At 52.3% G+C, this 52,437-nt stretch carries 51 protein-coding genes and 2 tRNA genes (1 of these 53 only partly in view); 21 read left to right on the forward strand and 32 right to left on the reverse strand.

All coding sequences use genetic code 11. The features are described from left to right. The 3 genes from AAGJ81_07315 to AAGJ81_07325 form a co-directional block, all read left to right on the forward strand. Positions 1 to 497, forward strand: partial view of an ABC transporter permease subunit gene (locus AAGJ81_07315; protein ID MEM0965938.1) — the 3' portion only. 301 nt of this gene lie to the left of the window's left edge; only the last 497 of its 798 coding nucleotides appear in the window; its start codon lies off the left edge, out of view; it ends in the stop codon at positions 495 to 497. Positions 498 to 635: 138 nt separating this feature from the next. Next, positions 636 to 1,400, forward strand: coding sequence for a hypothetical protein (locus AAGJ81_07320; GenBank protein ID MEM0965939.1), 765 nt, complete (start codon positions 636 to 638; stop codon positions 1,398 to 1,400). A 324-nt stretch (positions 1,401 to 1,724) separates the two neighbouring features. After that, positions 1,725 to 2,549: a sugar transferase gene (locus tag AAGJ81_07325; GenBank protein MEM0965940.1), complete on the forward strand. Its 825-nt coding sequence runs from the start codon at positions 1,725 to 1,727 to the stop codon at positions 2,547 to 2,549. An 18-nt stretch (positions 2,550 to 2,567) separates the two neighbouring features. On the opposite strand, the gene AAGJ81_07330 is transcribed toward AAGJ81_07325, so the two are convergent. Beyond that, a complete protein-coding gene (locus AAGJ81_07330; protein ID MEM0965941.1) occupies positions 2,568 to 2,960 on the reverse strand; it encodes a hypothetical protein in 393 nt (130 codons plus the stop codon). Between the two features lie 9 nt (positions 2,961 to 2,969). Then, positions 2,970 to 3,668, reverse strand: a complete 699-nt coding sequence (locus AAGJ81_07335) for a hypothetical protein (GenBank protein MEM0965942.1) — start codon at positions 3,666 to 3,668, stop codon at positions 2,970 to 2,972. Positions 3,669 to 3,768: 100 nt separating this feature from the next. Here AAGJ81_07335 and AAGJ81_07340 point away from each other — a divergent pair, with 100 nt between their 5' ends. Next, positions 3,769 to 4,815 (forward strand): quinone-dependent dihydroorotate dehydrogenase, encoded by a 1,047-nt coding sequence (locus AAGJ81_07340; protein MEM0965943.1) that lies wholly within the window; start codon positions 3,769 to 3,771, stop codon positions 4,813 to 4,815. Between the two features lie 2 nt (positions 4,816 to 4,817). Here AAGJ81_07340 and AAGJ81_07345 read toward each other — a convergent pair. The 3 genes from AAGJ81_07345 to AAGJ81_07355 all read right to left on the reverse strand — a co-directional run bounded on the left by AAGJ81_07345 (position 4,818) and on the right by AAGJ81_07355 (position 6,844). Further along, a tRNA-Gly gene (locus tag AAGJ81_07345) sits at positions 4,818 to 4,893 on the reverse strand. A gap of 301 nt (positions 4,894 to 5,194) precedes the next feature. Then, the gene (locus tag AAGJ81_07350; GenBank protein ID MEM0965944.1) at positions 5,195 to 6,154 is read right to left on the reverse strand and encodes a ParB/RepB/Spo0J family partition protein; all 960 of its coding nucleotides are present in this window, start codon (positions 6,152 to 6,154) and stop codon (positions 5,195 to 5,197) included. A gap of 42 nt (positions 6,155 to 6,196) precedes the next feature. Further along, on the reverse strand, positions 6,197 to 6,844 hold the full coding sequence (locus AAGJ81_07355; GenBank protein MEM0965945.1) for a LysM peptidoglycan-binding domain-containing protein: 648 nt from the start codon (positions 6,842 to 6,844) through the stop codon (positions 6,197 to 6,199). Between the two features lie 59 nt (positions 6,845 to 6,903). On the opposite strand from AAGJ81_07355, the gene AAGJ81_07360 reads away from it, so the two are divergent. Then, on the forward strand, positions 6,904 to 7,368 hold the full coding sequence (locus AAGJ81_07360; protein ID MEM0965946.1) for a cupin domain-containing protein: 465 nt from the start codon (positions 6,904 to 6,906) through the stop codon (positions 7,366 to 7,368). A gap of 20 nt (positions 7,369 to 7,388) precedes the next feature. Here the strand turns inward: AAGJ81_07360 and AAGJ81_07365 are convergent, their stop codons facing one another. Next, positions 7,389 to 7,787 (reverse strand): hypothetical protein, encoded by a 399-nt coding sequence (locus AAGJ81_07365; protein ID MEM0965947.1) that lies wholly within the window; start codon positions 7,785 to 7,787, stop codon positions 7,389 to 7,391. 371 nt (positions 7,788 to 8,158) lie between these two features. Between AAGJ81_07365 and AAGJ81_07370 the strand changes: the two genes are divergently transcribed. Beyond that, entirely contained in the window at positions 8,159 to 8,437 is a 279-nt protein-coding gene (locus AAGJ81_07370) for an RNA-binding protein (protein MEM0965948.1), read from the forward strand. A 614-nt stretch (positions 8,438 to 9,051) separates the two neighbouring features. On the opposite strand, the gene AAGJ81_07375 is transcribed toward AAGJ81_07370, so the two are convergent. After that, a tRNA-Leu gene (locus tag AAGJ81_07375) sits at positions 9,052 to 9,136 on the reverse strand. A gap of 75 nt (positions 9,137 to 9,211) precedes the next feature. On the opposite strand from AAGJ81_07375, the gene AAGJ81_07380 reads away from it, so the two are divergent. Further along, positions 9,212 to 10,948: a hypothetical protein gene (locus AAGJ81_07380; GenBank protein MEM0965949.1), complete on the forward strand. Its 1,737-nt coding sequence runs from the start codon at positions 9,212 to 9,214 to the stop codon at positions 10,946 to 10,948. Between the two features lie 49 nt (positions 10,949 to 10,997). Here the strand turns inward: AAGJ81_07380 and AAGJ81_07385 are convergent, their stop codons facing one another. From AAGJ81_07385 to AAGJ81_07440, 12 genes are all read right to left on the reverse strand, one after another. Next, the gene (locus tag AAGJ81_07385) at positions 10,998 to 11,630 is read right to left on the reverse strand and encodes a hypothetical protein (GenBank protein MEM0965950.1); all 633 of its coding nucleotides are present in this window, start codon (positions 11,628 to 11,630) and stop codon (positions 10,998 to 11,000) included. Between the two features lie 34 nt (positions 11,631 to 11,664). Then, entirely contained in the window at positions 11,665 to 12,714 is a 1,050-nt protein-coding gene (floA, locus tag AAGJ81_07390; GenBank protein MEM0965951.1) for a flotillin-like protein FloA, read from the reverse strand. Then, positions 12,711 to 13,175, reverse strand: coding sequence for an NfeD family protein (locus tag AAGJ81_07395; GenBank protein ID MEM0965952.1), 465 nt, complete (start codon positions 13,173 to 13,175; stop codon positions 12,711 to 12,713). The genes floA and AAGJ81_07395 overlap by 4 nt, the downstream gene beginning before the upstream one ends. Before the next feature lie 3 nt (positions 13,176 to 13,178). Then, entirely contained in the window at positions 13,179 to 14,684 is a 1,506-nt protein-coding gene (locus AAGJ81_07400) for a hypothetical protein (protein ID MEM0965953.1), read from the reverse strand. A gap of 72 nt (positions 14,685 to 14,756) precedes the next feature. Then, positions 14,757 to 15,521, reverse strand: a complete 765-nt coding sequence (gene hisF, locus AAGJ81_07405; protein ID MEM0965954.1) for an imidazole glycerol phosphate synthase subunit HisF — start codon at positions 15,519 to 15,521, stop codon at positions 14,757 to 14,759. Beyond that, on the reverse strand, positions 15,514 to 17,277 hold the full coding sequence (locus AAGJ81_07410; protein ID MEM0965955.1) for a hypothetical protein: 1,764 nt from the start codon (positions 17,275 to 17,277) through the stop codon (positions 15,514 to 15,516). Before AAGJ81_07410 ends, hisF begins: the two co-directional genes overlap by 8 nt. A 289-nt stretch (positions 17,278 to 17,566) precedes the next feature. Next, the gene (rho, locus tag AAGJ81_07415; GenBank protein ID MEM0965956.1) at positions 17,567 to 18,697 is read right to left on the reverse strand and encodes a transcription termination factor Rho; all 1,131 of its coding nucleotides are present in this window, start codon (positions 18,695 to 18,697) and stop codon (positions 17,567 to 17,569) included. Between the two features lie 253 nt (positions 18,698 to 18,950). Beyond that, on the reverse strand, positions 18,951 to 21,005 hold the full coding sequence (locus AAGJ81_07420; protein MEM0965957.1) for a dynamin family protein: 2,055 nt from the start codon (positions 21,003 to 21,005) through the stop codon (positions 18,951 to 18,953). 152 nt (positions 21,006 to 21,157) lie between these two features. Further along, positions 21,158 to 22,336: a DegT/DnrJ/EryC1/StrS family aminotransferase gene (locus tag AAGJ81_07425; GenBank protein ID MEM0965958.1), complete on the reverse strand. Its 1,179-nt coding sequence runs from the start codon at positions 22,334 to 22,336 to the stop codon at positions 21,158 to 21,160. 4 nt (positions 22,337 to 22,340) lie between these two features. Then, positions 22,341 to 23,324 (reverse strand): KpsF/GutQ family sugar-phosphate isomerase, encoded by a 984-nt coding sequence (locus AAGJ81_07430; GenBank protein MEM0965959.1) that lies wholly within the window; start codon positions 23,322 to 23,324, stop codon positions 22,341 to 22,343. Between the two features lie 4 nt (positions 23,325 to 23,328). Continuing rightward, the gene (gene ruvX / locus AAGJ81_07435) at positions 23,329 to 23,802 is read right to left on the reverse strand and encodes a Holliday junction resolvase RuvX (GenBank protein ID MEM0965960.1); all 474 of its coding nucleotides are present in this window, start codon (positions 23,800 to 23,802) and stop codon (positions 23,329 to 23,331) included. Positions 23,803 to 23,807: 5 nt separating this feature from the next. Continuing rightward, the gene (locus tag AAGJ81_07440) at positions 23,808 to 24,887 is read right to left on the reverse strand and encodes a sugar phosphate nucleotidyltransferase (GenBank protein ID MEM0965961.1); all 1,080 of its coding nucleotides are present in this window, start codon (positions 24,885 to 24,887) and stop codon (positions 23,808 to 23,810) included. A gap of 126 nt (positions 24,888 to 25,013) precedes the next feature. Between AAGJ81_07440 and AAGJ81_07445 the strand changes: the two genes are divergently transcribed. Continuing rightward, positions 25,014 to 25,970 carry a transposase gene (locus AAGJ81_07445; GenBank protein MEM0965962.1) on the forward strand — a complete coding sequence of 319 codons (957 nt, stop codon included), beginning with the start codon at positions 25,014 to 25,016 and terminating at the stop codon, positions 25,968 to 25,970. A 5-nt stretch (positions 25,971 to 25,975) separates the two neighbouring features. Here the strand turns inward: AAGJ81_07445 and AAGJ81_07450 are convergent, their stop codons facing one another. From AAGJ81_07450 to AAGJ81_07475, 6 genes are all read right to left on the reverse strand, one after another. Then, a complete protein-coding gene (locus AAGJ81_07450; protein ID MEM0965963.1) occupies positions 25,976 to 26,665 on the reverse strand; it encodes an LON peptidase substrate-binding domain-containing protein in 690 nt (229 codons plus the stop codon). A gap of 99 nt (positions 26,666 to 26,764) precedes the next feature. Further along, on the reverse strand, positions 26,765 to 27,058 hold the full coding sequence (locus tag AAGJ81_07455) for a hypothetical protein (protein MEM0965964.1): 294 nt from the start codon (positions 27,056 to 27,058) through the stop codon (positions 26,765 to 26,767). Further along, positions 27,048 to 28,352, reverse strand: coding sequence for an ATP-dependent Clp protease ATP-binding subunit ClpX (clpX, locus tag AAGJ81_07460; GenBank protein MEM0965965.1), 1,305 nt, complete (start codon positions 28,350 to 28,352; stop codon positions 27,048 to 27,050). The genes AAGJ81_07455 and clpX overlap by 11 nt, the downstream gene beginning before the upstream one ends. After that, complete coding sequence (locus tag AAGJ81_07465) at positions 28,352 to 28,963, reverse strand: ATP-dependent Clp protease proteolytic subunit (GenBank protein ID MEM0965966.1); 612 nt, start codon at positions 28,961 to 28,963, stop codon at positions 28,352 to 28,354. Before AAGJ81_07465 ends, clpX begins: the two co-directional genes overlap by 1 nt. Positions 28,964 to 29,033: 70 nt before the next feature. Continuing rightward, on the reverse strand, positions 29,034 to 30,356 hold the full coding sequence (gene tig / locus AAGJ81_07470; protein ID MEM0965967.1) for a trigger factor: 1,323 nt from the start codon (positions 30,354 to 30,356) through the stop codon (positions 29,034 to 29,036). Between the two features lie 137 nt (positions 30,357 to 30,493). After that, on the reverse strand, positions 30,494 to 31,003 hold the full coding sequence (locus AAGJ81_07475) for a hypothetical protein (GenBank protein MEM0965968.1): 510 nt from the start codon (positions 31,001 to 31,003) through the stop codon (positions 30,494 to 30,496). Positions 31,004 to 31,232: 229 nt separating this feature from the next. Between AAGJ81_07475 and AAGJ81_07480 the strand changes: the two genes are divergently transcribed. The 7 genes from AAGJ81_07480 to AAGJ81_07510 all read left to right on the forward strand — a co-directional run bounded on the left by AAGJ81_07480 (position 31,233) and on the right by AAGJ81_07510 (position 38,806). Continuing rightward, entirely contained in the window at positions 31,233 to 32,855 is a 1,623-nt protein-coding gene (locus AAGJ81_07480) for a CTP synthase (GenBank protein ID MEM0965969.1), read from the forward strand. A 36-nt stretch (positions 32,856 to 32,891) separates the two neighbouring features. Further along, on the forward strand, positions 32,892 to 33,491 hold the full coding sequence (gene cysC / locus AAGJ81_07485; protein ID MEM0965970.1) for an adenylyl-sulfate kinase: 600 nt from the start codon (positions 32,892 to 32,894) through the stop codon (positions 33,489 to 33,491). A gap of 111 nt (positions 33,492 to 33,602) precedes the next feature. Further along, positions 33,603 to 34,511 (forward strand): sulfate adenylyltransferase subunit CysD, encoded by a 909-nt coding sequence (gene cysD, locus AAGJ81_07490; GenBank protein ID MEM0965971.1) that lies wholly within the window; start codon positions 33,603 to 33,605, stop codon positions 34,509 to 34,511. Further along, the gene (locus AAGJ81_07495) at positions 34,511 to 35,782 is read left to right on the forward strand and encodes a GTP-binding protein (protein MEM0965972.1); all 1,272 of its coding nucleotides are present in this window, start codon (positions 34,511 to 34,513) and stop codon (positions 35,780 to 35,782) included. The genes cysD and AAGJ81_07495 overlap by 1 nt, the downstream gene beginning before the upstream one ends. Positions 35,783 to 35,804: 22 nt before the next feature. Then, positions 35,805 to 36,767 carry an AEC family transporter gene (locus AAGJ81_07500; protein ID MEM0965973.1) on the forward strand — a complete coding sequence of 321 codons (963 nt, stop codon included), beginning with the start codon at positions 35,805 to 35,807 and terminating at the stop codon, positions 36,765 to 36,767. An 80-nt stretch (positions 36,768 to 36,847) separates the two neighbouring features. After that, entirely contained in the window at positions 36,848 to 37,483 is a 636-nt protein-coding gene (gene hisH, locus AAGJ81_07505) for an imidazole glycerol phosphate synthase subunit HisH (GenBank protein MEM0965974.1), read from the forward strand. A 27-nt stretch (positions 37,484 to 37,510) separates the two neighbouring features. Continuing rightward, positions 37,511 to 38,806, forward strand: coding sequence for a citrate synthase (locus tag AAGJ81_07510; protein MEM0965975.1), 1,296 nt, complete (start codon positions 37,511 to 37,513; stop codon positions 38,804 to 38,806). 147 nt (positions 38,807 to 38,953) lie between these two features. Here AAGJ81_07510 and AAGJ81_07515 read toward each other — a convergent pair whose 3' ends face one another. Genes AAGJ81_07515 through AAGJ81_07535 form a run of 5 tightly spaced genes read right to left on the reverse strand, consistent with a single transcriptional unit; the run spans position 38,954 to position 43,580 of the window. Next, positions 38,954 to 39,553, reverse strand: coding sequence for a penicillin-binding protein activator LpoB (locus AAGJ81_07515; protein ID MEM0965976.1), 600 nt, complete (start codon positions 39,551 to 39,553; stop codon positions 38,954 to 38,956). A gap of 26 nt (positions 39,554 to 39,579) precedes the next feature. After that, positions 39,580 to 39,993 (reverse strand): YcfL family protein, encoded by a 414-nt coding sequence (locus tag AAGJ81_07520; protein ID MEM0965977.1) that lies wholly within the window; start codon positions 39,991 to 39,993, stop codon positions 39,580 to 39,582. Next, positions 39,990 to 41,555: a hypothetical protein gene (locus tag AAGJ81_07525; protein MEM0965978.1), complete on the reverse strand. Its 1,566-nt coding sequence runs from the start codon at positions 41,553 to 41,555 to the stop codon at positions 39,990 to 39,992. Before AAGJ81_07525 ends, AAGJ81_07520 begins: the two co-directional genes overlap by 4 nt. A gap of 25 nt (positions 41,556 to 41,580) precedes the next feature. Next, a complete protein-coding gene (locus AAGJ81_07530; GenBank protein ID MEM0965979.1) occupies positions 41,581 to 42,480 on the reverse strand; it encodes a CsgG/HfaB family protein in 900 nt (299 codons plus the stop codon). An 8-nt stretch (positions 42,481 to 42,488) separates the two neighbouring features. Next, a complete protein-coding gene (locus AAGJ81_07535) occupies positions 42,489 to 43,580 on the reverse strand; it encodes a PEGA domain-containing protein (GenBank protein MEM0965980.1) in 1,092 nt (363 codons plus the stop codon). Positions 43,581 to 43,744: 164 nt separating this feature from the next. On the opposite strand from AAGJ81_07535, the gene AAGJ81_07540 reads away from it, so the two are divergent. Then, complete coding sequence (locus AAGJ81_07540) at positions 43,745 to 44,440, forward strand: 3'-5' exonuclease (protein ID MEM0965981.1); 696 nt, start codon at positions 43,745 to 43,747, stop codon at positions 44,438 to 44,440. Between the two features lie 31 nt (positions 44,441 to 44,471). Beyond that, complete coding sequence (locus AAGJ81_07545; protein MEM0965982.1) at positions 44,472 to 45,122, forward strand: tetratricopeptide repeat protein; 651 nt, start codon at positions 44,472 to 44,474, stop codon at positions 45,120 to 45,122. Here the strand turns inward: AAGJ81_07545 and AAGJ81_07550 are convergent. Both AAGJ81_07550 and AAGJ81_07555 read right to left on the reverse strand, forming a co-directional pair. After that, a complete protein-coding gene (locus AAGJ81_07550; GenBank protein MEM0965983.1) occupies positions 45,112 to 46,077 on the reverse strand; it encodes a cation transporter in 966 nt (321 codons plus the stop codon). The two genes, AAGJ81_07545 and AAGJ81_07550, sit on opposite strands and share 11 nt — an antisense overlap. A 23-nt stretch (positions 46,078 to 46,100) precedes the next feature. Continuing rightward, positions 46,101 to 47,300, reverse strand: a complete 1,200-nt coding sequence (locus AAGJ81_07555; GenBank protein ID MEM0965984.1) for a hypothetical protein — start codon at positions 47,298 to 47,300, stop codon at positions 46,101 to 46,103. 467 nt (positions 47,301 to 47,767) lie between these two features. Here AAGJ81_07555 and AAGJ81_07560 point away from each other — a divergent pair, with 467 nt between their 5' ends. The 4 genes from AAGJ81_07560 to AAGJ81_07575 all read left to right on the forward strand — a co-directional run bounded on the left by AAGJ81_07560 (position 47,768) and on the right by AAGJ81_07575 (position 52,178). Further along, entirely contained in the window at positions 47,768 to 50,590 is a 2,823-nt protein-coding gene (locus tag AAGJ81_07560) for an insulinase family protein (GenBank protein ID MEM0965985.1), read from the forward strand. 188 nt (positions 50,591 to 50,778) lie between these two features. Continuing rightward, complete coding sequence (locus AAGJ81_07565) at positions 50,779 to 51,306, forward strand: peroxiredoxin-like family protein (GenBank protein ID MEM0965986.1); 528 nt, start codon at positions 50,779 to 50,781, stop codon at positions 51,304 to 51,306. A gap of 54 nt (positions 51,307 to 51,360) precedes the next feature. Further along, positions 51,361 to 51,663 (forward strand): nucleotide pyrophosphohydrolase, encoded by a 303-nt coding sequence (locus AAGJ81_07570; protein ID MEM0965987.1) that lies wholly within the window; start codon positions 51,361 to 51,363, stop codon positions 51,661 to 51,663. 59 nt (positions 51,664 to 51,722) lie between these two features. Continuing rightward, positions 51,723 to 52,178 carry an arsenate reductase ArsC gene (locus AAGJ81_07575; GenBank protein ID MEM0965988.1) on the forward strand — a complete coding sequence of 152 codons (456 nt, stop codon included), beginning with the start codon at positions 51,723 to 51,725 and terminating at the stop codon, positions 52,176 to 52,178. Positions 52,179 to 52,437 lie beyond the last annotated feature (259 nt).

Genomic DNA, 52,437 nt, shown 5'->3' on the forward strand with positions numbered 1-52,437 from the left:
TGGTCGGAAAGTTCTTGGGAACCCTTGCGCCGATTCTCGTCTTCGTTTTTGGGATGCTCCTCTTGCTGAGTGCATTGCTCTGGTGGCGAAGCCAAACATTGACGGATGATCCCTCGATCAATCGAGCGACACTGGAGGGCGTTCTTGGGGAGGCATGGGTAGCAGGCCTCTTCCAAGTCTTCAAATTCTTCGTCCTCGCCAGTATGGTATTTGCGGTAGCCTCTTTTGCTCAGTCGTTTAGTTACACGGTCTCCATGGGATTCGCCCTGTTCTTCGCCTCCCATTTGGTCCACCTGGCGGTCGATTTTTACCAGGAGGGAGAGACCCTATTTTCGCGATCATTGGCGTTTTTCTTCGCCTATGCCCTCCCCGATTTCAGGATCTTCAACGAGCCGTCTCTTGATCCGGCTTATTGGAAGGTGCTTGGATATGCGGCAATCTATTCAGTGGCGTATTTGGGAATCGCGGTCGGTTTTTTCCAGAAGCGGGAGTTGTAGAGTATGATGATAGGGGACGTTTCTCAGATTCAGATTCGAAATCCAAATCGCTATCGAAATCGAAAGTTTCACCTGCCTTTTTGTGATGGTCCTGGGTTACAAGACATGATTTCGATCGCGATTTCGATTTAAGAGGTTATGTGGCGTTTCCCCCCTCTACTTGTCCTCATTTTGATCAGCTTTCTTGTGGGAGCAGTGACAGTTCCTCTGCGGACTGCGATTGAGCCGCCTGCGCAGGACCTCAGCCAACTAGATGGTCTCGGGCAGTCGGTCTTGATAGGATCGCTCGGTGGCTTGCGGGCATTGGCTGCGGATTTTCTCTGGCTGCGGGCGAATTACTACTGGCAGGAGAAGAATCATGGCTTGACTGAGACAACGGCAAGAGCAGTCACCCGGCTGCAGCCGAACTATCCTTATTTCTGGGTCGAGACGGCTCGGATGATTGTGTATGATATGCCGGTTTGGAGGATGGGCCGGGATAAGCGGGCCCCTCCTTCGGTGGAAAAGCGAATACGCCGACAACAAGCAGAACGTGGATTAGATTTACTGAGCGAGGCGTCTGAGTTTATCCCTGAGTCCTCGGCAATTCCCGCCGAGAAAGCACGCATCTACTGGACGGTTTTGGATGAGCCTGAGGAAGCCCAAGAGTATTATGAAATCGCTTACGAAAAACCGGATCATCGAGCCTTGTACGCGCGCCTGAGAGCCGTAATATTGTTGGATCTTGGACGAACTCGAGAGGCAAAAGAGTGGTTGGAGCAGGTTTTGGCCAAAATGAATCCTGAAGATAGTCCCGGGCAGTATGCGATTATGGAAGGATATTTAGAGGACATAGCAGAGGGGCGGGATCCAAGGGGGGAAGCTAATGCGCCCCTTCCGTCCGGTTCGTCAGACGGGGTATAAGGATGCCAGTATTACCGCCTAGGCGATCACGGTTGCGACAGATCCGGTTAAAGACAGAGGATGCAAGTCTTTGTAAAGGGCAACGAGGGTAGGAACGGGAATGGCACATCAACCTCCTAATCGTAATCCTACGCTTAATCGTTATCGATTTGATATGGCTCCTTGATCAATTGCTTTGATTTGGATTTTGCTTAAAAACCGAGCTTGGCTCTGGACGGAGTATTCCTAAATCTAGGTCGATCCAGTGGAGGGACGGTTTTTATCCAGTCCGCATTGTTTCCATGCTTTTTGGTCTAATTCGGAGCACTTCACAGAGCCGGGTCCATGAAGAGCCGGAGAAATACGGATCAACCCACCAGAAATCCTGACATCTTTCGACTATTTCCTGAAGCACGAAGCGATTACGATTACGATTATGATTATGAATCTCGTTCAGGTGTCCCGATTGTTGAACTTAGGAAAGCTCTAACTGTACTCAGAGAGGATTCTATGATCTATCAACGTTTTGGTAAGCGCCTTTTCGATTTAGTCTTGGGAGCGGTGCTTCTAGTCGCTCTCATCCCCCTATTTGTCTGCGTGGTTTGCGCAGTTTTTGCTGTTCTGGGAAGACCGATTTTCTTTTTTCAGGAGCGTCCGGGAATCAGGGGCGAGCTTTTTCGATTCGTGAAGTTTCGGTCGATGGCGGAGAAGCGTGACAAGGACGGGGCCGTTTTGTCGGATGAACAACGGCTGGGAAAGTTCGGGCGTTTTCTTCGGACAAGCAGCCTGGATGAGATTCCGGAACTGTTTCACGTGGTCTCTGGGAAGATGAGTCTAGTGGGTCCGAGGCCGCTGTTGCCTTCCTACGTGGATCGTTACACAGAGGAGCAGGCGAGACGGATGGAGGTTCGCCCGGGAATCACTGGATGGGCCCAGATCAACGGTCGAAATGAGGTAGAATGGGAAGAACGATTTGCGATGGACGTTTGGTACGTGGATCACGTGTCTTTGCGGCTCGACCTAAAAATACTCATTCTGACTATCGTCCGTGTGTTTCAGCGCAGAGGTATAAACGCGAGTAAACATGTTACGATGGAAGAGTTCATGGGATCAGACTTGGATTGCCCGAACTCGGATCGCAAGGCTTCGAACTCAATCACAAAGCAGTGAGTACCGACTCACCGCCGTTCAATCATCGCTATCCCGAAAGTTCACGACCGAGATTCCCTTTAGTGCCGAGTAGCGGCTTGGGGAACCGGTTAAGATCTTAAGGCCATGGTTTTTGGCGACAGCCGCCTCGATTGCGGTCTCCAAAGGCACGTCGTGACTGCGAAAAAAAGCTGCCGCTCTAGCGATCAAAGACTCATCGAATCCGATGACTGGAAAAGCCTTCAGAAAGCGCTCCACGATCTCCTCACTTTCGGCTCCGGATGAGGCAAGTAGGCGGATGCTGGTCGGAACACTGATTGCGAATGAGGAACGACTGTTAGCCTCAGCGAATTTGCGGGCTTCGCCGGTCTTCCCATCCAGGGATTCAGCCCAAACTTGCTCGACGAAGTCGATATCTGCCAAATAGTCCACGAAGGGAACTTACTCCTTTGGCTTCTCCTCTTCCTCGTCCTCTTCTTCCTCGTCCCAGCGCATGGTGTCATCTTCCTCGATGGACTCTTCTTCACTACTCTCCAGCTCGTCAAAGCCATCCTTTACCGCTTCCTCCTCGGAACTACTCTTGGTCTCTTCGTCCGCTTCCAACTCGTAACCTTCGGGCACATACTCGAGAATAGAAGTGAGCTCTTGGAAGGAGTGAGTCGCTCGACCTTCCAGTAAGTCACTGTTTTGCTGTTCCCGGATTTCCTCTTCCAGCTCTTCGACGGTTAGGTTTTGGCTGAATTCTATAAGGTCGTTCAACATTCTCACCCTGAGCCGGGTGATATGGTCAATAAAATCAGCGTAGGGTCCTTTCTCTTCGTCAATCACATCCGGGAGAGCGAACACCGGCTCGTCTGCTTCTAGTAGGGAGGTTCTCATCCGGATTAGACGGACCTGCCCTTCCTTGACCTCTTTATCGATAGAAAAACCGAAGAAAGCGTTCTCAAAGAGCTGGGGATCAAGGTTATACTCCTGAAGAGGTTCCAGAAGGTCGATCACATGAGCGATCTGTCGAGGATCGATTATCCCGAGTCCGTCGACATCCCAGTGGATATCATCGCTGATCTCCTGCACCCACCAGTTGAGGTCTTTACCGAGGCGGGCGATACACCAGTTCAATTTTGGATTGGCCTGTGACATTATTAATTGGACGTATTAATTTTATCGTGGATGCAAACACAAAAGTGATTGCCGAAACCATTCTTTCCGAATCGGATGGCTGAACTGCTGCTGGGATCGAATGGATATCTTCTACGAAAAATTGGTGAGGCCTCTCATCTTTCAACTGGATCCAGAAAAAGCTCACAGTCTTGGTCGAAGTGCTCTTCGTCTAGGCGGAAGTCTTGGACCTTTGACTCGGTTCATGACCAAGCGAAACCAGGGAGGTTTGAAACCAGTGGTGGTTGCGGGGATCGAGTTTCCGAATCGGGTGGGATTAGCCGCTGGGATGGACAAGGATGCGGAGTTTGTTCTAGGCACTGCGGCGACGGGCTTTGGCCACGTAGAGGTGGGAACGGTCACCCCAAAACCGCAGCCGGGAAATCCGCGCCCTCGTCTCTTTCGCTACCCTGCTGAGGAAGCTCTGATTAACCGCATGGGATTCAACAATGGAGGGATGGAGGCGATGGCGGATCGCCTGAGACGTCTCCCTGCCAAGGGCTCCAGATCGTGTGTCGTGGGCATCAACATCGGGAAAAACCGGGATACGCCCCTCAGGCAAGCGGCGGACGACTACACGGCCTGTTTGCGTCATCTGAGGGAGTATGCCGATTACTTCACGGTGAACGTCAGCAGTCCCAACACACCGAGTCTGAGAGATCTCCAGGCGAAGGGTTTCCTGGGTGAGCTTTTGGGTGAAGTGTTGGCCGCAAACGAGAGTGGGGATGACAAAGGCCCGCCGATTTTTGTGAAGATCGCTCCCGACTTAAACTTCCACCAGATCGGAGAAATTCTTGAGGTAATTGAGGAGTGCGGTGCGGATGGAATCGTCGCAGCGAATACAAGCCTCGGCCGTGACGGACTCTCAGGTGGACGTTATCAAGAAGGTGGACTTTCCGGTCGCCCTATCGGCCACCGCGCAACGGAAGTGGTACGTTTTATCGGTCAGGAGACTCGCGGCCGTATGCCTTTGATCGGAGTCGGTGGGATTATGGATGCCGCCTCGGCCGGAGAAAAACTCGATGCAGGGGCCCACCTGATACAGGTATACACAGGGTGGGTCTATCGCGGACCGTTTTTCGCGAAGGAACTCGCCAAAGCCCTTCGTCTTTACGGCTCCCTTTGGTGATTTGGAGCGAGCGAAGAGGTTCGAACTCTCGACATCCACCTTGGCAAGGTGGTGCTCTACCAACTGAGCTACGCTCGCGTCAAACGAACAGAAAAGAGGGATTCCCTGTAGTTCGTCAATCCAGAAAAAAACGGTCATCAAGGCGGGGGGGTGCAGTTTTTTTGCAGGGTTTTCTTCTTAATCGTAATCGTGCTCATAATCTTAATCGCAGGAAATAGAATTATGAGTACGATTAAGATTAAGATAAAATCCATATGGAGTACACCGTAGAGTTGATTGTAACCCATCAGCGGGCCAAATGGAGAATTGATGTTCGTTGATTCTGCGGGAGGGACTACGTCCTCGTGGACCGCTGGCCGGAGTGTTCGCCCGGCACTCCCTACCTTAACCCGATTGTTTGCAAGATTCGCTCCAGATCGTCGTTTCCCTGGAACTGGATTACGATCCTACCGCTCTTGCCGTTCTGTTTTACCTGAATCGGTGCGCGCAAATGGTGCTCAAGATCTTTTTGTAAAGCCTCGATCGCGGATTGGTTCTCGCCGGAAGAAATGACTGTTGGACTCGTGCCTCCAGCCTTTCGGACTTTTAGGCGCTTTACCTGATTCTCTGTATCGCGAACGCTCAAACCTTCCTTGAGGATTCTTCTCGCCATCAGTCCGCGGAGGGAAGAGTCCTCGATTCCTAGAAGTACTTTAGCATGTCCGGTTGAGAGTAATCCTTTCCCAAGATAGCCCTGAATTTCCGGATTCAGCTGCAGGAGTCGCAGCGAATTGGCGACTGTTGTCCGTCCCTTTCCAACCCGTTCAGCGGTTTGCTCCTGAGTGAGGTCAAAATCCTTCATGAGACTCGAAAAGCCGAGCGCCTCTTCTACTGGATTCAATTGTTCCCTCTGAAGATTCTCGATCAGGGCAAGGGCGGCAGAAGACGCGTCGCCGATTTGCATGACCCTTGCGGGAATTTTTGGCAGATCCAACAGTTCAAAGGCCCTGAGTCTCCGCTCTCCAGCAATCAATTCGTATCCATCACCGGAAGGTCGGACTACGATCGGTTGAAGCAAGCCCTCGGATTGAATACTCTTTGCTAAATCTTCGAGTTTCTCAGCGGGGATCTCCTTCCTTGGCTGGTAAGGACTGCGCACAACTTCACTTACAAGGACTTCCTGATATCCGCGTGCCGGAGGCAAAGGTCGTTTGGGAGGCGACGCTTTGACTGGTTTCGCGACGTTGATCTCCCCAGCCGACGTCGATTCGCTTTCCTGCCCAGTGGGCGAGTTCTCCGTTGAGCCACTCGACAAGATTCCGCTGAGACCTCTTCCAAGCCTGGGCTTTGCTTTAGCCATCCTTCTATTGAAGAGCTTGCTGTAGAGAGTGCAACGTCTTGTTCACTCAGCCTGGGGAACGAAAATCGTGTCTCCTGCCCTCAAGTCGCGGGAGGCATCGGCGATTTTGTTGGCGTCGCGGATCCAATTCACTCGACTTTTATTTGTGCTGGCGATTTCACTGATGGTGTCTCCGGGTTTAACCAAATACATGATTCCATTTGTTGGATACTCATCACTGAAAGACCGTTGCGGTGGTGCTGCTGCACGGGGAGTAGAATCTCTTAAAGTCTTCTTTAGAGCCTCCTCCACTTGTGAGGCCAGCGAATCGATTTGTTTTTTTACCGATGCGATGACTTCACGCCGACTATCCGCGTCTTCTTTCAGCAGTTCTGCCTTCAAAGAAGCGATCCGAGCGTCTACCTGGCGGAGGATATCGGCGTCTCCGGCGCGAGCGGCGGCCATACGGCTGATCGCGTCCTGAAGTTGTCGATTTTGGCGTCTCAAGTCCTCTACTTCAATTCGCAGGCTTCCAAGGAGTCCCTGAAGCGCACTGACGTCTTGAGAGAGACTAGCCACTTGCTTACGAAGATCACTGGTAGTGCTCTGCGAAAAGAGAACCAATGGAAAAAGCAGGGAGAGGACGGCAAAGCAAAACGGACGCTGAGAAAACATGGATGGGAGAGTGATTTCATCGGCAATTTCTGGCAAGACCGGAAGAGGATTGTTTCGCTATTTACAGGTCCAGAGTTGCATGAAAATCTTGCCAAATGCCGGGCTGGAGGAGCACTTTGCGATTGAAGGAGCATCCGGAGGGTGGTGTCTATCGGGAAATTCATCGCTCGGACGAGAGGGTATTGCCTTTTGACGGACGGACAGAGAGACGAGCGATCTCCCACATTTACTTTTCCCTTTCAGCAGGGGAGATCAGTCGCTTCCATAGGGTGGAAAGCGATGAAATTTGGCATCTTTATGAAGGAAAGAAACTCCTTCTCCATGAATGGGAAGAGGGGAGTGATCAGATTCGGACCTCGTGTTTGGGAGGGCCTGACTATCCCCACTGCTACGTGGTTCGGAAGGGTTTTTGGCAAGCTGCAGAGCTCATTGGTGAAGCCGTCTTGGTCGGATGCACAGTGGGCCCTGGCTTCGAGTTTGAGGATTTCAGGCTTTTGGACTCTTGTGACGAATGTCGAAAAGCGATCCAAGCGATTGGCGGTTTCGAACGGTTTCTCTAAGTCTCTGGTAGGGGTTCATCCTAAAGCGCTTTGAACCATTCCTGCGCTTTTTCTCCAATCAAGGGGACCAGCTTTTTCTCTCCCTGGATAGCGCTAATGAGGCCTAGAATCCAAAAGACGAACGCAGCGAGGTAGCCGACCATACCAGCAATCCACCCAAGAATGGGAACGATAAAAACGAAAGCAGACACGAGGCCGAGCAGCCAGATGCCGAGAGCCTGGCGAAGGTGGAACGATCCGAAGTCGCTCTTGGGATTATTCATAATTAACGCGACAATCCATCCGATGAGCGTGATGTAGGCAACGATGCCAATGACTTTAGGATCGTAGCTGGATGTGGCTACTGTTGCCTCTGAGGTTGTATCCGTGCTCGGTTGTGTCTCGGACGATTCGTTTGGAGGTGGAGGTTCGTTGCTCATAGAAAGACAATGGAGCGGGTTTCGGACCAAATGAAGGGGAAAATAGGGAACCGAGAACAATTGTTGGACGTTGTTTTTGGGGATTGACGTCTTCGGCCTCTTCCCACTTGCTCCGACACTGCAACATCTGGTCGGACGAGCGCATCGCATCCGGCTCCTTCCAACTAATTTACCTAGAACCAGTCATCATCGAAAAAGCGGGCTCCTTGGGGACCCTGGCTACACTTTAGCTTTCAGATTTTCGTCGCAGGTTGCACTATCTCCGCTGAGACAAATTCATCCTTCGACGAGGCAACAACGACCGGTTCAGGAAGCACGCCGTTTCTGTCTGGTCCTCTCTACAACCGGCGTTCAATCAGACAAGGAATACAGTGGACATATACGTGGGAAATCTTCCCTACAGCATGGATGGGACAGAGCTGGAACAGCTCTTCGGAGAATACGGAGCAGTTGAAAGGGTTTACCTGATCACTGACCGTGAGACCGGGCGCCCTCGTGGCTTCGGTTTTGTGACAATGAACAACGCGGACGAAGCGCATGCGGCAATCGAAGCTCTGAACGGGCAGGAAGTCGGTGGCCGTGCGTTAAAAATCAACGAAGCGCGTCCTCGTGAGGAACGAAGCGGTGGAGGAGGCCGGGGCCGACGGTAAGTCGGGAATACCCCATACTCGCTTTTAAAAAAGGCCCGCCTCGGCGGGCCTTTTTAATTTCCTCCTTCGTCCTCGACTTCGTCGCGGCCCTTCGGCGGACAGCCTTCGTCTGGAGAGGTAGTAGATTTCATTTTAGTCGAAATGGTGGTTGGCGAAGCCAGCCGTCTCTGTCCGCCTAAGCCTTGGCGGAGGAGGAAGTGCCGAGCCGAAGGATCGGACGAAGGTCAATTATTGTAAGTGTTTTTTTCTAAATGCTCTCCCCGAACCAGATTTAAGGTACTTTTCAAAATCTTCAGCTTTCTTCTGGCTGGGAAATCCGATAATCGAAACTAATTTCCATGGCATGTACCGAGCTTTACTCTTGTTTTCACCCCGGTTGTGCTTTGATAATCTGGCCAGTGGCTGGCGCGAGTATCCCACGTATGTCTCGATAGGTTTTTTGGTCGATTGTAAAACGTAGACATACCAGAGTGCCGTTGGTCCTCCTCCGTCCTCGACTTCGTCGCGGCACTTCGGCGGACAGCCTTCGTCTCGAGAGGTAGTCGGATTCATCTTAGTCGGAATAGTGGTGGCGAGGCCAGCCGTAGTGCCGAGCCGAAGGATCGGACGAAGGCTGGTGCTCGAGGCGGGACTTGAACCCGCACGGCTTGCGCCACACGCCCCTCAAGCGTGCGTGTCTACCAATTCCACCACCCGAGCGGTTGGGAATCGTCTGTGATACGGTTTTTGAACGGATCGATTCAACCCTAATGTTTCCAGATTGTCATTTTTTGAGTGCCCCGACGATTTGACAGGGTCAGTGACGGTGAGGATAGTCGCCGTTCCTTAGTGTTTCCCTTCACGTTGGATCTTTTTGATCCGGCTTTTTCTATGGCAGATTCATCCAAACCTTCTTCCGAAAAGTCTAAGGCTCTCAATCTCGAAGAGCTTCGCGGATTGGAATTTACGCCTCAGTGGTCGACCTCCGTAAGCCAGTCTGTTTCCAAGACGAATGAACCGAAGGATCGGAATGGGCGACCAAGATCTTCAGGAGGTCAGCCAAGGGATCGGAGACCCGCTCACCGAACAGAAGGCGGTAACCGAAAGGAGCGTTCTGCTCGACGGCCCAACTTGCGACCTGAACCTTTCGAACCGGTAGTTCAATTTTCGATTTACCCGGAGGATGAACCTTTCGACCTTCTGACACAATCGATTCGCTCCAGCCTAAAGGTCTATGAGCTCTTTGAGATTAGCCGCCTCATTCTGGACAAGGCAGATCGGATGGTCGTGGTGGTCACTCCTCTCTCTGACGATGCTCCGCCTTTATACGAGTGCCTGCCAGACAGACAGATCTTTCGAGAAGAGGCCGCAGCTTTGACCCACGCTGCGAATCTCATCCTCCCGACGATTTTTGAAGAGTCCGAAGAGGAGGTAGAGGCACCGAAAGGAAACTTCTCCTCAGTTCTTCGCTGCAGCATTACAGGCAAACTACTTCCCCCAAGAAGCTACCATCGTTTTGGGCCGATGCTTCAGGAACATCATCGTCTGAACTGCTCGAACACTCCTCTGGAAAGGGTGGAGAAAGGACTGCGGGCGGAAAATGATCCCGAAAGGGTGCAAGAGTGGCTCCAATCGATGAGTCGGAGAGTCGTTTTACGGCTTCGGAAACCGGCAATCGACTCGGAAAATCAGTCTCCTCAGGTGGATTCCTCTTCTCTCCTCGAAGAGAACAAGACCGGCTCTTCCGAAGGATTCGATCCCAGTGAAGGTAAAGGCAGTGAGCCTCCGAATTCTTCTACAGAAGCCGAGGCTTCTGAAACGGAGGAAAAGCCGGTCGCTCAAGACCAGCCTCAGACAGGAGATCCGGTTAGAGAAGAAGTGACGCATGACGTGGACGAACAGACCGTTTTCGATTCCCGCGAGTCCGCGATTGCATTCATAGTTCGCACGAAGCGACAGGATTTGGCGAGAGAGACCCGTCAGGCAAGGATTCCCGGACGGTCACTGAGTGAAGCAGCGGATAGCGAAATCCGTAAATCATTTCTTGAGTACGTGGAAAGGCAGAAGCGTTTTCCTCTCGATACGGCAAATAACGTTCGGATGAAGCTTAGGAAGGCGAAATTCTTCATCTTTAAGAAAGGAAAAAAGGGTATCAGCTACGTAGCCCCTGTTCGGCGGAAGTCACGGCCGCGTGATGCCGTTTTTGCGGATTCGGTGAACGAGATCATATCGGTCTTGGAGAAAAGTCCGGGCATCCTTCTCAAGGATCTCCCTGAGAAACTGAAAGAGAAACGGGGTGCTGAGGGTGAGAACGCTGAGAATCAGTGGAAGATCGATTTAAAGTGGCTGAAAACCGAGGGGTATGTTTATGAGTACGGTGGCGGATCTTTGGATATCCATTCCATCGAGGACGGCCCAAGTTCAGCTTCTCAGCACAAGAGCCCAGTGGAAAACGCTGGTGAGGAGCCTGAGACCACTCCACTAGAAACTCATCCTGATCCGTCAACAGGAGAGTCTAAGAACGCGGGCTAGCAGCTGGTTTCCTAACCGGTGAAACGGCTTCGCTTTGTCTGTGAACGAACTACCAGTCCCAGCTCTGTTTCATCTGCCCATTTTGGCGCATTCCGACCGGAGTCCCGAAGACTTCGTAAAGGATGAAGCTCTTTTGCAGGCTTTCCGGGTCCTCCAGGGCTTCCTTTAAAAACTGGCGGTAGCTCGATGAAGTCCGATTCGAGTTCCTTCTGGTAGCTACTTTCTGAATCACTTTACTCCTCTTCTGCGCCTCGAGTCTTGCGGCTTCCACCCGCTCTTGGGAGCGGCGCACTTCCTCCAACTGGTTTTCCAGATTTTGTTCGTAGGAAGGGGCTTTGGTTTGCGGGGTAAGAGTTTGCTCGACTGGTTGGAGTGGAGGAGCGATTTCTCTTTCTGCGGTCATCGAGCGCCTTTCCCTGCTCTCACGAAGGACCGCTCCACCTCGCTCTGGTTCACGTGCGCCTTGCGCGGGCGCACCTGATGCTTGAGGTTGGCCTGATTTTTGTCGCCGCTCGGCAATCCTCCGTTTCAGCTCCTCACGAATCTTTCTAAGATCATCGGGAACGTCCTCTTTCTTCTTTGGCGCACCCTCCTCGCTCTCACCCTTTTTTCCCAAAAAGCTGGAGAGAAAGTAAACCGCGAAGAAAATCAGCGGCAGAAGTATTTCGAGGAGGCCGTCCACAGGGATCGAGAGTTTTTAAGCGTCTCTGAAATGACTAGTTTTGGCCGGGAATCTGAGGTGTATCCTCATCATCCTTGGAGATGGTATCCCGCATCTTAGTGTCCGCCTGAATGTTGTTCAGACGGTAGTAGTCCATGACTCCCAGGTTGCCCTCACGGAGAGCGTCCGCAATTGCCATCGGGACCTGTGCTTCGGCTTCGACCAGCTTAGCCTGCATCTCTTGGACTTTCGCTTTCATCTCCTGTTCGAGTGCGACCGCGGCTGCACGGCGGATTTCGGCCTGAGCCTGGGCCATATTCTTGTTTGCCTCGGCTTGGGCGACCTGCAACTTCGCACCGATATTTTCGCCGACGTCAACGTCAGCGATGTCGATCGAAAGAATTTCGAATGCCGTTCCAACGTCTAATCCGCGCTGAAGGACGACCTTGGAAATCGAATCGGGACTTTCCAGAACGGTCTTGTAGGTGTCTGCAGAACCGATTGTCGTCACGATACCTTCCCCTACCCGGGCAATGATCGTTTCTTCCAAGGCACTTCCGACGTAACGATCAAGATTGGACCGCACGGTCACCCGCGCTCTTGCTTTGACTTGAATGCCGTCTTTTGCGACCCCGTCAATACTGCGTTTTCCAGCGTTTGGGTCGGGGCAGTCGATCACTTTCGGGTTGATGGAGGTACGCACCGCTTCGACGACGGATTTCCCAGTTCCTTTTGTTGCCAGATCGATGGCGCAGGCGCGAGTCCAGTTCAAATTGATCGATGCTTTATCGGCAGCAATGAGAGCCTGAACGGTATGAATGATGTTCCCCTCGGCGAGGTAATGAGCTTCCAGCTCATCCGTGCTGATCTCAATCCCCGCCTTTGACGCGGTAATGCGGGCGTCGACGACCAGTTTATAATCCACCGATCGTAGCCTCATGGCCACCAGGGTGAAAATGCTTACGGAGGCACCTGCGAGCAAAGCTCGAAGCCACACGTTAAAGAAAGAGAAGAGAATATACAGGAGAACGAGAACGGCGATCACGAGGACGCCTGTGAGGATCACGCCCCAAGGTATTTCAGCGAGGAACAGGAGGTTATTCATAATTTTTCAACAGTTAATCGGAAATTGTCTCGTGCGACCACGCGGATCGCTTGGCCCTTTTCGAGAAGACCTGAGCGGGAGTAAGCTTCAAACTTGTCTTCACCGAGCCGGATCATCCCCGTGGGCGCCATGGTCGTCAAGGTTACTCCCTCAATCCCGATCACTTCGTCAGTTGCGCTAACTGACTCCGTGCGACCGGTCACGGCGGAACCAAGAATCAAATTTTTTCGGAGACGAGTCTTTCCGAGTAACTTAAATTCGAAGTAAACAGCGGTCAGAATCGCGCTACCGCCTACGATGAAAACCAGAACAGCACCCGCCAAACCCAGAGGCTCGTAGGAAAGATAAGAGGCAAGGGCCAGCGCTACAGCGGCGAATATTCCCAGGATGCCACCGGGAACAAGAACTTCAAGGCTGGCTAGCACCAGCGCCAGAAGAAGGAGGCCTACGATTTCAGGCATGGGTCAATTGGAATAGGTTTCAACAGTAAGAGAGAAATCCTGATAACCGGAAACTGACAGCTTCGCTCCGCGATCAACAGGCCCAAGTCGGGATTTCGCGGGAAACCGTTTGCCCTCAATCTCAATCTCACCGTGGGGGAAAAAATCAGTAGCAGCGACACCGATCGAGCCGACTGCTGGCCATCCCTCAGGCGTAACTGAAGGTGACTCGGTGTGTGAGCCTGAAGAAGGAGGGTAGTAAGGGACCTTGCCTGGTGCATCTCCCACAGCGGTTTGCAAAACCAGTCTATTCCAAATCCAGGTCTTTGGCAGGAAGCGTATGAGGAAGAGGGCTCCGACAATCGCAATAGCCATGCCGAGCGACAGGTTGAGCAGGGGAGCGGTGAAGGTATCGCCACTCCAGTCGATCGGCTCATCCGGCCAGATATCGGACATCGCCCAGATCAGGGAGCCGAGAATCAATGCCACACCCAAAACAGCCGGAAAAATGAGTCCTGGGAGGAGAAGAATTTCGAGGAGAACCAAGGCGACCCCAAGCAAGAAAAGGAGTATGGACTCGTACCCGGCCAGTCCAGCTATGTGGCTGCTGACAAAAACAATCGCCAGGAGGAAAATGCCGCCTATCCCGAAAATGCCGAATCCAGGCGTTTTGAATTCTATAAAAAGGAGAAGCATTCCTGCACCCAGCAAAAGAGGGGAGATCGTATTGAGCCAATGAGCCAGCGACTCCGACCACGTCACCTCAAACGAACGAATTTCGTAGTTTCCAGGACCAAACTCGCTGTCCAGGAGTTCTTCAATTGAGTCAAAAATCCCAGCACCAAGAAGGGCTTGGGGCGGTTCTCCATACTCCTCCATCGCTTCGCTCGCGGTGAGCGATAAAAGCTCGCCTTCCTGTTTAAGGACTGTGCCATCAATTTCCAATTCGTAGTTTGGATCGGACATGGCCCGCATTACGTCAGACCGGTAGCGGTATTCCTCGGTCAAAACCCTGACTTTGGCCTGAATGTAGCTTTTCAGCTTCCTTTGCATGCCTTCCGGGATTTCCTGCCCAGTTCCAGAGACCGCTTCTGCGGCTCCTATGATCCCGTCCGGGGCAAAGAAAATCTTGTCCGTCGCTACAGAGATGAAAGCTCCTGCAGAGATTGCTTCGGGTCCGATGAAAGTAAATACATCTCCGCTAAAGCTATTGAGCGCCTGCATAATCTCCAGTGTTGGTCCAAGTGCACCACCCGGAGTGTCCATGTCTATGACAACGGTATCGACACCGTTCTCCTCTGCGAGTTTCAGGCCCCTCCGGAGGATGTAAAAAGTTGGCGTGGTGATCTGGCCTTGAACAGGCAGGATATAGACAGACTCCCTTGCTTCGTCTTCGTCCGTCTCAGTGGATGCGGGTTGAGTATTTCCAGAATCGCCGCCGCCGTTATCGGCAGAGAGAACTAGGCAAGGAAAGACGAAGGGAAGAAGACAGGCGAAGAACCGCTTCCCGAATGACGATGGTAGAATCACAAGTGGAATCTAGCGGTTCTGAACCGTGTTTCAAGTGCTCGCTATCGGTATAATGGACTAGAGAAGACTGTATTACTGCTCCCTCACGGGAATACCTTTCTCGCGCAGATACTTTTTTGCTTCTGGGATTGTGTAAGTCCCGAAGTGGAAAATGGATGCTGCCAAAACCGCGCTCGCACGTCCTTCATCAAGAACTTCCGCTAGGTGGGAGAGTTCTCCTGCACCTCCCGAAGCAATCACCGGAACCTCAACTGCGTTGCTGACAGCACGTGTAAGCTCGATGTCGTAACCGTTTTTCATTCCGTCTTCGTCCATGCTGGTAAGAAGTATCTCTCCGGCGCCCAAAGAGACTCCCTTCTTCGCCCATTCGACCGCGTCCAGTTCCGTCGGATTGCGTCCACCATGAGTGTAGACTCGCCAGTTCTTGCCACCGGGTTCGCGTTTTGCATCTATTGCAAGGACTATACACTGATTGCCGAAGCGGTTGGAGGCCTCTTTGATGAGGTCCGGATTCTGTATGGCCGCGGTGTTTAGGCTCACTTTGTCGGCTCCAGCCCGCAACATCATGCGGATATTTTCAACCGTGCGAAGACCACCTCCGACAGTGAGTGGCATGAAGCATTCGGAGGCGGTTTGCTCCACCACCGACCGCATGATTTCCCGTTCGTCGCTGGAGGCGGTAATGTCGAGAAAGACCAGCTCGTCCGCACCTTGTGCTTCATAAGCTTTCGCAGATTCCACGGGATCTCCCGCGTCGCGTAGTTCTTCAAACTTCACCCCTTTCACAACGCGTCCGGCAGAAACGTCGAGGCAAGGGATGATGCGAACACTAAGCATCAGCGAGAGTTAAGTCCGGATCGAACTCGATTGCGAAGCGGTAGGTCTGGCCGGGTCGGAGTACCAGGGGGTGGTTGCGGGCGATCGTTTGCAGGTAAAAGAGATGTCCCCAGTAACTGCGTGAATCGGGATCGTTGGTAACGATTTCATTTTCTTGCCACTCGCCCTGGAAATCGTCTTTGAGGACGTTTGGCCGCAAACCCTCTTCCCCAAGTTTGAGGGACGTACCCATATGATAATGGGAATGGGGCATTCCGACAGCAATAACGTAGCGCATACTGTCGATCGTCGTCTGTGATTTTACCTCGAAGGCAAACTCACTTCGGATCGTGGAGCCGCTGAACTCCCATTTCACTTTGCAGGATCCCGCGTTGGGTAGTATTTTTTCTTCGACGGTGATGAGATCTGGCTGCTCGTAGGAAAAGAAAAGGGAATTCCGGCGTCCCAGACCAGTGACACAGCTTCTTCCGTAATAGCAGGGAACGACCCGTTCGCCTCCGAAGTTTAGTTCTGGGACCATGACGGGAAGGTAACGCCCACAGGGCCAGTCAAACACTCCGGGGCTGTGAGGAAAGGCGAGCGAGTCGGAATTTGCGCGGCCTCTGTTGCCCACCAGTGGAATCTGGAGATGAAGCCCTGATTGAGCATCACTGTAACTGAAAAGACCGTTCTCACGTCGACCTCGTTGGTAGAGGGTAAATTTACCACCCGTTTTCCCGGGGAGAGGCTTGGCGTCGCCGAGCTGACCTCCAATTGATCGGGCGAGCCGCGACCATTGGCTGAGGTACCGTGCCGCGTCGAAGTTCGCGATCCTACTGGTATGCCGTTTGATTGTAGAACGTTCTTCGTCCCGGATAACGAGAAGACCGTGTTCCTGATCTACGTAGGTCTGAAAAAAGAACTGGAACAAGCGTCGAAGAACATCGAGGTAAACTGGTTTCTTGTCCTGGGTAATCCAATCGTCCCGCAGTGCTTGGAGAATAATACTGATGCAGTGCATTTGACCGTAGGCGCCAATATTTTCACCGTAAGCCCACCCGAGTCCATCTTGGCGCACCAGATCAGGCATCATGCGGACATACTTTTCTGCGTGGGTGCGCAGGCTGGGTAGTTTACGATCACGGAGATGGAGGTTTGCGTGTAGCTGCAGCGATTGTCGGATGAGGACAAAAGCGAGGACACCGTATATGTCGAAAGTCCCGCCGACTCCATCTCCTCCAGAGTCATCAAAAAAACCTGAGGTGCTGTGAGCCTTCACTTGTTCGAGAAATCGCTCAATGAGTTTCCCGGTCTCGTCTTTTTTGGTGAGTCCGAAACTAAAGCGGGTAACGGATTTCGCTATGTTGAACGCCTGTCTGTGATCTTCGAACTCGGACCGCATGAGCATCTGGCGGTCGATAGCATCACGGGTCTCATCGACTAGCCTTGACCACACGGCGTTTCGATCCTTTGCAGGACCGAATGACAAAAGTCCCAAGCTGGCATAGGCCAGCCCATTTTCGTCCCTCTCTCCATCGAAAACCTGTGCGGTAACCGTGCGCGCCGCAAGGTCGATTAGATCAAAGTCTTCCAAAGAAGTCTCACCCGTTGCGCGGTAATATTCACCGATAGCCAATGCAGCGTGCCCCGGCTCGTTGGCTGCTGCCTTTTCGGTTTCGACCGGGGTGAGGGTCCCGTCTCCATTGATGGCCCCTAGGTTATTCCAGAGGATTGATTTGGCCAGTTCCTGGCACTGGTCGGCAAATGGATGTTCCATTCAGTTCTTCGGTAAGCGTTGTCGCAGGGAGGTTTGGAATCGTGTCTTGATTGACGAAAGCCCCTTGTGATGAAGCCTAGCTGGAGTGAAAGCAACCCCGAATCGTGCGAGTTGCTGTTGAGCTAACGGATACGCTTCTCGCGGAAGAGTGCTAGGGAACTTGATTCGAATCCATTTTCTGAGACAGACCGTGTTTCTTGGATGGGAGTGGCGTATCGGGGAATTGCGACTGCTATACAAGGAGTCGTAGCCAGCGTCGACTCCCCCGAGAAAACTCTTCGGCGAACGCCTAAAGTTTCAGGAGTCTGAGAAACTCTTCGTTTGTTTTCGTTTTACCCATTCGGCTGATCACCGTTTCTGCTGCGTCTTCCGGCTTTAAGGTGGCAATCGCCCGACGGAAAAACTGGGCTTTCTCCAGAACTTCGGGTTTCAGGAGAAGCTCTTCTTTTCTCGTTCCGGACGAGTTTACGTTGATGGCCGGCCACATCCTCATTTCGGCAACTTTCCGATCGAGGACCATCTCCATGTTTCCAGTTCCTTTGAACTCCTGAAAGATCAAGTCGTCCATCTTGCTACCTGTTTGAATGAGTGCGGAGGCGACAATCGTTAGACTACCTGCCTCTTCCGTTTTCCGTGCGGCAGAGAAAAGCTGGCGAGGTTTCTCGAGTGCTCGAATATCAAGACCTCCGGTCATGGTTCTACCTCCCTTTCCGCGTCCTGCGTTGTAGGCGCGTGAAATCCGCGTCAATGAATCGACAAGCAGGACAACATCAGAGCCTACCTCAACAAGTCGTTTTGCCCGATCGATTGCCAGCTCCGCGACCCGAAGGTGATTGGTGATTTCTTCGTCGTTGGAAGAGGCAAACAGTTCTGCCTCTACGGTCCTTCGGAAGTCAGTCACTTCTTCCGGTCTCTCATCGCAGAGGAGAACCATCAGATGGCATTCGGGATGGTTCTCTTGAACTCCAGCCGCGATATCTTTCAGCAGTGTCGTCTTCCCAGTCCTTGGAGGGGCAACAATAAGGCCGCGCTGTCCTTTTCCGATTGGGCAGAAGAGGTCCATAATACGGGTTGTCATTCGCCCGTCTTTTACTTCAAGGCCAATTTTCTCGTCTGGGGTTACTGTAGTCAGTTGGGTAAAGGCGAAGCGATTCCGGCGTTCCTCGAGCGGGTCACCATCTACGGTTTCAATAAACCTGACCTTTGGATTGGGAAAGCGGCCGTCATGAACGGCTTTCGCCCGGATGTGACTGCCCTGCTTCAGTTTGAAGCGACGAATTACCTCCTTTGGGACGAATGGATCATCTGGGCGCTGGCGACCATTATAGGCTGTCTGCAGAAGCTGCCCGGTCTTGTTATTCAAGACTTCTAGAACTCCTTCTACTACAATTTCGTTTGGTTTGGTATCTGAATCAGACATCCGATTGTTCGTTCATTCTGTAATGCGACAGCAATGCACTTTGGATCTTCGCGCATGTGAGCCGTGCGGATTGGAGGAGGGGAGGGGACAGCTGATCAATTGCTTAGCGAGCAGCGGTCGAGGATCCCCTACGCAACTTTAGACAGGTGGAAATGCTTAGCTATTGTCAACGCTGAATTGACGGAGCGCTCCACTGGTCGGCAAAGAGTTTCGCTGCCAACTGGCGGTCCTATTTTCCCGATCCGCAGCCTTCTTAGTCGGATTTTTCAGGTTCACCCTTCTCGGCCTCTCCGGGGGTGTTAAACTCCGTCCGAATCTCCCCTATCTTTTTCTGGAGAGTCAGGAAATCACTCCTGAGGCGAATCAGCGTGCGTTCAACAATCTCGTGTTGCCGCTGGGCGATCCTGGCCAAATCGACTTCTTCAAGTGCTTGCTCGCGATGTTCTTCAAGAGTCTCTTCAAGGACGCTTTGAAACTTGCGAACGAACGCCTGGAGATAATCAAGACCAGCATTCCGTGGATGATCCACTAAGGAAACAATCATCCGGTCCTTTAAGTAATCCGTGAGATGTTGGCGCCCAACAGAGCCCAACCTTTTCTCTTTTTGTTCCGGTGCGATTTTCTTGGAGGGACTTGCAGCTGGACCAAAAAAGGCTTTCCGAACGCGGGCTCCTGAACGGAATAATAGGAAGTCACCAAAGGCACGCTTTACCGGAATTTGGGATGAATCGACCGAGACGTCGGCGGTCGGCGGTATGGATGTGGATTCGATTTCCCCGATTTCTTGGGCAAGGCGCTGGTTTAGATCGATATCAAGAAACAAAAGCGCTCCCACTTCGTCGGGTGAGAATTTGGCTCCCGCGTTTGGCGCGGAGAGGAGGACCCGCATCCGATGTCGGCTCTCCTCCATGATACCGAGGGCTTCCCGCTCAAGAAGAGGTTCCAGCCGATCTTTTTCTAGCTGGAGAAGGCTCTCGTCAGATTCGAACCAGGCGTCGACTACCTCGGACACTCGACTCGTGAGGCGGTTGAGGTAGCGTTCGGCGTCCGAGCGAAGCACTTTGTCATGCTCGTCCATTGCATCGGCAAAGAGAACGTTCCAGTCGACTTCGCGAAGAACATCTACGGATGAAACTCTCGTATTTGCGTTTTCGACCCGCTTCTGGACCGCCATTTTCATCGCGTCGAAGTGATCAGACGCCCCCTTGCCCAAATGAGTCTCCAGCCCTCCCTCAAAACGGTCTACCCGTCGAAAAGTGTCGCTTTTGAATTCTCGGACATAGTCGCTTCCGTTCAGGTACTCTTCGAGGTCGTCGCTTAGAGCTTGGAATCTTTCGTGCCCCGAACCTCCGTCGCTCTCCTCTGTTCCCAGCGAATCTTTGCTTAGGATCTTTTGCGCAGAGTGGAGAAGGTCGATCGGATACACTTGAAGGCGGCCTTCCTCAAAGGCTCTCCGGATGGTGGTGTTGATCGCTAAAGAGCGGAACGCTTCTACGATTTGTTCGGGATCCGTGCTCTCCAAGCTGGGGCGAAGTCGACCGTCCGGCTCCAGATCCTTTTTGGAATGGTCGATATTAACAACGAGGAATATTCGGCTAAAATTCGACAGCAGATCATTAAACTCGTCGAATACGGGCTCGAGAAAGAGGTTGTCCGCCTTCACGACGAATATAGCGCAGGCTGCCCGATCCCGGAACTCGCGGGTCATTCGATCGTAACCGAATTTCATTTTCGCGTAGAGTCCGGGAGTATCGACAAGAACGGCAGCGCCCTGATCGAGTTCAGTTGCTGTCAAGCCAATGTCGACTCGCCGGATCGCATTTTGAGAATGGGTTTCCGGGTCGAACGTCTCGCCGTTGTCCTCTGTTTCTTTAATGGCTTGGGCGAGGTCGGAGTGAGAATCACGAATGACTTGTTGAAGGGTAGAGTTGTCAGGGAAGGAGGTTGTTGTCCCGGCATACCGTGAAAGCGAGAATTGCGGAGTTTCCGAGTGGCGAACGTAGACAAGGCAAGGGTAGGCAGGTAGACTGGAGACCTCGCTGACATAGAACCCACTGATGGCATTCATGAGTGTCGATTTCCCACTTTTCAGCGGTCCGAAGATGAGAAGGTAGGCCTCTTCACTTAAAACCTGATCCAGCACCTTTTCCATCTCTTGACGGTCCGTATTGAGACCGTTGAGAAGATCTCCAAGATCGAATGAATTCGACGCTTTATGTATTTCAGGCATCGCCTGATCGACTGATTGTTGAAAAGGCTTCAGGGCCGAGGCGAGAGAGGAGCAAAAGTCGCGGATTTCAGTCTTCATGGATGGCAGTTGGGTCGATGATTAGGTGGGCTGGCGATCGCTGAATAGCAGAGAAGGAGCCAAATCCGTTTTCAACTGGAAAAGAGAATATGTGTCGGAAAAGTTTTAGAAATTCCGTGATCTCGGATTTTACTGACAAAGGTTCGCTTTGCTTAATTGAGGTGTTGCAGGTCAAGCCAGGAGCGGACGATCTCCGCGACCCGCTCCACTTCATCGGTTCTGAGCTCGGGAAAAATGGGTAGACTGACACATTCCTTCGAGACCTGAATCGCGTTTGGGCAATGCCCGGGGTTTGCATATGCGAAGCAGGTTTGTTGGCTTAGGGGAAGAGGGTAGTATATTTCCGATCCGATTCCGTGGTTAGAAAGAAAGCTGCGAAAATCGTCTCTCAGACCGTGGGTAACCCTGACCGTGAACTGATTCCAAATGCATTCCTCTGGAGCACGAGCTTTCGGAAGGACCAGAAGTTTCGAAGAATCAACTTCGCTCGCTCCCGCATCTGAGTCAGCAGGAGGGAGGTGGACAAGACTGTGGTCCTTGAGACAATCCTGATAAAGAGAAGCGTTCTTCCGGCGACTTCTGTTGTAGGAGTCCAGGTGGGGGACTTTGATTCGAAGAAGAGCTGCCTGGAGAGCGTCCATCCGGAAATTGGCACCGATTTCGCCGTGGAAATACTTGGGTTTCATTCCGTGGACCCTAAGGATTTTGGCGCGGTCAAAGTCGTTATCGGATTTGGCTAAAAGAAGCCCACCATCACCAAAGCCTCCAAGGTTTTTCGTCGGGAAAAAGCTGACGGCTGCCAAATCCCCTAACATTCCAGTTGGTTTACCCTGAAATTTTGCACCGATTGATTGGGCGCAGTCTTCGATAACCACGAGGTCGTTCTTCTTCGCGATCTCGTTGATCTGGACCATGGGTGCCGCTTGACCAAACAGGTGCACCGGTACAACAGCTTTTGTCCGGTCGGTGATGCGCGACTCAAATGATTCGGGTAGCATATTGAATGTTTCCGGACAAATATCGGCAAAGACAGGACGGGCGCCCAACCTTGCTACACATCCAGCAGTGCAGAAAAAGGTAAAGTCTGGAACGATGACCTCGTCGCTGGGTCCGATTCCGGCGGTCATCATAGTAAGCAAGAGGGCGTCTGTCCCGGAACTTACCGCTAACGACCGAGTGGATTCGAACAATTCCGCCGCCTCTTCCTCCAGCTTTTCAAGCTCTTCGCCGAGAATGAACTGACCGGAACGGATGACGCGTTCCGAAGCAGCCAGAAGGTCTGGCATAAGAACGTCGTTCTGCCGAGTGAGATCGAAAAGGGGAATCTTCATAGCCCTAAGTGACAGATGACTGGTAAATATCGTGAAGTCTAATCAACCCTCGTAGAGGACCATTTGGTCTGTCCAAAACAGGAAGCACTGAAATTTGGGATTGGCGGGCCTCCATTAGCTCGGCAGCCGTTTGGAGGTCCATATTGGGGAGCGCGCAAGTAGGGCTCCTGGTCATATGGTCGACGATTTTTCCGCGGAGGAGATCTTCGTTCCTCTCGAGTCCTCGGCGCAGATCGCCGTCAGTAAAGATTCCCAACAAATTTTGTTTCTCGTCTGTTACACAGGCTGCCCCTAGAGGCTGGCGGGTCATTGCGAAAAGCACGTCTTTAACCGTGGAGCTGGGTTGAACAACAGCTACCCTATCGACCGGATGAAGAATGGACTCCACTGTCAAATGAAGAGCCTTTCCAAGTTGACCGGACGGGTGAAGGCTGAGGAAGTCCTTTCGAGTGAAACCGCGGGCAGTAACCAATGCGCCGGCAAGGGCGTCTCCCACGGATAAAGCTAGTATTGCGCTAGACGTAGGCGCTACCCCTAGGGGGTCTGCTTCCTGCTTTACCGATGCGTCTAACAGAACATCCATCCACGAAGCCATCGGGCAGTCTTTGTTACCCACGATACCAATAACAGGAGATTTTGACTGTTTGATGGCTCGCTCTAGTCGGAGGATTTCCTCGGTAGCACCAGATTTTGAGATGGCAATAACCGGATCTCCTGGAGAAAAGAGACCCAGATCACCGTGAACGGCCTCCGCTGCGTGGAGAAAGACTGCTGGCGTCCCGGTTGAGCGAAAGGTGGCTGCTATTTTTGCTCCGATATGGCCGGATTTCCCGACTCCAATAATCACAACCTTACCTTTGGAATTTTGAAGAATTTCAACCGCGCGAACAAAGTCCTCATTTAGGCGGGAGGCACCGTCTCGGATCGCTTCCGCTTCCCGCAGCATCACCTCTTGGCCTACCTCAGTAAGACTTTTCCCTTCAGCCATGGTCCTAGTAGACTTGCCCCCCTTTGTCTTGTTCAGGAAGGGAGCATTCTGACGTGGCCGCCAGACTGTCGAGGTAGTCTCGCAGGATTAGAGTTGCCGCGGCAGAGTCGACTTGTCCTGTTTTTCTTTTCTTGCGACTTTTGCGGAGATTCCAATGGCTGCCAGCTTCTTGGGAGGAATTTCTTTCATCGCATAAGTGGACGGGAAGATCAAAACGCTCGAGAAGCCGTTCGCGGAACTTGTCCACTTCTTCGGCCATTTGGCCAGCTGATCCATCTGGACGCACAGGATACCCAAGAACGAGGGCAGCAGGGGATTTCTGGGCGACAACTTTTTGAATATGGTCAAGCCGGAGAGATTCGCTTGGTTCGGTGGCCGCGGCAAGGGGCACTGGCACTCGGATATCATCGGCGAATGCTAAACCGATTCGTTTTGATCCGTAGTCAATCGCAAGCCACGACTCGCTTTCTTCCTTCATAAAACTCAAAGATAGTCTTTCCCGTTCGGGAGGCTGGTGATTTTTTTAACGAGTTGTTTGACGTCCTGAGCGCGATCTTTTGGGCAGATCAGCGTAGCATCTGGAGTGTGGACAACCATTAACCCTTCGATCCCGATTACCCCGACCAAATGTTCTTCCGTTGAAAGTAGCAGATTGTTCTTGCTGTCTTCCATGACGACGGACCCTTCGGTAACATTTTCGTCCTGATCGGCGTCGTAGTGCCTTTCGATCGCGGGCCAAGACCCAACATCGTCCCAGTCAAACGAAGAACGAACCATGACAACATTGTCGGCTTTTTCCATGACAGCGTAATCGATCGAAATTTTCGTTAGCCTTGGATACTCGCGTGGCAACACCGTAGATAGAGATTCGTTGGAAGAGAGTGCGGACCGTATTCTTCTAAGACTGTCATGTAGCTCAGGACAGTATTTCTCTATTGCCGCCAGGATCGTGGATGGCCTCCAAACGAAAATACCGCCGTTCCAGAAATAGCGATCATCCTTCAGGTAGGTTCCGGCAGTTTCCTTGTTCGGTTTTTCGACAAATTGGTCTACAAGAAAGACGCCGTTCTTTTCGCCACCATAGGTCTTGATGTAACCATATCCGGTTGCAGCAAAGGTCGGCTGGATGCCTACTGTTGCAATAACGGGTTGGTCCTCAGCGGAACTAAACGCGGCCTCTAAATCATGTCGAAAAGAGGCCTCGTCGTGAATCACATGGTCGGCTGGGAGCATTGCGAAAGCCGAATCACCCATCGAAATATCGACTAGTAGTGCAGCGAGGGCAACGGCGGGTGCTGTATCTCGACCAACGGGCTCGGCAACGATTTGCCCTTCAGGAATTTCGGGGCAGATCTCGCGCACTGCATCAGTTTGTTCAGCGTTGGTGATCACCCAGATCCTTTCAGGCGAAACAAGACCGTCCAAACGTTCAATCGTTTGCCTGAGCATTGGTTTTTCACCCACTATTGGAAGAAGGTGTTTGGGTCTGCGAAGCCGGCTTTGTGGCCAAAATCTCTCACCCCTTCCTCCAGCCATGATGACCACTGCTCTAATACGCTCCATCCAAGAAATCTACGCACCCGAAGAGGCGAGACTCAATCAATTTGATTTATGATAAAACAGACAAAAATACAAAAACCAGGTTTATTTTATTTGACAGGGTTGGTAGTTTGGCTTTGAGTCATCGTCATGAAACGAAGGCGTAGGCGTTTGGTAGAGGGGGGATTGGGCTACTACCATGTGATGAGCCGGACGGTGAATGGGGAGAGTTTGTTTGGTGAGGTGGAGAAGGAAGTGCTCCGGCGTATGCTCTGGCAGGTAGCGGAGTTTTCTGGGGTGCGTGTGGTGACCTATGCGTTGATGTCGAACCACTTCCACCTTCTGGTGGAAGTTCCTCCAAAGGGTGAGATCAGTGATGCCGAGCTGGTGAGGCGCTACGGGGTGCTCTACCCGAAGGTTAGTCCCTGGCAGCCTCTGAGCGCTTCCGCGCTCGAGAGGCTGCTGGCTACGCCCTCAGGGGAACCGGTTCGCCGGCAGCTCGTCTCCCGGATGCACGATGTCTCGTGGCTGATGAAAACGCTCAAGCAGCGCTTTAGCCTGTGGTATAACCGCACCCATGACCGCTACGGCCCCTTATGGTCGGACCGGTTCAAAAGCGTATTGGTCGAAGGAGAGAAATGGGCCCTGCAGACGGTAGCGGCCTACATCGACCTCAATGCGGTCCGGGCGGGTTTGGTGGAAGACCCGAAGGACTACCGCTACTGCGGTTACGGCGAAGCGGTTGGGGGAGGAGTCCGTGCGCGGGAAGGACTCTCTGTCTTGGGAGGGAACCTCTCCGGATACCGCCAAACGCTCTACGGAGTGGGCTCGGAGACCAAAGAGGGCAAAGCCACCGTAAGCCGCGAGGAAGCCCTCCGGGTGCTGGAGAAGGAGAAGGGCAATCTACCCCTGACGACCCTCCTGCGCTGCCGGGTGCGCTACTTTACCGACGGCAGGATCCTCGGCTCGGAAGCCTTCGTCAGAGAACAGACCAAGGCCCAGCCACCGCCCGCTTCCGGAAGACCTCCGGGACCCACGCCTATGAAAGGGGCAAACTGGCGGGGTCTCTCCACTCTCGGGGGACTTAGAAAAAATCTCTTCGGGTAGAATTCCTAATTCCAATCAATTCGTTCGTTGTCTAACTTGCCTTTCAGCTTTGAGATCAACTCGAGGTGCTTGATCTCTTCCGTTAGGTGTTCGAAAAGGATCTCGAATCTTTGGGTTACTTTGAGCGCACTCAACAATTCAAGTTTCGATGCGGTGTTGTTGATCAGAGTAAATGAAACCAGATCAGCAAGGATTTCAGGATCATCAATGCTCTCAAAAAACCGCAAGATTTCCCGTGAGAGGTTATTCCCAAGCTCGGACCGCCTCTGAATGAGCGCAGACAGCTTGTTTGCGTGTTTCTCCAAGTTTTCTGACGTATCACCCGCTTCGCTTTCAAGAGGGTTGATTGCGAAGATACGGTAGGGTTCCTCCTGGCAGGTCGTCTCAGCGTTTACCCGCAGAAGCCCTTGGACGAGGATCGAGGAGGTGCCGTCTGGGTTTTTCTGGCTTGATTGCACGAGGCCGAGAGTCGCTTGAGGGTGATAGGCTTCAAAGAGATCCTCTGATTGGGAACGCTCTTTGTCTTGGGTCGCAATAACCATGAGACGGTTTCCGTCCAAGATGTCCTCGAGCATTTTCCGGTAACGAGGTTCAAAGATATAGAGAGGCATAGTTGCCTGGGGGAATAGTACTACTTCTGGCAATGTCATCCCCGGAACCGTGTCGGGAAGGGAAAAGGAAAGGTCTGAATCCATAGCGAAGCAGTGTGAGACAGTCTTGCAGTCTAGCAAACTACAGATGAGGGTTTTACTCCACCGCCCCGTTCGCGTCTGGTCTTGGAGATCGTGAAGGAATCACCTCCAGAACTGGACTCTCATTTTTGAGGGTTCAGGGTCACTGTTTTCAGCGTAGTAAACTGCCATTTGAATGAAGGCGAACACATCAGATTCCGTCTCCGGGGCCTTTTTCAGAGCCTCATGAAAAAGCACCTCCGGGGAGCGCCCCGATAACTCATAGACCTCAGTAATACCTATGTTCAGCAATGCTCGAACAGCAGCTACCTTCATTCCCGGCACTTGCATTAACCGAGAGTGGAGTGCCTCGTAATCAACTTTTTTCTTTTTCTTCCGGTTTGAGTCAGGCTGCATCCTTTTTGCGGATATCGGTTTTTTTCCGCTTCAGGTGTGGCTTCTTCCTTCCCTCAACAACGGCTCGGTTAATGACCACCTCAATCGCAGTTGGGTCATCCGGGATGGCATACATCACCTCTAGCATGAGTTTCTCGAGGATTGATCGTAGACTCCTCGCACCCGTTCCTAACTCGATTGCCTTCTCAGCGATAGCTGCTATGGAGTCACGAGTGAATTTCAAGCGCGTTCCGTCCATCGCGAGAAGCTTCGAGTACTGTTGAAGCAGGGAGTTTTTAGTCTCGAGAAGTATGTGCTCTAGATCTTCCTTTGAAAGCTCCCGCAATACCGAAACCACTGGGAGCCGCCCAATAAACTCGGGAATTAAGCCATATTGCACCAAATCCTCTGGCTCGACGTGACTCAAAATTTCTTCTTCTTCCTTTGGGGTAGGATGGAGCCCGTTGTCCTCCATCTCATCGAGAGTGAATCCGACAAAGGATTTGGCTGAGCGTCTTAAAATCATTTTATCGAGTCCGACAAAAGCACCTCCGCAAACAAAGAGGATTTTTGAGGTGTCGACCTGGATATATTCTTGGTTGGGGTGTTTCCGTCCTCCTTGGGGCGGAACGTTGCAGACAGTTCCCTCGAGGATCTTGAGGAGAGCTTGCTGCACCCCCTCCCCAGATACGTCTCGCGTTATTGATACGTTGTCGGTCTTCCGCCCAATCTTATCAATTTCGTCTACGTAAATAATACCACACTCGGCCTTTTTGGGGTCAAAATCTGCCGACTGCAGTAACCTTAGGATGATGTTCTCTACATCGTCTCCCACATACCCTGCCTCGGTAAGCGTAGTAGCGTCTGCTATCGCGAAAGGCACGTCCAGCATCGTCGCGAGAGTCTTGGCGAGAAATGTTTTCCCGCTACCGGTAGGCCCGATCAGAAGAACGTTACTTTTCTCGATTTCAACTTCAGGGAACTCGGTGGAAAAATCGTTTTCCTCTGCGTTTACCTGGAGCCGCTTGTAGTGATTGTAGACGGCTACAGAGAGAGTCTTTTTTGCCTCATCCTGCCCAATGATGTGGCGGTCAAGGTTCGCTTTGATTTCTGAAGGCCGAAGGAGGTTGAACTCGTTTTCCTTTTCTTTCGGCTTTTTGATCTCTTCCCCAAGTTCTCGGTCGATGATCGTTTTGCATACGGTAACACACGAGTCACAGATGTACACACCAGCGGGTCCAGCGATCATCTTCTGCACCTCATTCTGTGACTTACCACAAAATGAGCAGAAGGTCATTTTAGTAGGTTTTGCCATTAAGCCTTTTCAGGAACCGCCTCTTTGGGGCTCGCGATCACGTGATCTACAAGACCATACTCTTTCGCGTCAGGAGCCGAGAGGTAGAAATCCCTCTCTGAGTCCTTTTCGATCTTCTTAACGCTCTGCCCGGTGTGTTCGGAGAGGACCTCACTCAGAGTTCGTTTCCAACGGAGAATTTCTTTCGCTGCAATGGAAATGTCAGCAGTCTGACCCCCGGCACCCCCAGAGGGCTGATGAATCATCAGTCTGCTGTTTGGAAGTGCGTAACGTTTCCCTTTGGTTCCTGCTGCCACGAGAACGGTTGCCATGCTTGCAGCCAAGCCTACGCAGTAAGTCACAACATCGCACTTTACAAAGTTAACGGTGTCGTAGATCGCCATCCCATCCGTAACGCTCCCGCCGGGAGAGTTGATGTAGAGGTGAATTTCTTTCTTGGGATCCTCCATTTGCAGAAACAACAACTGGGCGATCACAGCATTCGCAACGTAGTCATTTATGGGAGTTCCAATGAAGATGATACGATCGCGCAACAGACGGCTGTAGATGTCCCATGCCCGCTCGTTGCGGCCTTCGCGCTCGTAGACGTAAGGGAGTGGTAGATAGCTCACGGTAGTGTGTTTGGTTTAATCAAAGTATAGCGGGTACGAACTACCAACATTGGTATTCTTGCAAGTTGGATTAGGAATTGGGTTCAGACTCTGTGATTTCCGCATAGTCGATCACTTTTCCGACGGCTTTACTTCGGCGAATGCTTCTCTGAATGTCCAAGACGCGAGATCGATCCTTCTGCAGCTCCTTTACAATGTCATCAGGGGCTCGTCTCGTCTGCATTGCGTAGCTGTAGAGAAAGTTACTCATATCTTCTTCAGTGACCTCAACGTCCTCTTTTTCTGCGATGTCGTCGAGGAGAAGATCGAGCCTCACTTTCTTTAGGGCCTCTTCTGAAGCACTTGCAAATAGAGCTTCCCTGTTCTGTTCGAAATCTTCCTGACTAGCTCCCTGTTGCATTTGGCGCCCCATGTAGTTGGAAAGAATCTGGTTGGTTTCATTCTCGATCAGGCTCTCGGGAGCGGAAAATGTCACCATATCTCCCAGCTTTTGGGTCACTGTTTGACGCAACTGGTTTTGAGCCGTTTGCTCTTTCTGGTTTTTGAGAGATTCGGCGGTTTGCTCTTGAAGTTTCTCGAGGGATTCAACGTTGAGCGATTTGAAAAAATCTTCGTCCAGTTCCGGCAACTTCCTTTCCCGAACTTCCAAAACTTCGAGCGAGTAGACTATTTTTTTTCCGCGAAGAAATTCGACTTCGTGATCGTCTCCAAACGCTGCCTCTACGTCCTTAGTTTCTCCGTCCTTCATGCCTACCAGAGCCTGAGCAATCTCACTCACTCCAGGAGTCTCATCACTGGATCCAGCTTCTTCCCAGGTGTTCTTTTGGGTTCCGTAAATAGGACGATCAGAGACCTCCTCTGCGATAGGATTCCCATCGTACTTTCCCTCGTAGGAGCATCGCACGTAGTCTCCTGCTTCGGCTGGACGATCCACCTTCGTAAAGTCTGCCCTTTGAGCCCTTGTGGCTTCAATCGCTTCTTCCACCTCTTCATCAGTGACGGTCGATGGTTCCCGCTCCAATTCAATTCCTTTATATTCGGGAATTTCATAGCTCGGTTTGATGTCGATGGTCAGGGTGAGCACGGGGGTCCCAGACGCTTCGAGGTCGGGATCGTCAACTGAGACCACGTTGAGGATTTTTAGATCAGACTCCTTCTCGAGTCTCTGATAGCCCGTCTGGACTACTTTCCGCTTGAGCTCCTCTTTAATCTCGCGGCCATATCGTTTGCGAAGGAGGGCCTCAGGGGCTTTGCCGGGGCGAAAGCCAGGGATCTTTGCCTGTCGGCCAAACTCTATCAGAATCGTCTTTTCCTCTTTGGTGACTTCATCGGGCGAAAACGTTACAGAGACTTCCCGGCGGGTCTCATTCACTTCTTTAATGTCTAGGTCCACTTCTAATCTTGTCTTGGTTGGTATGAAAACGGGAGAAAGAAGACCACGTGGAAGTTGGGGTCAAACTCTGAATCCGCAAGCAATTCGGAAGCCGCTTCGCTTCTTAGGAGCACCACACGCGGGTAAATTGTGCGCTCTTAAAACTCAAGAATGCTGTTTGCATCCTTCTCCCGCTCCTCACTCTGCCGTTCCAAATTGTCGATGCTCGAGTCCGCTTCGGTGACCAAAGAACCTCCGAGAAAAACGGCACCTGTGACACAGGCGTAGGACATGATGGTGCAAAGAACGGTCGAGCCCTCTGAGATTCCCAGCATAAAACGGGTCAGAATCAGTGTTGCCAAAAAACCTCCCAAAACGGCACCTGCAATCGGTAGGTATTCCCTGACGGGGCCCGCACTTAATGCAGGAACTGCGTAAATGTTCACAGCGATCGAACCCGCAAGGGCTGCCACTCCGGGAAGAACCAGCGCAAAAAAAGTTAGAATAAACCCTCTTTTCGCGGAGAAAATGAAACTAGCGATTAGCCACCCAAGAATCAGAAGCGTTCCGAGAGCGATTCCGCTGGTAATCCAGAAGGGTGTAGAACCAAATGGGGAGCCAAACAGGTGTTCAAGAAGAAGTTTGAGCTCAGAAATCCACTTACTCATAGCCGCTATGATACGAAAGGAGATCGCTTTGACACGAGGCTATTCTTGGATCTTCGGGGTAGTTTTGGGGACAGAGTCGGGTGTGGAATTCCAGGACGTCCAGACCTTTCCGTAAGTCACCCATTGGTCCTTCTTAGACCTACGGAACCAGGAGAAAGAAGGCCGAATTTTCGGAAATGTTCAGGTGTGGGGTTGCCATGCTTTCCGGATTTTATCAAAACGGTGCTCCATGGCAGACACGAAACCGCCCGCTGGTAAATTCATCTTCGTAACTGGTGGGGTGGTGTCCTCTCTTGGCAAGGGCCTTACCTCGGCGGCATTGGGAGCACTTCTCGAACAGAGGGGGTTTTCCGTGAGGATCCAGAAGTTCGATCCTTACCTCAACGTGGATCCCGGTACCATGAGCCCGTTTCAGCATGGCGAGGTCTATGTTCTGGACGACGGAGCGGAGACTGACCTCGATTTGGGGCACTACGAAAGGTTTACCTCCTGCAAGCTAAGCCGTTTCAATAATCTAACATCCGGCCAAATATATGAGTCGGTCATACAGAAGGAAAGGCGAGGAGACTACCTGGGAAAAACAGTTCAGGTAATCCCGCACGTCACGAACGAAATCAAAGAGCGGATCTATGCCGCAGGGGAAGATGTCGATATTCTAATCACTGAGATCGGCGGCACAATCGGTGATATTGAGGGTTTGCCGTTCCTCGAGGCGATGCGTCAGTTCGCCTTGGAGATCGGGGAAGACAACCGTCTGTTTATCCACGTCACTCTGCTTCCGTTTCTCAAGGCAGCTGGTGAACTAAAGACCAAGCCGAGCCAGATGAGTGTCGCTAAGTTGAGAGAGATTGGAATTCAGCCTGATATTCTTGTTTGCCGTACAGAGGAGCCGATCCCGGAAGACCTTCGTCAAAAACTGAGCTTGTTCTGTAACGTTTCGCAACCTGCGGTGATCGAGGAGTTGGATGTTGAGTCGTCGATTTACGAACTGCCACTCATGCTTCAGCGTGAGAATATGGACTCGCTTGTGGTGAGGGGCCTCCGGTTGCCTGATGACCGGCCGAAAGAGGGAGTATGGCAGGACGTGGTGAGGCGCCTTAGATTCCCCAAGAAGAGGATCCGGGTAGGTGTTGTGGGGAAGTACATCGAACTCCAGGATGCTTACAAATCCGTATATGAATCCCTAACTCACGGGGGAATCGCCAATGATTGCGGCATCGACGTAGTGCGTTTGGATTCGGAAGCCATACAGGAGGAGATACCTGACGAATTTTTAGAGCTCGACGGAATTTTGGTTCCCGGAGGGTTTGGCGATAGAGGAATCGAAGGGAAAATTGCGGCAGTTCGGCTGGCCCGTGAAAACAAAATTCCTTACTTGGGACTTTGTTTGGGAATGCAGGTGGCTGTGATTGAGTTTGCGCGCAACGTGGCCGATCTCGCGGGAGCAAATAGTACAGAATTTGAGCCAAAGCCCACCTTTCCGGTGATTGATTTGATGGAGGATCAGAGGGGACAAACCGCGAAAGGCGCTACTATGCGCCTAGGTGCTTACGAATGTTCGCTCGTACCGGGCACTAGATCGGCAAGTGCCTATGGAATGGACACTGTCAGGGAGAGACACCGGCACAGGTATGAATTCAATAACGACTATCTGAGCCAGTTGGAGGAGTCTGGACTAGTCATCGCAGGAAAAAATCCAGCTCGTAACCTTGTGGAAATCATTGAATTACCCGACCACCCGTTTTTTGTGGGAGTTCAGTTTCATCCGGAATTTCAATCGAAGCCAAGTTCGGCCCACCCGCTCTTTTCGGAGTTTGTATCTGCGGCTATTCAGAGGCGCAGTCAGGTCTAGACCTTCGCGGATTCGGTGTAATAAGGAGAGTAGAGTATGAGCGCTGAGAACATTCATCCGGTCTTTGATCAAATCCTTGGTCGTTTGGACAAAGAAAAGATCCTTGGACAGAAGTCACTCGTCGTTTGGCTTTACGGTCTTTCCGGATCCGGGAAGAGCACGATCGCCAACCTTGTAGAGAGGAAGCTTCATTCGGAAGGCCGGATGACTCAGATTTTGGACGGAGATAACATTCGAAGTGGCCTAAACTCAAATCTCGGTTTTTCCGACGAGGACAGGAGGGAGAATATCCGTCGCATTGCTGAGGTGGCCCGTTTGTTTCTAGATGCCGGCGTTCTTACGATCGCCTCGTTTATCTCGCCCAAAATTGAGCTTCGGGAGATGGCCAGGGAGATTGTTGGTAGGAATGACTTTTTGGAGGTTTACGTGAGGGCGTCGTTCGAGGAGTGCGCTCGCCGTGACGTCAAAGGGCTCTATGCAAAGGCACAAGGTGGTAAGGTTGAGAACTTCACGGGGAAGGATTCCGGCTTTGAAGAACCTCCTGAGAACTCGTCTGCAGTTGTAATTGATACAGAGAGACAGAGTGCAGAGGAATCCGCGTCTTTCCTTTTGGAAACTATCCGAAAACGCATCTAAGAAGGGTTTCTGGGGCGGAAAATAGGTTTTTTCGCTCTCTGGTAAGTGGTTGGAGAACTTGGTTTTTTCCTTTCCCGTTCACCCCGCTTGTGCTTTTTTCGCGGTTTTGTCATGAGCAGATCCTACAAGATTCGTCATCTGGAACAGTTGGAATCGGAGGCGATATTCGTCCTCCGGGAAACGGCTGCTCAGTTTGAGCGGCCTGTTATTCTTTTTTCGGGGGGTAAAGATTCCATCGTTGTTGCACGACTCGCCCAAAAGGCCTTTTGGCCAGCTCGTCCGCCGATGCCTTTCATGCACGTCGACACCGGGCACAACTTCTTGGAAACTATCGAATTTCGGGATCAGTTTATTGAGGATATCGGCGGGAAACTGATTGTAGCTTCCGTTCAGGAGTCGATCGATCAGGGGAGGGTCGCCGAGGAAAAAGGCCCTAACGCTAGTCGGAATGCGCTGCAGACAGTAACCCTTCTCGACGCCATCGAGGAGCATCGTTTCGACGCGGCAGTAGGAGGAGCCCGCCGGGACGAGGAGAAGGCTCGTGCCAAGGAACGGTTCTTTTCGCATCGGGACGAGTTTGGTCAATGGGACCCCAAAAACCAGAGACCAGAACTTTGGAATTTGTTCAATGCCCGTAAGTCTCCGGGAGAGCACTTCCGCGTTTTCCCTCTTTCCAACTGGACCGAGATGGATGTCTGGCAATACATCCTGCGGGAGGAAATTCCGATCCCAAGTATTTATTTTTCGCACGAACGGGAGGTGATCGAAAGAAACGGAGTCCTTCTGGCTGTGACTGATTTCCTTGTCCCCGGGAAAGATGAGGTGGCCGAGAAGAAGCGGGTTCGGTTTCGGACGGTGGGAGACGCGACCTGCACGGGTGCAGTGGAGTCTCCGGCAAACACCTTGGAGGAGATTATCGACGAGGTAGCTTCTGCACGGCAAACGGAGCGTGGAGGAAGAGCGGACGACAAGCGGTCTGAGTCCGCGATGGAAGACAGGAAAAAGGAAGGATATTTTTGATGGTTACTGACGAGGGATACATGGACATGGACCTCCTGCGGTTTACAACCGCCGGGAGTGTCGACGACGGGAAGAGCACTTTGATCGGGCGTTTGATGTTCGACACGAAGACAATCTTTGAAGACCAGCTCGAAGCGATAGAAAAGAGCAGTAAGCAGCGTGGAGACGAGAATGTTAATCTTGCTCTGTTGACTGATGGTTTACGCGCTGAAAGGGAGCAGGGGATCACGATCGATGTGGCGTATCGTTACTTTGCCACGCCGAAGCGAAAGTTTATTATCGCTGATACTCCCGGGCACATTCAATACACCCGGAACATGGTAACTGGTGCCTCAACGGCGAATCTCGCAATCATTTTGATTGATGCAAGAAAAGGTGTGATTGAGCAGACCTGTCGGCACTCCTTCATCGCTTCCCTCCTTCGGATCGAGCATGTGGTGCTTTGTATCAACAAAATGGATCTCGTCGACTACTCTGAGGAACGTTACCTCGAGATTGTAAGCGAGTTCACTGATTTTGCTTCACGCCTGCAGATTAAAGATATGACTTTTATTCCGATCAGTGCGCTTCACGGAGACAACGTGGTGAACCGATCTGAAAACACGCCTTGGTATGAGGGGGCCTCGCTTCTTTACCATCTCGAGAATGTCTACATCGGACCGGATGCAAACCATGTTGACGCCCGCTTACCCGTGCAGTGGGTGATCAGGCCTCATTCCGAAAAGTATCACGATTATCGCGGCTATGCAGGACGTATCGCAGGGGGAGTCTTCAAGCCTGGTGATGAAGTGACTGTCTTGCCCTCTGGTTTCGTATCGAAGATCGAATCAATTGATCGCTACGAGGAGAAGGTCGAAGAAGCGTTTTCGCCGATGTCAGTGGCTATTCGTCTTGAGGACGAAATCGATATCAGCAGGGGAGACATGATTGTGAAGCCAAACAACCAGCCAAATGTTACCCAGGATGTGGACGCGATGATTTGTTGGTTCTCTGCCGAAAACAAGCTTCAGCCAAGAGGGAAGTATGTGATTCGCCATACGACAAAAACCGCGAAAACGGTGGTGAAGAACATCCAGTATAAGGTCGACATCAACACCCTTCACAAAATTGAAGATGACCTTTCGATTGGGATGAATGATATTGCCCGGGTGCAGCTACGAACGTCAGAACCTCTATTCACGGATTCCTACCGAAGAAACCGGATCACAGGGAGTTTTATCTTGATTGAAGAGTTTACGAACAAGACGGTCGCTGCTGGCATGATACGTTAAGGGTATCCAAAGGGGACAATCCATGGATGGTTCGTTCCTCGGAGTTCTAGGTGTCACCCTTCCGGTTTTTCTCCTCGTAGGCCTGGGGATCTTTCTCAGGGGGAAGGCACTTCTGGGCGAAGAGAGTGAACGTTCACTACTGAGAGTCGTCGTTTTAGTCTTTTATCCTGCTTTGATTTTCGAGGCAGTAGCCCCTTCGGAAATCCCTCTTCCAGTAAGCCTAGTCACCTTGTCTGTAAGCACAGGGGCCATCTCAATCCTACTGGGTTTTTGGGTATCATGGGTGTTCGCCCCAAGGTTCGGTCTTCAGGAGGGGAGCGGAAGGAGAGCCTTCTCGTTTGCAACTGGCGTCTACAACTACGGCTACCTTCCCATTCCACTGGTGATCGCGTTTTACGGAGCATCCGATGGGACCCTGGCGACTCTTTTTGTCTTCAATGCAGGTGTAGATTTAGCGTTCTGGTCAGTGGGAGTGTTGATCATCCAAGGGGCATTCAATCGAGGCAGTTTCAAGAAGTTGATCAATCCACCGCTACTTGGATTGATAGTCGGGCTCGGTTTTCACTACTCGGGTCTTTACGGCTATTTGCCGGGATTTGTTCGAGTATTTCTCGGTTACCTTGCGACGATTGCAGTTCCCCTTGGGATCATTCTGGCGGGTTGTTCGATAGGCGGCTTATTGCGAAAGGACGTTTTCCGTTCCGGGTGGAATGTGGTTTACGGAGCGTGCCTCGTTCGCCTGTTTATCCTTCCTATTCTGTTTCTTTTAGTGGCAGTGCTGCTACCTCTCCCGAGTGAGCTCTCTCGTGTCGTGCTGATTCAGGCTGCTATGCCGGCGGGTCTTTTTCCGGTAATTGTGACGGCCTTTTACGGAGGCAGGAAAGATGTTGCCGTAAGGGTGGCGGTCTCCACGATTGTCGTGTCTGTCTTGACAACGCCCCTCTGGATCAGCGTCGCAAAATTCTTTTATCCGGGTATTCTTTAGGAGGAATTTCCCTTGCGATCCGTGGTTTGGTCTTTTCCCTTTTTCCCGTGGAGAGGTTAGCCGAACGATGTTGCGAACCCGTGAAGGTCGCTGTGATTGATTACGGCATGGGTAATCTGCGAAGCGTTGGGAAAGCCTTCGAGGCGGTTGGAGGAGAGGTTTCTGTTGTTGAGAGTCCATGTCCTGAGGGAAACTTGGATGCGCTGGTTCTGCCTGGGGTTGGAGCTCTCGGTGATTGCGTAGACGCTCTTCGAGAGACCGGAATGGACGAATGGATTCGGAATTGGATCAAAGAGGACCGGCCGTTTTTTGGAATTTGTTTGGGTTTCCAGGCCCTCTTTGATCACTCCGAAGAGGGAAACGTAAAAGGGTTGGGTATATTCAGTGGACGGGTAGAGAGATTTCGGATCAACCCCTCCCTAAAGGTTCCTCACATGGGTTGGAACTCCGTTCGATTTCTTCAGAAAGACGACCCGTTTCAGAAACATTTGTGTAGCGGTGACCAGTTTTATTTTGATCACACCTACTGCGTTGTGCCCGATGAGAAAAAGTGGATATGGTGTAGCACGGATTACGGTGGAGAGTTTGCGAGTGGAATCGCGAGCGGGAATTGCGTCGCCACCCAGTTTCATCCGGAGAAAAGTCAGGCTAAAGGTTTGCAAATCTACCGAAATTTTCTGAACCATGCGGGGAGCAACTCGGGAGTATGCTCCTGACCTATGGTGATTTGACCGATTAATTCTATGGAAGACAAAGCAACCCTCTCGATTGGTGACAAATCCTATGATTGTCCCGTGATAACGGGAACCGAGGATGAAAAAGCTTTTGATATACGAAAGATCCGAGCGGAGTCCGGATTCATTTCCTTCGATGAGGGTTATGGAAACACGGGATCGTGTCAGAGTGAGATCACTTACATCGATGGAGAGAAGGGAATCTTACGTTATCGCGGTTATCCGATTGAGGAGCTTGCGGCTGGTTCATCATTTCTTGAGAGCACCTACCTGATCATTTACGGAGAACTTCCTTCGGAGGGCGAGTTGGAGAAGTTCAGACAGAAAGTCCGGAGCAACGCTGCAATCCACACAGGGATGAAGGACCACTTTGACGGCTTTCCACTGAACGCCAATCCCATGGCAGTCCTCTCGGCGATGCTAAATTCCCTGGGATGCTACTATCCGGAAATGGCGACAAACAATCGTCAACAAGACTTGGACCAATTCGATGAGGCTGCGGCGGTCCTGATTTCGAAGGTAAGGACGATTGCGGCTTTGTCTTACCGGATGAGAATGGGTAAGCCGTTTGTTTACCCGAAGAAGAACGTTCGCTACTGCGATAACTTCCTTCACATGATGTTCTCGGACCCGTACGACGAGTTTGAAGACACCGCAGGATTGTCAGAAGCACTCGATTTGTTTCTGCTTCTGCATGCCGACCACGAGCAGAATTGCAGCACCTCAACGGTGCGGATGGTGGCTAGTGGAGGAGCAAATCTTTTCGCTTCCGTTTCGGCGGGGGTATGCGCTCTCTGGGGACCTTCCCACGGGGGTGCGAACCAAGCAGTGATTTCGATGCTCGAGCAGATCCACGAGTCGGGCGATGACGGCATGAAATTTATCGAGGCTGCCAAATCGGGCAAGGCGAAGTTGATGGGTTTTGGCCACCGGGTTTACAAGAATTATGATCCCCGCGCCAAGATACTTGGGGAAGCGGCTGAGAGGGTGCTTTCAGCCGTTGGTGTCGAGGAGGATCCACTGTTGAAAATAGCGCGCAACCTCGAACGGACCGCTTTAGAGGACGAATATTTTGTGGAGCGAAAGCTGTATCCCAATGTTGATTTTTACAGTGGCCTTATCTTGAAAGCCGCCGGTATACCGGTCGAGTTTTTCACGGTCATGTTTGCGATCGGCCGGATGCCTGGGTGGTTGGCAAATTGGCGCGAAATTGCGAGTGATCCAAAGAGTCGAATTCATCGTCCGCGTCAGATTTACCAGGGTCCGGCTCTCAGGAGTTACGTTCCCGTTGTTAAAAGAAGCTAAGCTGCAGGTGAATCCGTTTTTGTGATTCGCAAAAACGCTGACCTTTCGGAGCCAAGAGTCTTCCCAATCTGGTGGCCTCGTGGACAGCGGTTTTCTAACCCCCCGCGTCTGTCGGATGCCAAGATGAAAAGGCCTTGAATGGACCTTCTACCAGCCGACTCTCGGTCTCCTACCCTGTTTGGTTATGTCGACTTGGTCCTCCCACACGGCTAGCCCAGTCGCGATTTCGGTCAAAGAGAGCTGAAAGGTAAACGTCATCTGCTGGACACTGCCTGCAGTTGCACGGGTTTCGATGAGCCGCCCGGAAAGTGAGTATCCTGGTTGCACGGCGGGTGAACCGTCGCCGCCACTCCTGAACGACTCATAGGCAGCTTGGTCTTTCGCTAATGGATCTTCAGCAGTGCCGCCAAGACCTACCGTGGTCGTCGTGACTGCTTTACCACTTTGATTGAGTGCTACCCGAATTTGTTTGGTAAGCAGATTGGTGTCCACCTGCTGCGAGGTATTGTTGACAATCCTGCTGATCGCGAGGACAGCTGGTTGCTGTGCCGACCGATCGAGCACTCCGGAAGCGAGTAGGTTCTGGACCATCTGATCCGCTGCATTCGCCCAGTCCTGAATGTCGATTTCGTTTACGGTGACGATGGTGTTAGGGCCTGTCGGATCGACATACCTGGCACCACCACCGCATCCGGTGAAAAGAAGAAAAACCGGAAAAGTGAGGAAAACTAAGAGACTTTTGATCATGGAAAGACGCGTAGCGGATTGTCGGGTTAGTTGGTTTCGCGAAGACTTAGACGGAAGTCGACCACGTTGGGGTTTGGCGCAGTGGCCGCAATAGAGATGGTTTGTCCTCCTTCGATACTGGAAGGACGCCAAATCGGCTTGGGGCTCGTCACCATCATGCCGTTTTGTTGGATCCACTGGAATTGGTAGGCAAAGGATCTGGGTCTGACCTGGCGATTTCGGAAAGTCACTTGGACCTGCAGGAGATCGCCTGCCGTCGCCTCATTCACTGAGACAAGCGAAAGTCGTTTTTCCAGATTGCTATCGAAGACATCGATCCTCGCATCTACCAGGTTAGGCGTTGCCTGACCCGTCTCCCGTTCGATCGTGTTTGTGGGAGTGCTGCATCCAAGAAGGAGTAACAAGATCACAGAGATGGATAGGATTAACGAAGCTTTCATTGTAAACGGAATTGATGGATCACGGGGTTGTTCGCACTGGCTGTGACTCTTGCATGAACGACCAACACATTGCCTTCTTCGAGAGAAACTTCAACCTTTTGGTTGCTTCCGGCGAATTGGATGAGGAGCTTGCGATCCGAGGGCATGGGTACCCGAACACCTTGAATCTGCTTGGGTAGCGTAAACCAAGTTCGTAAGTCTGGCTGATTCGTTATCGCTTGGTAGAAGATACCAAACACGTCGATCAATGCCTGGGCAGCCGAGCCATCTTTTGCTTGGCTGCGAGCGGCATAGAACAATGCTGCTTTGCTGGCTGCGGCGACGATCGATTGAGTAATGACGAGCGACTCTTGGTCATTGAACTCTTGCGCGATCACCTGATCGATGTCTGCAATGAGAGAGGTCTGGAAGGCCTCCCCGCCTACAGTTACGGAAGCAGAGGAGGGAAAATTCGGCTGGAACCGGAGCACTGGAAAAGAGGCGGCAAAAAAGGGGACACTCCCGCTACCAAAAATGAAGAGGGGAAGCTCTATATCGATGGATTCGCGAAAAGGAGAGAGTCCTGTCTCCAGTAGAATCACCACGGAATCCGGCTGACCGTTGCCATTTACAATATCTTTTGCGAGTTGGAACTCGCTGCGGAGCCAAATGGAATCAGGATTAAGGCTACTGGTTCTCTCAATGCTTTTTAGGCCTCTCTCGAGGTCGGATGAGTCGACTCCCTGATTCAGGAAAAAGAGTCCGTCGAGATAGACGGAGAACGGATTTACGTAGGGGGCATAGGACTTCATATTTCGAGTCGGTCCATAAATTTCAGAGAGTTTCCTTTGGGTGACTGGATCGTTTTCGATTCGACTGACATTGATTTGGTCTCCGTCTTCTCGCCTCCCTCTTTCAATTTCGCTCTGAACCTGTTCAATTCTCTTGGAGTTCTCTTCTACTGCGCGCTGCTGGCTGTTGTAAGCACGGTTTAGAGAGACCCGAGCAGCGGCAAAATCTCCGGCGTTTAAATAGTTTAAGGCAGAGTAGGTGTGGAGCATGATTCGGTCGTAAGTGCGGGCCCGGTACTGCGTCATTCCCGGATTCACCAGAAGAGCAATGCCCGCCTGCGAGATCTGGAAAGAAGCCTCTTGGTCCATCTCCTGAATGCGGGTCCACGTCTTGTCGTAGGTTTCCTGGCTGAGCTCTAGTTGATCGATATTTCGGAGAAGGGTACCTTCTTCCAAACCGAGAAGAACCCTGTCGCGGCTCCCTTCTTTGTCGTTGACTAGCTTCTTTCCATCCTGAGCTGCCTTTTCCCAGGAACCTAGAGCCCAGCTCTGGCGAGTGGCAGCCACCTTGTCGTTGTAGGTGCTGCATCCGCTCAGAAGAAGAATCAGAATGAAAGAGGTCAGGAGTCTGGAGAAGCGCCACTCGTAGGCTCCATCTCCGACAGGAAGGGTCGAACTTTCTATATCATCGACTTTAGTAGGCCGATGCCACTCCTGACGGCTTTTTAGCTCTACGCCAAAAGCAGCCGCATCTTTTTCATTGGGTCCATGCAGTTCAACCGCAGCGCGCATGGAAGAGAAATCTATGGAGCGGGAATTATTCCGCCGGACGGACGATCTGGCTTTTTTCTACGCCATAGTCCTCAATGATCTCCGCACGGGTTACCCGTGGCAGAACCTCGATCACTTTGACCTTGCCCACTTCTGCTTCGACAGAACCGAGTGACTCTCCGGTGTCTGGATCGACCATCTCCTCGCCTTCGGCAAAAACCCTCCAGACCTCACCGGGCGAGATATCAAATCCATCTCCTCGATTGAACATGACGATCTTACCGGTTACACCGACAATGCGGGCAGGAAAAAGAACATCCACAACCCTATTGGATACGTTGTCTGCAGCCGCCTTGCTGATTGCTCCGAGAAGGTTGTCTGACATCTCTCCCGACCGCACCGACTGGTAGGACGGCTCGTCTTCGATATCCTGTTCAGTGGTCTCGACTCGTGCGGATTCGAGAAGCCTTCCCGAGGTAGTGTCGTAGATTTTGGCGACCGCGCCTATCCGAATGATCCGCTTGGTAACCGACTGGCCGATTGCCTCGAAGGTGGCGGTCTCCTCGTAGTCCTGAAAATCACTGATCGTGGTCACGACGAGGTACTTCACGCCGCCCAACCGGAAGGCCTCGGCGGTGTTGGGATCATTGAGGTCCAAATTGCCGGACCCTGCGAGATTCTGCTCCGCTAAAATCGCGGAGAGGTCACTGCGGGCGAATAGATCGAATCGACGGGTTTGCTGAAAGGAGTTCACCATCTCGGAATCAATTGCCTCCACAACACGGTTGAGTTCGATCGTGCTATTTGACCGACGAGCTTCAGCTTCGACTCCGGGATTCACTTCAACCGGACCTATCGCAAGAGAGAGTTTGCCTGATCCGTCGGTCTGGGCGTGGAGAGAGACCGCAGAAAGGAGGAAGACTACTGAAAGAATGTTTCGTTTCATGATCTTAATTACTGCTTGGGATTATCACCAAGTAGGGTCCTGTTGTTTTGCTCGATGGTGATGGCTTCATCCGTATCGACCTTGATGTCTGATTTGGCATCCTGCCTGATGTCCCAACGGAGACCGCTCTGCGCAAACATCTGGGCGATCCCGAGAATGCGTTCCGCCTCGGCGTCCGTCAAGACCCGCTCGCTGCGCAAGCCCTCGAGGAAGGCGGATTGTTCCCGGAAGCGCTGAATTTCTGCGTCTGTAGCTGACATCCGGACCGTCAAGTCCATGTCCTCACGCACGTTCACGGTGCGTTGCCAGTCATCAAATCCTTCGCGCTGGAGAGTAATTTCGTGAAGACCGGGCGTCGCGGAAAGGCTACCGGGTGCGGATCCAACGGTCACCCCATCGACAAGCACGGTCACCGCATCAAGGGTTATGTCATTTCGCTCTCCCGTGACAAAAAGCTCTCCGGATTCAAGAGTCGTTACTTCCGGAACCGTCATCCCCATGCCTCTGGGAATGATCGTGAAAAGCACCTCGGCTCCCGCTTCTGAACTGCTGGAAAGGGAACTCGGAGAGACCGCCGCAGCGACTTCCTCACCGATTCGCTGGGCGGCGAGGCCGATCAGTTCGTTGGTCGTGTTGGCTACTGCAGTTACCGCACCTTCAGTAGCTCGAAGACCTTTTCTCACTTGCCCGTTTCCGCCTGTAAGAACGGAGCCGTCTGAGGCTTTGAGAAGCCGGTAGGAGAACGAGAGGGTGTAAATGCGATTGGAAGTCTGCGTTCCGTAACCGGAGAACTCGCGAACCTCCTCGTTAAGGTTGCGGAGAGTAGAGACCAATGCGTACTCAGAATTGGCCTGACGAGCCTGGTTGAGCGTGGAGGCATCGCTGACTTTTTCGTCGCCAGTCTCCTCAGCGAACTGATCTCCGCGAACGTTGGGAGAAAATCCGTAGCCAGACAATTCCGCTGCAAGCGCATCGCGAAAAGCGCTTGCCTGCACAGAGTCGATGTCTCCGTCCGCTACTCGGGAGATGACAAAGACTGATCCTCCCTGGTCGGCAAGCGACAGTGCGGGGAGTAGAAGAGAGAGGAGTAAAGATTTCATGATTTGGAGCAAGATAATGACCCAATAGAAGCGTGGGTGCAACCACAGTATCCGTTCAACAAGGTGCTCTGAGGGTAGTTTTGTCCGTTTCTAGGATTGGAGGAGTCCTTCAGATTCGATTGATCAGATTTGAACAAGCCGGATAACGAGGAAAGACTGAAAGTGTGGGTGTAACGAGCGAGGTTGAGCCAAGGTTTTGGCGGGAGGCACGGGAGGTCGGCTTTGACTCTGTTTTTGCGATGGATTTCGAAGGTGGAGACCAGACCGGAGTGATCGAATTCGGGATTGTCGGAATTTCCCGGGAAGGTCTGTCTCTTTTCTCAAGTGGGTTTTGCTCGGCCGTTTCCGCGATTCCCGAACGGGAATTCCAAACTCATGGGCTAACGAATACCGATCTTTTGGATGCTCGACCGTTTGGAGATTTCTGGGAGCTTTTTCGTGATCTCCGCAAGCGAGGTCCCTTCCTTGCCCACTCAGCCCAAGTAGAAGACCGGTTCTTGCGCCGTCAGTGGCCGACTCCAGGGGAAGTTCCGGATTGGTCGAGCAAAGAATCTCTCTCGATAGAGTGGGGTCCATGGTTGGATAGTTGTCGAGTCTACCGTTCTCTCCGGCCCGGCCAGGCCGCAGGGCTCGAGAGTCTGATCACCTCCGAAGGCTTGGGCGAACACTTGGATGGGGTGGCACAACGGGAATGCGAGGTCGGTCGTTGTCGGTGGCACGCGGCGCTCTTTGACGCGATTGCATCGGCACTCCTTTTTCAGAGAGCGGTTAGAATGCAACCTGACTGGGGGGTGCGCCGCTTTTTTCATGAGAGCCAAGGTGGCTCTCTCGAGGAGCAAAGCACATTTGGTTTTGGTTGATCAGGAGACCAATTATCCCTAGGACGACACGATGAAAAGATGCTGGCTGCGGTATTTGTTTTTCCTGTCTCTTGTTCTTGTCGCTACCGCAGGTGCGGTTGAGAAAGGGGCACGCCCTCAGCCTCTTTCGGAAGACGAGGAGGTGCGGGCCTTGTTTTTCCGTGGTCTGGACCTCCACCAAGAGGGGGTTGCCGGTGATGAGGACGCTGTCATCGAAGCGCAGGAGATTTTTGAGCAAATCTTTGAAGGCCACCCAGAGGACGCCCGCGCTCAGGCTTTTCTTGGAAACCTCTATGTCCTTAGGGCAAGAGACGCTATTTTCTATCGTAAGATGGGCTGGCTGGAAAAAGGGGTGGATACTTTGGATGCGGCAGTCGCAAACCGACCGGAAGATCCTCACGTGCGTTCCGTTCGCGCGATCAACAGCTATCTACTGCCGCGGATCTTTGGGAGAAGGGATATTGCTGAAGAGGATTTTACGGTCCTTCTCGGATGGGCCGAAGATGAACCGGATCGGTTTGACAATGGATTGCTGCGATTGGTCTATTATCACGCAGGGCAATTCAAATCGAGAAACGATGACGAGTTGGCTAAAACGCTCTTCCTCAAGGCCCTCGATTCGCCCGGAGAAAGTGTTTCCGAGGAGGAAATTCAAAAGGCACTCCGCAAGGTTACGGGGTAACCGACACATTGTCCGGTTCGGGAGAGTAGTCACCACTCGCGACTCGAAACCACTTTTCGTCGGCTGTGAAAGTGACATCAAGTGCCGGATACCCGAATGACTTCCCAAGGTCTTTCCAGATTGCTTCGCGGATAGAGTCGGCCTCAGTAACCCTGGTGGATTCTGAGAGAACATAGACGTGGACGACCACAAACCGACCGAGTTCCAAAACGCGCGATTCGCGTTTTCCGAACCGATTCTTCGGGAGGTGCTGATCCAGAATGGATTCGACAGTTTCAAGGACCTCAGGAGGGGCTGAGCGGGAAACCATCTGTCTCCAATTGCTTTGAAGAATGCGAAACGTTGCCGGCAGCACGGCGATGCAGACAAGCGCGGTTATTGACGGGTCCACGTAGGGAACCCATGACGACCTGCCCCATCCTGGAAGAAGCCATGCGATCAAAAAAGCAACGGCAACGCCCAGGCTTACAATGCCATCAATCAGCCAGTTCTTTCGATCCACTTCGACGATAGGCGAGGCTGTGTCTTTCATTCGTCTCCCAAGAATGATGGCGAACAAGAAACAACAGGCTGTGGCTACTAGAGCATAAGAAAGAGCCATTCCGGATGCGATCTCCCGTCCACCCCTCGCGATCGAGATGGCAGCGGCAATCACAGCTAGGAGTGAGATCGAACCGATGAGAAGGCCCTTGGTGAAATTCAGGATGGGTTCGAATGAGAGGTAGCCGAACGGATACCTTTGGTCGTCGGGACGGATGATTAAAGTGGAAACCCTCAAAGCCAGTAGGGCTAGTCCGAAGCCGGCGAGAGAATACGCACCATCAAGGAGAATCGCCTGCGACTGCGTAACTAGAGCTAGGGAGCAGCCGAACGCGGCCATAAACAAATTCCCGAAAACCGTGATGAGGATTGATTTTCGCTCGTGGAGAACTGTCGGATTTCGCGGCGTTTTCACTAACTCTTCCTGTAGAGGAAGACCTAAAACGAGTAATCAATCAAGGCACCGTAGACGTTGTAATCGGGAATGGGGTGATTGCTGAAATCCACAGCAACAAAAAAGCCTTCGAGGGAAAATCCACCGGGTAGGTCATAGGTGAAAAGCAGATCAAGTTCCAGCGAGTCGGATTCGAGAGCGTAGTTTTTTCCGAATCCGAAGGCTGGATTGAGAGTGAAGTCTCCGAAGGTAACCGAGCCATCGAGATAGAAGAGCAAGAGATCGTTTTCATCGTTGAATGGGTAGAGGTCGTCCTCTTGCAGAGGATCAAAGGCGGTAAAGACACCGGCGTTGATGTCTATGTTGTTGTCGCTCACGTAAAAAATGCCTGCACCGAACGAGTATTGCTCCGTCTCTATTCCGGTGTGTATGAGTCCGGAAAGAACACTGCCATAGTCGGGTTCAATTGAGCTCGAAATCAAATTGTCGTAGTAGGCGAGGATCAGATTGGTTTCCCAAGTGGCGTCTTCTGAGAACATCGGCGCAGGCAAAGAGGTGTCGAAAGAGGATCCGTATGAGGCGATGAGTCCTTCCTGGTAATTGAGGAAAGGGGCAACCGTGAATACTTCGCTAATGGGTAACGATCCCTGTAAGGCAAAGTGAATGTCGGCTGCGTCCGGGCTTGCGTCCGATACGTCCTGCCATCCGCTGATTCCATCCGCGTCGTAGTCATATTCCGCATACTCGATCCACCGGTTGATCAGAGAGAAGCTGACTTGGTAGCCAGAGTCCTTGCCGGCACTTAAGTTGATGCCTTGTTGGTAGTCGCCGTCCAAGACCGGACTCCCCGAAAATGCCCGCCGACCGACGAATCCACCCCAATGGTGAACCTCATCTTCGTAGTCGAGATAGAGCTGCTGCAGGACGGCCTCATCGACAAAGTCTGCCGAGAAATCGCCGGGATGATTCTCCCAAAGCTTCGCAACTCCTAATCCCTTGATGCCGCCGGAGAATCCATAAATGGGTGAACTGTCGTAACCCGCCTGGAGGTAGGCCCAAGCCAGACCAGAGTCAGAGGCATCTTTGTTCTCTTGAAAGTTAAAAGCGGTTCCGGCGTTTCCCTGGAATTCACCCTTCTTGAGAAATTCAGGAAAGACTTGCATGTGCTCTACCGAAACCTCGGGTGCTGACTCAAGGGAGAGAGTTGTAGAAAGGATTAGTGCAGAAATCGATCGGTGGGTCATAGCGCAAAGGGGGTATTGCTGAACCGAGAAAAAGATATCCCGAATCTCTAAGCTCTGTAAAGGTGTATCGCTGGCTGAAGACTCTTGGGTGTGCAATTAGAGCCACGGGGTAAGCTAATTAGTTTTTCGGGAGGGACCACCTTCCTCCTTCGCTCTTCGAGCTTCGGCGGACACGCCGCGTAGTCCGCGGGTCGGATTGGTCGTCCAGCCGAAACGATTTGGACGGAACAGAGCCCGTCCCTCCCCCGAATACCCCGCATAAAAAATGACACCCGACTCTTGGGTAAGAGGCGGGGTGTGGACTTATGATCACTTGGGTGACGCAGAATCCCTGACAGAAATTGATAGGGAAACAATTCAGTCCGGTTGGAGGTGACGGGATGATCGGTTGATGGGGTCGAGGTTCCTTCGACCATCTTGAGACCGTGATTGACCCGGCAGCAAATTGAAACAATAGACAAGAGACCATGCGCAAGTCCCCTATCGCTGCGGTTTCCTTATTCCTGTTCATGATTTCTACACTTCCTTCTGCGGGGTCATTCCCTTGGCCTCATGAGGGTTCCGACCTTTCACCGGACCCGGCTATTCGCTTTGGTTCCCTTCCCAACGGAATGGGTTACCTGATCCGCCCATCCAGCGAACCACCGGACCGCGTCAGTCTTCGGCTGGTCTTCCAGGTGGGCTCGCTGATGGAAACCGAAGAGCAGCGTGGACTCGCTCACTTTCTGGAGCACATGGCCTTCAACGGGACTACCAATTTCGCCCCTGGGGAGATGGTGGAGTACTTTCAGCGACTCGGCATGGCCTTTGGTGCCGACACCAACGCAAGTACCGGCTTCGACCGAACCGCTTATCAGCTGGAGTTACCCAGCGGTGATGAACAGTTGAGGACGGAGAGCCTCGTGCTCCTTCGCGATTACGCGGATGGAATTCTTCTCGGGGAGGAGGAGATCGAGAAGGAGCGGGGAATCATCATTTCGGAAAAGGTCAGTCGCGATACGGTGGATTTCCGGACCTTTCAGGCGGAGGTCGGTTTTCTCCTTCCGGACACACTTTTTGCCAATCGGATGCCAATCGGGATCCAGGAAGTGATTGAGACCGCTCCGAGAGAGGAATTTGTCGATTTCTATGAGACTTGGTATCAGCCCGACCGAACGTTTTTGGTAGTCACTGGTGAGGTGGACACCGATGAGTGGGAGAAGGCGATTCAAGAGGTTTTTGGGACCTATGGTGAGAGCCGGCCGGATTCTCCCGGAGATCCTGATCTCGGAGTAGTCGATTTTTCCGGGTTGAAGGCGAAAGTCCATCGTGAGGTCGAAGGCAAGGGAGTCCGCTTCGAGATCTCAACGGGAGAGGCGATTGAGGATCTTCCCGACACGCGTGCCCGAAGGGTTCGGGAAGATCAGTTAAAAATTCTCCACTCGATCCTCTCGCGGCGGTTGGAGCGTTTGGCGCGTGACGAAGATTCTCCGATTCTTTCCAGCTACGCCTACAATTACCCTCTCTTCGAGTTTATCGAGTTGTCAGGAATCTCTGCAACGGTCCGTCCGGAGGATTGGGCAGAGGGGATCGCTCTCGTTGAGCAGGAGCTTCGAAAAGCGTTGGAGCACGGTTTTTCCGAAGCAGAAGTGATCGAGGCGGAAGCGAAGCTGGTTCAGGCAGAGCGTGAAAAGGTGGCCGGTCAAGGAACCCGACGCACTTCTGTCTGGGCGGAGGATTATGCGAGGTTGACCAACAGCGACCGCGTCCTGCTTTCGCCCGAGGACGAGCTTTCTATTGCCGAAGAAGCTGCCGAACTAGCGACTCCTGCAACGTTGCTCGATTTGATGAGGTCGACTTGGGGAGAGAGCGGAAGACGTCTCTTTCTTACCGGACCCGTTCCCGAGGATGTTTCTGCAGAATTCTTGATCGCCGCCTATGAGTCTTCAGCGGCCTTGCCGGTTGAAGCTCCGGACCTTTTAGCGGATTTGGTGTTCCCTTACAGCGCGGGGGGAGGCGTGGTCCCGGAAACAGTTCAGCCGGTTGATTCTCTTGGGGTGACCCAGGCGGTTTATCCGAATGGAGTGAAAGCGAACTGGAAACAGACTCCGTACGAGGAGGATTCGATTTTGATCAGTGTTCGGGTGGGTAGTGGCGGACTGAGCCTTCCGGAGAATCTTCCTGGGATTTCGCGGCTCGCTGAGGGCGCGTTCCTTCAGGGTGGCCTGGGTGAGATTTCGTTTGATGACCTCCAGACAGTGACCGCAGGAAAAACAATCTCGACTCGTTTCACTGTGGGAGAGGATTCATTGCAAATCCAAGGGCGCACCCGACCGGAAGACCTCGATCTCCAGTTGGACATTCTTCGGGCCTACCTGACCGACCCTGGTTTTCGGCCTGAGGGGATCAGCCTGTTCCGCCGCTCGATCGCGCCTCAGTATCGGGAGATCGAGTCGACTTGGCAGGGAATCCTGCAGAGTGAAGGATGGCCGTTTCTCTACAGCAGCTTTGGTCTAAACCGCTTCCCAACCGAAGAGGAATTGGAGTCCCGCACCTACGAGGAATTGCGGAGTTGGCTCTTACCCCAGTTTAACGATGGCTATTTGGAAGTTTCGGTGGTGGGCGATTTTGACGAAGAAGCGCTTCGGGAATCTCTGGATCGTGTTTTTGGCACTCTACCATCGGGGAGAGCCGTAGTCGCTGAGAGTGCCGGTTCCGGCGAGGGGCCAGTTTTTCCGGCGGGTGAAGATAGGTCCTTTGGGGTTTCTTCCGAGATTCCACAGGGTGTTGCAGTCGTAGCCTTTCCATCTTCCGGGCTCGCACCGATCGAGGAAAGCCGTCGCCTTTCCCTTTTGGGGTCGATTGTGGATGATCGCATGAGGGTTACGATTCGCGAGGAAACGGGGCAGGCCTACTCCTACGGATCGGGTAATCGTCCCAGTGACACGTACGATTTCGGAGTTTTCTATGCGATTGCGATTCTCTCGCCAGAGCTTGTCGATCCGGTCACCGAGCAAATTCTCGAAGTGATTGGATCGCTCCGAACGAATCCCATTACCGACGACGAGAGACTGCGGGCACTCGCGCCCAATTTGAAACAATTGGAAGACATGCGCCGCGACAATCGCTACTGGCTGAGGGTTTTGGACGGTTCGCAGGCGAACCCGGACCAAATCGATTGGGCACTATCGCTGCTGGACGGGTATCGTGCGATTTCGACAGCAGACCTACAGGAAGCGGTAGAATCCTATCTCGTCGGGGATAAGGCGACCAAGGTGAGAATTGCCTCCCCGGTTCCGGTTGCAGAGTAGGGGTTACCGCAAGACCGGCAAGCCCTCCTGCGTCTTCACTTGACTCCAGTGTCTTCCCGATTTCGGGAGTCTTGGAAAAAATAGCCTCCGGCCCGCGCGGCGGTCGTTTCTCCCTTGCCTCACAGCCGATTATTGATGGGCTTGCGGGAGCTTGAGCCACGCGAAACTTTTATCCACAGAGAAAAGCCATGAGCCACTCCATTAAACTTGAATCCGGAGGGACCATTCCTCCGATTACCCTCCCTCTTGTCCAAGGTGGCTCGGTCACCCTAGGGGAGCGAGACGATCCCGAAATTTGGCAGACGATTATCATTTACCGTGGATTGCATTGTCCCTTGTGCAACAAATATCTTTCCCGGCTGGAACAGCTCAGAGACGAGTTTCTCTCGGCCGGATCGGAGATCGTAGCAGTTACCGGAGATCCTCTGGAAAAAGCCGAGGCAATGGTGGCGAAGAACGACCTTACTTTCCGCGTTGCCTACGGCTTGTCGGTAGAGCAAATGCGGGAACTAGGACTGTACGTATCGCAGCCAAGATCGGCTGAAGAGACCGATCGCCCTTTTGCTGAGCCCGCTACCTTTGCGATCAATTCGGACGACAAGATCCACCTGATTGAAATTTCCAACACCCCTTTCAACCGCGCTGACCTCAAAGAGTTGGTGGAAACGATTGAGTGGGTCCGCGAAAATGACTACCCGATCCGCGGCACCCTGTAGGGATTTTTGGGGAAAAGGATGAAAGGCTAATCGGTCGGAGATCTGAATTTCAGGATGGATGATCGTTCAACAAGTCTTTCCGTGATCAAGGAGAAGGTTCTTGCTTTTGCGAGAGAGCGGGATTGGGAACAATTCCATTCCCCGAAGAATCTAGCCATGGCGATTGCTGCCGAATCGGGGGAATTGCTGGAGCACTTTTTATGGATGGACTCCGACAAATCACGCGAAGCGGGCACGGATCCCGACAAGATTGCCAAGGTGCGTGAGGAGCTGTCGGACATCATCATCTACTGTATCGAATTTGCGAACATGACTGGCACGGATCTGAGTGCCTCCATCGACGCCAAAATTAAATAAAACGCCCGCAAGTATCCGGTCAATAAGTCCAAAGGGAGTTCGGCAAAGTACACAGAATTATGAGCAAGCAGGAAGTGTTGATTCTTTGCACGGGAAACTCCTGTCGCAGTCATATGGCAGAAGGTATCCTTCGTGAAACGGGTGGCGACCTTTTCGAGGTCTACAGCGCAGGTGCAAAACCCGCTGGGTATGTTCACCCGAAGGCGATTACGGTAATGAAGGAAATCGGTATCGATATCTCCTCACACACCTCCAAACATTTGGACGAATTCCTCGACCGTGGGATGAATACCGTCATTACCGTATGCGACAACGCTGCGGAGGCTTGCCCGACCTTCCCGGGCAAAGTCAACCGCCACCACTGGTCATTTCCCGATCCCGCTCACGCGAAAGGAACAGAGACTGAAATTCTCACTGAGTTCCGCCGAGTGCGAGACGCAATCGCGATGGTGATTCAGGCCTACGTCGACGGCTATCAGGAGGGGAAAGCGGAAAGCTTGGTAGCAAGCGGATAATACCAAATTTAAGAAGGATTGATAGTTATGGCGGGATGGGGGATGAGTCTGAGCAAGGCGGCCCGATTGGAGGCGGGTCTGCGACCCGTGCCAATCGGGCAAACGCAGCTCAGGCTCATTCCCCCGCCCGTCCTGTAAGGATGCGCCCGGAATCGAAGGTCGCGGCGTTGCAGGGATCGACGCGTATCTCGATACGCATCAGATCCCTGCGCCTTGCGCTGCTTCGATTCCGAACTGCACCATAACTGTCAATCCTTCT

The organism is Verrucomicrobiota bacterium (assembly GCA_038744685.1).
Lineage (GTDB): Bacteria > Verrucomicrobiota > Verrucomicrobiia > Opitutales > Puniceicoccaceae > Puniceicoccus.

Coding starts and splice junctions, on each gene's coding strand:
- AAGJ81_07320 (MEM0965939.1), top strand. CDS start 636: ATGTGGCGTTTCCCCCCTCTACTTGTCCTCATTTTGATCAGCTTTCTT.
- AAGJ81_07325 (MEM0965940.1), top strand. CDS start 1,725: ATGAAGAGCCGGAGAAATACGGATCAACCCACCAGAAATCCTGACATC.
- AAGJ81_07335 (MEM0965942.1), bottom strand. CDS start 3,668: ATGTCACAGGCCAATCCAAAATTGAACTGGTGTATCGCCCGCCTCGGT.
- AAGJ81_07340 (MEM0965943.1), top strand. CDS start 3,769: ATGGATATCTTCTACGAAAAATTGGTGAGGCCTCTCATCTTTCAACTG.
- AAGJ81_07350 (MEM0965944.1), bottom strand. CDS start 6,154: ATGGCTAAAGCAAAGCCCAGGCTTGGAAGAGGTCTCAGCGGAATCTTG.
- AAGJ81_07360 (MEM0965946.1), top strand. CDS start 6,904: ATGCCGGGCTGGAGGAGCACTTTGCGATTGAAGGAGCATCCGGAGGGT.
- AAGJ81_07365 (MEM0965947.1), bottom strand. CDS start 7,787: ATGAGCAACGAACCTCCACCTCCAAACGAATCGTCCGAGACACAACCG.
- floA (MEM0965951.1), bottom strand. CDS start 12,714: ATGAATAACCTCCTGTTCCTCGCTGAAATACCTTGGGGCGTGATCCTC.
- AAGJ81_07395 (MEM0965952.1), bottom strand. CDS start 13,175: ATGCCTGAAATCGTAGGCCTCCTTCTTCTGGCGCTGGTGCTAGCCAGC.
- hisF (MEM0965954.1), bottom strand. CDS start 15,521: ATGCTTAGTGTTCGCATCATCCCTTGCCTCGACGTTTCTGCCGGACGC.
- AAGJ81_07410 (MEM0965955.1), bottom strand. CDS start 17,277: ATGGAACATCCATTTGCCGACCAGTGCCAGGAACTGGCCAAATCAATC.
- rho (MEM0965956.1), bottom strand. CDS start 18,697: ATGTCTGATTCAGATACCAAACCAAACGAAATTGTAGTAGAAGGAGTT.
- AAGJ81_07420 (MEM0965957.1), bottom strand. CDS start 21,005: ATGAAGACTGAAATCCGCGACTTTTGCTCCTCTCTCGCCTCGGCCCTG.
- AAGJ81_07425 (MEM0965958.1), bottom strand. CDS start 22,336: ATGAAGATTCCCCTTTTCGATCTCACTCGGCAGAACGACGTTCTTATG.
- AAGJ81_07430 (MEM0965959.1), bottom strand. CDS start 23,324: ATGGCTGAAGGGAAAAGTCTTACTGAGGTAGGCCAAGAGGTGATGCTG.
- ruvX (MEM0965960.1), bottom strand. CDS start 23,802: ATGAAGGAAGAAAGCGAGTCGTGGCTTGCGATTGACTACGGATCAAAA.
- AAGJ81_07440 (MEM0965961.1), bottom strand. CDS start 24,887: ATGGAGCGTATTAGAGCAGTGGTCATCATGGCTGGAGGAAGGGGTGAG.
- AAGJ81_07445 (MEM0965962.1), top strand. CDS start 25,014: ATGAAACGAAGGCGTAGGCGTTTGGTAGAGGGGGGATTGGGCTACTAC.
- AAGJ81_07450 (MEM0965963.1), bottom strand. CDS start 26,665: ATGGATTCAGACCTTTCCTTTTCCCTTCCCGACACGGTTCCGGGGATG.
- AAGJ81_07455 (MEM0965964.1), bottom strand. CDS start 27,058: ATGCAGCCTGACTCAAACCGGAAGAAAAAGAAAAAAGTTGATTACGAG.
- clpX (MEM0965965.1), bottom strand. CDS start 28,352: ATGGCAAAACCTACTAAAATGACCTTCTGCTCATTTTGTGGTAAGTCA.
- AAGJ81_07475 (MEM0965968.1), bottom strand. CDS start 31,003: ATGAGTAAGTGGATTTCTGAGCTCAAACTTCTTCTTGAACACCTGTTT.
- AAGJ81_07480 (MEM0965969.1), top strand. CDS start 31,233: ATGGCAGACACGAAACCGCCCGCTGGTAAATTCATCTTCGTAACTGGT.
- cysC (MEM0965970.1), top strand. CDS start 32,892: ATGAGCGCTGAGAACATTCATCCGGTCTTTGATCAAATCCTTGGTCGT.
- cysD (MEM0965971.1), top strand. CDS start 33,603: ATGAGCAGATCCTACAAGATTCGTCATCTGGAACAGTTGGAATCGGAG.
- AAGJ81_07495 (MEM0965972.1), top strand. CDS start 34,511: ATGGTTACTGACGAGGGATACATGGACATGGACCTCCTGCGGTTTACA.
- AAGJ81_07500 (MEM0965973.1), top strand. CDS start 35,805: ATGGATGGTTCGTTCCTCGGAGTTCTAGGTGTCACCCTTCCGGTTTTT.
- AAGJ81_07510 (MEM0965975.1), top strand. CDS start 37,511: ATGGAAGACAAAGCAACCCTCTCGATTGGTGACAAATCCTATGATTGT.
- AAGJ81_07515 (MEM0965976.1), bottom strand. CDS start 39,553: ATGATCAAAAGTCTCTTAGTTTTCCTCACTTTTCCGGTTTTTCTTCTT.
- AAGJ81_07520 (MEM0965977.1), bottom strand. CDS start 39,993: ATGAAAGCTTCGTTAATCCTATCCATCTCTGTGATCTTGTTACTCCTT.
- AAGJ81_07525 (MEM0965978.1), bottom strand. CDS start 41,555: ATGCGCGCTGCGGTTGAACTGCATGGACCCAATGAAAAAGATGCGGCT.
- AAGJ81_07530 (MEM0965979.1), bottom strand. CDS start 42,480: ATGAAACGAAACATTCTTTCAGTAGTCTTCCTCCTTTCTGCGGTCTCT.
- AAGJ81_07535 (MEM0965980.1), bottom strand. CDS start 43,580: ATGAAATCTTTACTCCTCTCTCTTCTACTCCCCGCACTGTCGCTTGCC.
- AAGJ81_07545 (MEM0965982.1), top strand. CDS start 44,472: ATGAAAAGATGCTGGCTGCGGTATTTGTTTTTCCTGTCTCTTGTTCTT.
- AAGJ81_07555 (MEM0965984.1), bottom strand. CDS start 47,300: ATGACCCACCGATCGATTTCTGCACTAATCCTTTCTACAACTCTCTCC.
- AAGJ81_07560 (MEM0965985.1), top strand. CDS start 47,768: ATGCGCAAGTCCCCTATCGCTGCGGTTTCCTTATTCCTGTTCATGATT.
- AAGJ81_07565 (MEM0965986.1), top strand. CDS start 50,779: ATGAGCCACTCCATTAAACTTGAATCCGGAGGGACCATTCCTCCGATT.
- AAGJ81_07570 (MEM0965987.1), top strand. CDS start 51,361: ATGGATGATCGTTCAACAAGTCTTTCCGTGATCAAGGAGAAGGTTCTT.
- AAGJ81_07575 (MEM0965988.1), top strand. CDS start 51,723: ATGAGCAAGCAGGAAGTGTTGATTCTTTGCACGGGAAACTCCTGTCGC.